The following is a 57671-nucleotide window of genomic DNA, read 5'->3' on the forward strand; positions in this document are numbered from 1 at the left end:
GTCCAAAACATCCAGCGCATTTCCGATTTGGATTTCGATTTGCTCCGCAAATTCAGATTCGGCAAAATATTTTTTGGGAAGATACATCAATTCTTCATTTCGGTCAATGGTGATGATTTTTCCTGTTTTTTGTAATCCTTCCGCCAAACAAAGTGTTGCATAACCTGTAAAAGTACCAATTTCCAAAATTCGGTTTGGGCGAATCATTTTCGAAATCAAACTCAACATTCGACCTTGATAAGCGCCGGAAAGCATTTGGGGTTGGGTAGTTTTTTGAAAAGTTTCTTTCTCTAAACGATTTAGTAAATCCGAAACCGGAGTCGTGTTTTGATTCAGATAATTTTCGAGTTCATTTGATAGAAATTCCATCCAAAATCCTTTTAATTCCTACAAAAATACATTTTTAGATTCAATATTTTGTATTTTTATCCGCAATCAAAACAAACGACAAATGATCAATAAAAAAGTAGCAAACGTTCAAGTTGCACTCGAAGGTGTTAAAGACGGTATGACCTTTATGCTCGGTGGATTCGGGCTTTGCGGAATTCCAGAAAATATCATCGCAGAGCTCGTTCGTTTGAACATAAAAGACATTACTTGTATTTCCAATAATGCCGGAGTGGATGATTTCGGTTTAGGGTTATTGTTGCAAAAAAAACAAATCAAAAAAATGGTTTCGTCTTATGTTGGCGAAAACGCAGAATTTGAACGCCAAATGCTCAGCGGCGAAATGGAAGTTGAATTGACGCCGCAAGGAACTTTGGCCGAGAAATGCCGCGCTGCACAACACGGATTTCCGGCAGTTTGGACACCGGCTGGATTTGGGACGGAAGTAGCGGAAGGAAAAGAAACCCGTGAGTTTGAGGGAAAAATGTATGTGTTGGAACACGCTTTTAATGCTGATTTTTCTTTTGTGAAAGCTTGGAAAGGCGATGAAGCCGGAAATTTGATTTTCAAAGGAACAGCACGAAATTTCAATGCGCCGATGGCAGGTGCCGGGAAAATTACGGTTGCAGAAGTAGAAGAATTGGTTCCGGCAGGCGAATTGGATCCCAATCAAATCCACATTCCCGGAATTTTTGTCCAAAGGATTTTCCAAGGAGAAAAATACGAGAAACGGATTGAGCAAAGGACAGTAAGACATAGAAGCTAATTAATTTTGATGGAAGATGGAAGCAGGAAGATGGATGATTTCAAAACATCCAGCCCCCATCATCCAACATCCAACAATAAAAAATATGTTAACAAAAGAGCAAATAGCACAACGCATCGCAAAAGAATTAAAAGATAAATATTTCGTGAACCTCGGGATCGGGATTCCGACTTTGGTGGCGAATTACATTCCCGATGGAATCGAAGTCGAATTCCAAAGTGAAAATGGCGTTCTCGGTATGGGACCGTTTCCGTTTGAAGGCGAAGAAGATGCCGACATCATCAATGCCGGAAAACAAACCATCACGACGATGGCAGGCGCTTCCTTTTTTGATTCGGCGATGAGTTTTGGGATGATACGTGGAAAACACGTGGATTTAACCGTTCTCGGTGCGATGGAAGTTGATCAAAACGGTGACATTGCCAACTGGAAAATTCCGGGAAAAATGGTGAAAGGAATGGGTGGCGCGATGGATTTGGTGGCTTCAGCAGAAAATATCATCGTGGCGATGATGCATACCAATAAAGTAGGCGAATCTAAAATTCTCAAAAAATGTACACTTCCCTTGACAGGCGTAAATTGTGTAACAAAAGTCGTGACCGATTTATGTGTGATGTCGGTTGAAGATGGAAAATTCAGATTATTGGAAAAAGCACCGGGCGTTTCGGTAGAGCAGATTCAAAATGCGACGGAAGCCGATTTGGTAGTGGAAGGAGAAATTCCGGAGATGGTTTTTTGATTAATTTGAAAATGAAAATTCCTTTAATATTAATCTTTTTATTGTTTGGTACTAATTCTTTAATAGCTCAGGAATGTATTTTTCTTCCTGACGGAAAATATAAGGTCTTACCAAATAAAGAATTTCCTCATTATAATGAATATTTAATGGAAATTAGAGGAGATGAATTTATTTCCCATCAAGACAGCTTACAAGTTTTTAAAATAGTTAAAAATTATTGCTTTTTTAAATTAGAAAATACAGATTTAGAGGAAGATGATTTTACAGAATTAGATAAAATGTTGAATGAACAATCTCTCGGTTATAAAATTCTTCGATCAGAAAAAGGAATATATGATTTTGTTTTATATTCTATTAGCTTAAAAGGTCAAGTATATTCAGGTAAATTCATCAGAATTGAAGATGAAAATTAGAATTCAACATTCAAAATTTAGAATTAATAATGTTTGAGCATTTTTTTACTTGTCCGCATTGTTGGGAAAGGATTTCGATGTTGGTCGATACTTCGGTTCCGTATCAGAAATATGTGGAAGATTGTGAAGTTTGTTGTAATCCGTTGGAAATTACAGTGAATTCTGAGGAAGGAGAAATTGTCGGATTTGAGGTGAATGAATTATAAATTAAAAGACCTCGGGTTACGAGGTCTTTTGATGTTAAAATGTTGTCAATTAGGGAGGCGGTAAATTTCCAAACTTACTTGGTTATCGGTTAAAAGGCTAAGGTTAACTCCTCCGGTTTCTACTGCAAATGTCAGTGTTTCGCCGGCGTTTAATTCAACGAGTGATGACATAGAGGTTGAGGTGACCGGAACTGCCAATAATGGTACAATTAACTCAACTCTTACGGCGTCAAATAATTTTTCTTCCCATATTTCCGTTCCATTTTTAATCAACCCTAATCTTTTGTTTCCTAAAACACTTAAATCAACTCCACCTTCTAGTTGAACTTCATAATTTACTACATAAATACCAGATTCTTGCGCGGTAAAAACTCCTTCTACAAACAAATCTTCATCTCCAATTCGGGTATCATCTGCTCCGGTCAAATTGATTTTATACCAATTGGAGCCTGTGATTCCGAGATTTAGAAGTGACCACCCACCATCTTTACTCGCAGAGTATGCAGATGAATTGCCAGTAAATAAAATGGCTGGATTGATGGCGAGAACTTCGTTGTCACCTGTTGCGGATTTGTCAATCAATAAAATCGATTGATCTGGAGTTAAAGAAGTTGCTTGAGAGGTTGCGCGAACTTTTAAATTTCCATTAATGTCCAAAGTAGCTTGTGGATCATCAGTCCCAATTCCAACCTGTGCGGTTGAGAATGTCATAATAGATAATCCTAGAGTAAGAGAGAATAGATTTTTCATATTATAAAAATTAGTAATTAGCATAATTATTATAATAGGCTCAAAGAAATGGGCAGAGAGTCCTAACAGATGATTGTTAAGATTATAGGATAGATAGGTAGGGTAAATATAAGGGTAATTTCCCCAAAAAAAAAATCAATAGAGGGGAAATAGGAAAAACCCTATTTTACATCAAAAGCATCGCGCAACACATTTCCAAAAACATTAAAAGCCAAAACCAAAAGCATAATTGCGATTCCGGGAAATAATGCCAAATGCGCTTCGCCGATGATAATGTGCGAATAATTTTCTTTAATGAGATTTCCCCAAGAAGGCGTTGGTGGCTGTGCTCCGATTCCCAAAAAACTCAATCCGCTTTCTACTAAAATCGCCGCTGCAAAATTCGCAGCAGAAATCACAATGACAGGTGCGAGAATATTCGGTAAAATTTCTTTGAAAATAATTCTTAAATCAGAAAAACCCAAAGCACGAGCGGCTTCTACAAATTCACGTTCGCGGTAGCTGATGAATTGTCCACGAACCACACGTGCGACTTCTACCCACATTGTTAAACCAACTGCAATAAAAATCTGCCAAAATCCTTTTCCGATGGCCAAAGTAATCGCGATGACCAAAAGCAAAGTGGGAATTGACCAAACGACATTGATGAGCCACATAATGAAATCGTCAACTTTCCCACGATAATATCCGCCGATGGCGCCAATGGGAATTCCGACAAAAAGAGAAATGAAAACCGCGATAAACCCAATCAAAAAAGAAATCCGTGTTCCTATGACCAACCGCGAATAAAAATCACGACCATAGGCATCGGTTCCGAAAATGAATTTCTTTTTATAGATAAAATCATTTTCGACCTCCGATTTGGGAATGCCTTTGTCGGTCCATTCTTTCAAAGAAATCTTAGTCAATTCTCCTGTTAAACCTTGTCCCAAATAAGGGATGTAGGAAACGGAATCGGCTTCAATTTTATAGGAGTCAATTGCAACTTGCTCGGTTTCTATATCTTTTCCAAAAAAGAAATCTGAAATAGAATTGGTCTTTGTGTAATTGTCCAATGGGATTTCCAGCAACAATTGTTTAAACCCCATGGGTTGATGCGCAATGATTACATTTTGTTGATTGGCATTTTTGACTTTGTCACCTGAAAAAAAATAGGCGAAAATGGTGATGAATGCTGCCAAACAAATTAAAAGAAACGAAGCCACACCCAATAGATTTTTTTTAATCTTTCGGATAGCGGCTTTGTTAAATGATTCGGCAGATTGGGTCATTAATTTTTATGAAATGTCTTTCAAAATATTGACAGATTCTTCTAAATAGAAATCATCTGATAGGTTTTTATGCCAATTTTTTCTTCGTTCTTGTAAGACTGTATCTTGTTTAAATTTAGGTAGTTCGAAGGCTGGTGAACTCACTTTAAGACGGGATTTGTAAACGTCTATGGAGTCAAATTTTTTGGCTTGTTTTTCACGATTCTCACGAACGGCTTTGTATTGCTCTAAATTCAATGAAATTCGGTCAATTTTTTCCAATTCTTGGTAATGTCGAGCTGCGTCATCAATTAATTTCAAATAGGAATTATTTTTAAGGCGTTCAGCGCTTTTTGATTTTACCATTTCCATATTAAAAGTTGAGGCCCAAGGAGTGAAATTGATCGCTTTGATTTGGTCCCAAGGAAGAGCATCGTGAGAATTAGATTCGCTGATATCCGAATACATCAAGAAATCACTCATTACTACATCAGGTGTTACACCTCTAAGTTGGGTTGAACCTCCGTTCACTCTATAAAATTTCTGAATGGTCAGCTTTAAAGAACCGTATTCGTCCGGATTATAGGTGCGTTGATCTAGTGGAATAAAGGTTTGAACCGTTCCTTTTCCAAAAGTTTTGTTACTTCCAACGATTACTGCGCGTTGGTAGTCCTGCATGGCAGCAGCGAGGATTTCAGAGGCAGAAGCGGAAAGTTCGTTGACCATGATCACAAGAGGACCGTCGTATAATACAGAAGGATCTTTGTCTTCATGTATGCTCATCTGACCATCGCTTCTACGGACTTGAACGATCGGGCCTTTCGGAATAAATAAACCTGCGATTTCGACTACTTCTTCTAGAGATCCACCACCATTGAATCTTAAATCGAAAACCAATCCTTTGATGTTTTCTTTTTTCAATTCAATGATTTCTTTTGTGATGTCTTCTGAAGGATCGCGTCCATTTCGGTCATTAAAATTGGTGTAAAATTCAGGTAAATAAATGATCCCATATTTTTCGCCACCATCTTCTATGATCGCACTTCTGGCAAAAACTTCATCTTGTTCGATTACATCACGGATCAATTTGATGTCTTTGATGGAACCATCTTTCTTTTTTACGGTCAAAGTAACTTCTGAACCTTTTTTACCGCGGATGTGTTTGATCGCCTCGTCCAACAGCATGCCTACGATGTTAACCGGATCTTCGCCTTTTTGTTTTACATGGGTAATTTGATCACCAACTTCTAATTGACCGTCTTTCCATGCAGGTCCACCAATCACCAATTCCATGATAGTGGCATGACCTTTTTTGTCTTGGAGACGAGCGCCGATTCCTTCTAATTGTCCCGAAATGGAAACGTCAAATTCATCTTTATCATCAGGTGAAAAATAACTGGTATGTGGGTCATATTTCTCCGTAAATGAATTGACATAATGGGTCAGATACCGTTCTTTTTTTAATTGCAATTGTCTTCTGAAGAAATCAGAAATATTGTCCGCAACAACTTCTCTTGCTTCTTTTTCTAGTTCTACAAATGATTTATCGACATTGGTAGAGTCTTCTTGAAGTCTGATTAATTCAGTCAGCGTATTGTATTTTAGAAATTTTCGCCACAACTCTTTGGATTCTTCTTTGTTTTTAGCGTATTGAATGACTTCGTCTCCAATTAAGAAATCTTCATCTTTTGAGAAATCAAAAGGTTTTTTTAAAATTTCTTCCGAATAAACCTTTGTTTCAGCAAATCTTTTGAAAAGCGTATCGATTGTGGCGTGGAAAAATTTTAAATCTTGGTTGTTAAAATAATCATCGAGATGATGATAGTCTTTTTTGAATTCATCATAATCGGACTGTAACAAATAGCGTTTGTTGCCATCGATTTTTTCAAAATACATATTGAAAACATCTTCTGAAAAATTGTCGTTTATAATCTGCGGACGATAATGCATATAGGTCAGCGTGTTACGGACATTTTTCAAAATGGTTTTTATCTTCGAATCATCTGTTGCAGAGCCTCCGGGAGTACAAAAGCAAAAAGCCAAAAAACACATAGAAAGAAATGACAACAGCACAAAAGTTTTTCTCATCAGCATATAGAATCCTTGTTAGGTAATGATTAAATTTAGAATCAAATATAAAGCCAAAAAATAGATTGCCTACATTTGACAAATAAACTTTCAAATATAAATGAAATCTGAGCAAAAACCATTAATTCTAGTCACAAATGATGATGGGATTACTGCGCCGGGAGTTCGGGCGTTGATCAAAATGATGAATGAAATTGGCGAAGTCTATGTAATAGCGCCCGATAGTCCGCAAAGTGGAATGGGACATGCCATTACCATCAATTCCACATTATTCTGCGAGAAAATGAAAATCGACGATGGCGAACAGTCCGAGAGGGAATGGGCTTGTTCCGGAACACCGGTCGATTGTGTGAAATTGGCGATTACCAAAATTTTACCTCGAAAACCGGATTTATGTGTTTCCGGAATCAACCATGGTTCCAATTCTTCGATCAATGTGATTTATTCGGGGACGATGTCTGCGGCGGTAGAAGCCGGAATAGAAGGCATTCCTGCGATCGGATTCTCTTTATGTGATTTTTCTTATAGTGCCGATTTTTTAGCAGCCAAAAAGTTCATTCAAAAAATCGTCAGAGAATCCATCAAAAACCAAATGCCAAAAGGAATGGTGCTGAACGTGAATATCCCAAAACTTCCGGAGGAAAAGCTGAAAGGAATCAAAGTTTGCCGACAAGCAAAAGCAGTCTGGGTGGAGGACTATGTGGAAAGAAAGGATCCAAGAGGTAGAACTTATTATTGGATGACCGGCGAGTTTAAAAATTTGGACAAAGGCAAAGACACAGACGAATCTGCATTAGAAGAAGGATATCTGTCAGTTGTTCCAATCCAATATGACATGACTGCCCACCATTTTATTTCTGATTTGAATCGGTGGGATTTTTAATTAGCTACCAATAAAAAAAGAGCCAAGTGGCTCTTTTTTAAGGTCAATTCGTTTTAAGGGATTGATCTAATTTCCGCAAAATAAATTCATTAAAATTAAACATGAATTTGATTTAGAAAAAAGTTGAATCAAAAAGTCTTCTATTCTTAAATCAACTTGTTAATTTCTTAAAATATCTTAACACATTGAATTGTAGATATATAAAAGTTTTGGTTTAGATCGAATCCACCTTAAATCTTAATGTTTTTTTTTATTCTTTCTCTCCGATTTTTTTGATTTCGTCGCCTGCTTTTTCGAATCCTTCTTTCACTTCGCTTGAGGCTTTTTTTACGCCTTCTTTGGTGTCTTGATAAGCTTCTTTTGTAGCGTCGCCGACATCATTTGCGACATTTTTAGCGCCTTCAAAGGCGTCATTTGCGCCTTTCTCGACAGCATCAGCAGTTTGATTGGACTTTTCTTTTATATTTTCCCAAGCTTTTTTTGCATCATCTCTTGTTTTTTGGGCTGCGGCTTCAGCTGCTTTGTCGCCGCTTTCTATGGCTCTTTTTAAATTTTCCTCCGCCTCTTTCCAATTGGCTTCAGCTGTGTTTAGTTCTTCTGACGAATAGCTTTCGATGACAACAGAGTCATTTGCGGTGCTGTCCGTGATGATGATTTCATTTTCAACTGTTTTTTCTTTAGGTTCACAAGAAAAAAATACGATAGATCCTGTCGAAAGTAATGCGATTAAAAGTGATTTTGAATTTTTCATAATTTAAGATTTTGGATATTATAGAAAACAATTTCAGTGCCAATTTATTTTCAGTATGAAATTAAACCGGAAAGAATTTTATTTTTTCTACCTTTAAAAACTAAACTTTAATCCGAATGATTCAGATTCAAATCATCAATGGTCCGAACTTAAATTTACTAGGAAAAAGAGAACCGGAAATTTATGGTTCTACTTCTTTTGAAGATTATTACAATCGTTTGCGCAAAGATTTCCCAAATGTTTCTCTCCATTATTTTCAATCCAATCATGAAGGAGATTTGATCGATAAATTACATGAAGTCGGGTTTGTTTATGATGGAATTGTACTCAATCCGGGTGCTTATACGCATTATTCTTATGCGATAGCTGATGCGATAAAAGCGATTTCTGTTCCGGTTGTTGAGGTGCATATTTCTGATATTAATGCACGGGAAGATTTCAGGAAAGTTTCTGTTACCGGTGACAATTGTAAAAGAATTATTTCCGGAAAAGGTTTAGAAGGTTATAAATTGGCGGTGGAAGATTTACTTCAATAAATCAGAATTTACCTTTTAATTCTTCGTTTAAGTGCGTGATGTAATTCAGTAGTTCCATGCGACCGATTCTTCCAGATGCAGAAGTCGTAAAAATTTGAGGCATAGATTCCCAGGTTTTTAGCATTTCTTTTCTGTAATTCAACAATGCTTTTTGCAATGCTGTACTGCTGATTTTATCGATTTTTGTAAATACCATGGAAAAAGGGATTTGGTTTTCACCTAACCATTCCATGAATTCTAAATCAATTTTTTGAGGTGGAATTCTACAATCGATGAGTACGAAGGTATTGATCAAATTGGGGCGTTGGGTCAGATAATTGGTAATCATTTTTTCAAATTGACCTCTTTTGACTTTCGAGACTTTTGCGTAACCATAGCCTGGAAGGTCAGTTAAATACCAACTTTCATCCATCGAAAAAATATTGAGAAGCTGGGTTTTTCCAGGTGTTCCTGATGTTTTTGCTAAATCTTTGCGTTGCGCCAACATATTGATCAACGAAGATTTGCCGACGTTTGAACGACCGATAAATGCGTATTCGGGTTTATTCGGCTCCGGGCAATCTGACCATTTGGGGGCGCTTTTTATAAATTCAGGATTTAAATTCATTTAACCGGAGCAAGTTGTTTCTCAATTAACCATTTTTCCAATAATTCATTGAATAATTCAGGATGTTCCATCATCGGAGCATGCCCACATTTGTCTATCCAATATAGACTAGCATTGGGTAGTCCTTCATTAAATTCTACCGCAACTTCTGGAGGTGTAACATTGTCTTGTTTCCCCCAAATTAAACAAACAGGAGTGAAAATGTCTTTGAGGTCATTTTTCATATTGTGTTTGATGGCGCTTCTTGCGATGTATAAAGTTTTAATGGCTTTTTTGCGATCGTTTACCGTTTCAAATACATCATCCACGATTTCTTTTGTTGCTACCGCAGGGTCGTAAAAAACTTCTTGTGTTTTTTTAAGGACGTAATCATAGTTTCCACGTTTTGGGAAAGTTTCACCAAATGATTTTTCATATAAACCGGAACTTCCCGTTAAACACAATCCTTTTACCAATTCAGGATGTTTGTGTGTGACAACCAATCCTAGATGACCTCCAAGTGAATTTCCTACTAAAATAGCCGGCTCTTGAACGATTTCCTTAATAAATCTGGCGACAAATTTCGCGATACTGGAAACGTTTGTGTTCAATAATGGGTAACTGTAAATAGGCAATTCCGGAGCAAAAATCTTATAACCTTGTTTGGAAAAAAATTGCATTAGTGACCCGAAATTACTCAATTCTCCCATCAATCCATGCAGCAAAACGATGGGCGTTCCCTCGCCCTCTTCTATATAGGAGAATTTTTTTGACTTCTTAAGTTTTAAAAGCATTCCACTTTTGTGTTTGAAACAAAAGTACATAATTCTAAATAAAATTCTAAAAAATTAATTTTTCACCTGACTAAACCTCCAAAACAAAAAGATTAACCAATTGATTTTCCACTCTATACTTCTGCATTTATTTTTTATGGCGGATTGGCTTTGAGGTGGTAAAAGTTTTCAACAAAGTGGTATTTAGTGGTAAATAATGGTAAAAAGTTTTATACTTTTGATAAAAATTTCAATTTGAAGCCATTGATAGGGACACATGAATGCAAAGTTGACGCAAAAGGTCGTCTTCCGCTTCCTTCCGGTTTGAAAAAACAACTGGCTGGGGTATTGGAAGATGGGTTTGTGTTGAAGCGTTCTGTGTTTCAAAAATGTTTGGAATTGCATCCGATGGGTGAGTGGAATAAAGTGATGGAGGATGTCAATAAATTGAATCGATTTGTAAAGAAGAACAATGATTTTGTCCGGCTTTTTACGGCAGGATTAAAAGTAGTGGAAGTAGATGGAAATGGAAGAATTCAAATCGCCAAAGATTTGATTTCTTATGCCGGAATAGATAAGGAAGTGGTCTTGTCTCCCAATGCGATGGTGTTGGAGATTTGGGATAAAGACAGTTATGAAAAGGTGGTGGATATTGAAGAATTGGACTTTGCGTCTTTGGCGGAAGAAGTGATGGGTAATGTGAAAAATGAGGAAGATGGAGTATCATAAGCCGGTTTTGTTGATGGAAAGTATAGATGCACTCGTGGAGAGCTCTTCCGGAGTTTATGTGGATTGTACCTTTGGAGGTGGTGGGCATTCAAAAGAGATTTTGAGTCGTTTGGATGAGCGTGGGAAATTGATTGCTTTTGATCAAGATGAGGATGCTTGGGATAATGCCATTCAAGATGATCGTTTTGAGTTGGTCAAACAAAATTTCCGATTTCTGAAAAACAACCTTCGTTATTTAGGAATAAAGAAAGTGTCCGGAGTTTTGGCGGATTTGGGTGTGTCTTCTCATCAATTCGATACTGCTGAGCGCGGGTTTTCCATCCGCTTTGATGGAGATTTGGATATGCGGATGAATCAAAATCAAAAATTGACTGCGGCTAAAATTCTCAATTCTTACGAAGAGGAAAAATTGGCTGATGTGTTTTTTTATTACGGAGAATTAAAATCAGCCAGAAGGATGGCGCGTGAAATAGTTTCTGAAAGAAAATTGAATCCAATTCGCACCATCGGACAATTGAAACAAATATTTCATTATATCCCCAAAAACAAAGAGAATAAAATACTTGCACAGCTTTTTCAGTCCCTCAGGATTGAGGTGAATGATGAAATGGCGGCTCTTCGAGAGCTTTTGATTCAGTGTGGAGAAATAATTGAGCCTGGAGGGAAATTGGTGATGATTTCTTACCATTCACTCGAGGATAGGCTAGTGAAACGCTATATGAAAACGGGACTTTTTGAAGGCGAACCGGAGCGTGATATTTATGGAAATTGGGAAGCACCTTTTAAAGTAGTGCAATCCAAAGTGATCATTCCTGATGGTAATGAAATCGAAGAAAATCCAAGAGCGCGTAGTGCTAAAATGCGTGTCGCAATAAAAAATTAACCGATGGCTAAAAACAAAAAAAGTAACATCAATTTTAAGGATATCTTAAAAGGGAAATTTTTGGTTGACGACGGTTCTTTGCAGAATTGGCGATTTGTGATGTACCTGGTTTTTTTGGCATTCATCAGTATTTCCAGTTCACATTGGGTTGATAAAAAAGTAGTGAAAATCAATAAGTTGGATGAAGATGTTTCCAATCTTAAAGCGCAGTTTACAGATGCGCATCGATTGCTTATGAAAATGCAGTTGGAGCCTGAGATAATGAAAAAATCGGAAGCCATCGGTATAAAGTTAACAGATGAACAGCCGTATGTGCTAATTAAAAAAGTGTATGATCAAGAACCGTAAAAATTTATTGGTTAGAGGTTATGTGGTTGGCTTCGGGCTTTTGCTGATTGCCATTGGGGTTTTGTATTCCATGGTGAAAATTCAAATTGCGGAAGGTCAAAAGCTAGATGATTTCGCACAGCAAAACTTTCGATTGTCTACAGAATCAGCTGAAAGAGGAAATCTCTATGCTTCAGATGGAGATTTGCTGGCAACAACTGTTACCATTCACAATATTTATTTAGATTTAACTGTAGTCAAAGACGAATTATTTGAAGCAGAAGTTGGGGTGTTATCAGATTCACTTTCTCGTATGTTTCAAAAGCCGGCAGCTTATTTCGAACAAAAATTAAGAGCAGAAAGAAAAAAGAAAAATAGATACATGACCTTGATAAAAGGGTTGGATTATCAAGATTATTTACGGATCAAATCATTTCCAATTTTTAGAGAAGGACAAAACAAAGGCGGATTTATCCATGAAACCAAACCCAAAAGGGAATTGGTGTTGGAAGATGTCGGGGCAAGGACGATAGGGTACGATGATAGTCGCGGAAAAACAGGTTTGGAAGGTGCTTATTCGCATGAATTAGCAGGAAGAGAAGGTAAGCGATGGGAACAGTTTATGGGGCGTGGACAATGGAAGCCATTTAAGTCTTGGGAACAAGAACCGGTAAATGGTTCAAATGTTTATACCACTATAGATGCTGGAATGCAGATTGCGGCTTATGCAGCATTGCAAGAGCAATTGATTGAATTTCAAGCGGAATATGGTTGCGTAGCTGTGATGGAAGTGGAAACCGGGAAGATTAGGGCAATCGTTAATTTGAAAAGAATTACAGATTCGGTTTATTCGGATGTTTACAACTATGTGGTGGGAGAAGGTTCAGAGCCTGGCTCAACTTTTAAAACGGTTTCGATATTGGCAGGGTTAGAAAATGAAAAATTCACACCTGAAACCACTGTAAATACCGGTAATGGATCCTATCGATTGTACAATAGAACCATCAGAGACACACATGGTTATGGGACTATTGATGTTGAAAAGATTTTAGTAAAATCTTCAAACATCGGAACGGCTAAATTGATCAATGCCGGATATGGAAGTGATCCGCAAGAATATTTTGATCAATTGGAAAAATGGAATTTAACGAAACCATTGGGGATCGATATTCAAGGTGAAGCCACGCCTCAATTCCACAAGCCAACTGACCCCAACTGGAGCAATATTACACTTCCTGTCATGTCCTATGGTTATGGATTTAAATTGACGCCTCTCCAAATTTTGACTTTTTACAATGGGATTGCCAATGGTGGAAAGTTGTTAAAGCCATTGTTCATAGATAAAATTGAGAAAAGCGATGGACAAGTAATCGAATACAAACCAAAAGTTTTGGTGAAACGCATGTCCTCTGAAGAAAATATAAAAGCTGTAACTGAAATGTTGAGAAAAGCGGTAGCTGAAGGAACTGCCAAAAATATATTTACTGAACATTACGAAATCGCAGGTAAAACCGGAACGGCTCGTGTCGAATACTGGATCAAAGACCAAAAAATGCGCTATCGGGCTTCATTTGCAGGATTTTTTCCGGCCGATAAACCCAAATATACTTGTGTCGTAATTGTTCATAAACCGACCAATAACAAAGGCTATTATGGCGGAACAGTAACTGCGCCTGTTTTTAAAAAAATTGCGGATTGGGTGTATTCACGTACGCCAAAAGAAACGCCGGAACTCCCAAAATTGGTCAATGTTGAGAAAATTTTAAATAGCACGCCTGCATTCAAAGCAAATTTTGAAAGTCAAAAAATACCAAATGTAATCGGGAAAAGTGGCGAATCTGTAATTCCGGCTTTGGAGAATTTAGGTTTGGAAGTAAGGTATACCGGAATAGGAAAGGTGGTCAATCAGTCTTTGCCAGCTGGTGTGAAATTTAGAAAAGGAGAAACAATTTATTTGGTTTTGGAAGGATGAAATTAAAGGATTTATTACATGGCGTTAAAATAATTGAAACCATAGGTTCCACTGATTTGGAGATTTCGGCTGTGCAATTTGATTCGAGAAAAATTGAATCCGATTCTCTTTTTGTTGCACAAAGCGGAACACAAGTGGATGGTCATGATTTTATCCAAAAAGCAATTGAATTAGGCGCTGTAGCAGTCGTTTGTGAAAGAATTCCGGCTGATTTGAATCCAAATATAGCGTATATTTTGGTTGAGAATTCCGCGATCGCACTTGGTTTCATCGCTTCGAATTTATATGGAAATCCAACGCAGAAATTAAAGCTCATCGGCATTACAGGTACTAATGGAAAGACCACAACGGCAACATTGACTTATAATTTGTTGGAGGCTTTAGGTTATCCGACGATTTTGGTTTCGACCATCCGAATTTTAATCCATGGAAAAGAAATTCCTTCTTCCCATACGACGCCTGATATTTTGACTTTGAACAAAATTTTCAGTGAAGCTGTAAGTGCAGGTTGCGAATTTGCAGTGATGGAAGTGAGCTCGCATGGCATTCATCAAAATAGAATTGCTGGTTTGCATTTCCAAATGGGTGTTTTTTCCAATATTTCGCATGATCATTTGGATTACCATAAAACCTTTGCCCAATACATCAAAGCAAAAAAGCAATTCTTCGATCATTTGCCAAAGTCAGCTGATGCATTGACCAATATCGACGATAAAAACGGAATCGTGATGTTGCAAAATTCGGCTGCAAAAAGATATTCGTACGCATTAAAAACCGACGCCGATTTCAAAGCCAAAATTCTCGAAAATCAATTTGAAGGAATGTTGCTTTTATTGGATGGGAAAGAATTCTGGACGCCTTTGATCGGACAATTTAATGCTTACAATTTATTGGCGGTTTATTCCATTGCAAGATTATTGGGATTTGAGCAAGAAGAAATTTTGACACAACTCAGCACTTTGAAAAATGTAGACGGACGGTTCCAATCTTTTATAACAGAAAGCGGAATTGTAATCATCGTGGATTATGCACATACACCAGACGCTTTGGAAAATGTATTGAACACCATTCAAAATATCCGTACCAGAAACGAAAAGTTAATAACGGTTGTCGGTTGCGGCGGTGATCGCGATAAAACCAAACGACCGGAAATGGCAAGAATTGCATCGGCAGAATCAGATTTGGCAATTTTCACCTCTGACAATCCAAGAACGGAAGATCCTGAAATCATTTTAACAGAAATGGAAGCAGGAGTTGAACCACAAAATTTCAAAAAAACACTCAAAATAACCGATCGCAAAGAAGCCATCAAAACGGCTTTGAAGTTGGCGGAGAAAAACGATATCCTTTTGATCGCCGGAAAAGGCCATGAAACCTATCAGGAAATCCAAGGAGTAAAACATCATTTTGATGATATGGAAATCACGAAAGAATTAAGCAATCAACTCAATAAATAACTATGTTGTACTATTTATTTGACTTTTTGGACAAACAATTTAACATACCGGGATCGGGGATGTTTCAGTATACTTCATTCCGAGCTGGAATGGCGGTTTTGACGGCTTTGTTGATCGCATTGTTTTTTGGGAAGAAAATCATCAATTATTTGCGTCGTGAACAATTGGGTGAAACGGTTCGCGATTTAGGATTGGAAGGTCAAAAAGAGAAATCAGGAACACCTACGATGGGTGGAATCATCATCATTTTGGCAACGATCATTCCTACTTTGTTGTTTGCAAAATTGGAAAATATTTACATCATCATTTTGTTGGTTTCAACACTTTGGTTGGGGGCCATCGGATTTCTAGATGATTACATCAAAGTATTTCGAAAAAACAAAAAAGGATTGGCCGGGAAGTTTAAAGTTTTAGGTCAATTGGGGTTGGGATTATTTGTAGGAACCATGATTTACTTCAGTCCGGATGTAACGGTTAAACACCAAGTTCCGGTAGAGCAGGCACAAGTTATGGGTCAAAATATCGTCAAATTTAGTGATGAAGAAAAAAGTCTGGACACGACGGTTCCATTTTTGAAAAACAATGAATTCAATTATGGTCAATTGCTTTTTTGGATGGACGAATCCGGAAAATTAAAATACGAATGGATCGTTTTTCTAATTGCTGTAATTTTCATCATCACTGCAGTTTCAAACGGAGCGAATTTAACCGATGGAATTGATGGCTTGGCGGCAGGATCTTCTGTTATCATTGTGGCGGCATTGGCGTTGTTTGCCTTTGTTTCGGGGAATATCATTTTTTCAGATTATCTCAATATCGTATTTATTCCACGAACAGAAGAAGTGGTGATTTTCTGTACGGCATTTATCGGAGGATTGATTGGATTTCTCTGGTACAATACTTATCCGGCTCAAGTTTTCATGGGCGATACGGGCAGTTTGACCATCGGTGGACTGATCGCTGTAATTGCCATCATCATCCGTAAAGAACTTATGTTACCGGTGCTTTGTGGGATTTTCTTTGCAGAGAGTTTGTCGGTGATGTTACAGGTTTCTTATTTCAAATATACCAAAAGGAAATTTGGAGAAGGACGCAGGATTTTCCTGATGTCGCCACTTCACCATCATTTTCAGAAAGAAGGTTTTCACGAGAGTAAAATCGTGAATAGAATGTTGATCGTCGGATTTATTTTGGCAGTAGTAACCATCATCACCTTAAAAATGAGATAAGATGCAAGAGAAGTTGGTCATATTAGGAGGAGGAGAAAGTGGTGTAGGAGCTGCATTATTAGGAAAAAAAGAAGGATTTCGGGTGTTTCTTTCGGACAGAGGAAAGTTGAAAGAAGAATACCGAACGAAATTGATGGATAACGGAATTGAATTCGAAGAAGAAAAACATACCGATTCTAAAATATTCAATGCTGATCTGGTGATAAAAAGTCCGGGGATTCCAAAAAAGTCAGAATTGATTCAGAAATTAAAAGAAAAACAAATTCCTGTTGTTTCTGAGATCGAATTCGCATCGCGGTATACTTTGGCAAAAATCATTGCCGTAACCGGAAGTAATGGAAAGACGACCACGACATCGCTGATTCATCATATTTTGACCGAAGCAGGACTGAATGTAGGAATGGGTGGAAATATCGGGAAGAGTTTTGCAGAACTAGTGGTGAATGATGAATACGATTTTTATGTATTGGAAATCAGTAGTTTTCAGTTGGACGATGTGGTTTCATTCAAACCTTATATCGCAATTTTATTGAACATCACACCAGACCATTTGGATCAATACGATTACAAATTAGAATTATATGCACAGTCAAAATTTAAAATAACGGAAAACCAATCACATGAAGATTATTTCGTATACAATTTTGATGACGACAACATAACAGAATTATTAAAAGAAATCAACACAGAAGCACAAAAAGTACCATATTCTATGAACAAAGAATTAAATGACGGAACCTTTCAGGAGGGAGAAAATGTAGTAGTAAATTTTCCGGATCGTTTGGAATTAAACGCCTCAGAATTTGCATTGAGAGGAAGACATAATGTTTCCAATACGATGGCAGCAGCGACAGCAGCCAATATTTTAAAAATCAGAAAAGAAACGATCAAAAGAAGTTTGTTTGACTTTAAGGCAGTAGAGCACCGTTTGGAATCAGTTTTAAAAATTGGTGGAATCGAATTCATCAATGATTCAAAAGCAACAAACGTCAATGCTACCTACTATGCGCTTGAGAGTATGAATGCGCCCACGGTCTGGATCGTAGGCGGAACCGATAAAGGAAATGATTATGCAGAATTAATTCCTTTGGTGAAAAAGAAAGTAAAAGCCATTGTTTGTTTGGGGTTGGATAACTCAAAGATTTTGGCAGCATTTGATGGCTTGGTGGACAATATGATCGAAACCAAATCCATGCAAGATGCAGTTCGATCTGCTTATATGTACGGTGGAAAAGGTGATGCAGTTTTGTTGTCTCCGGCTTGTGCCAGTTTTGATTTGTTCAAAAATTATGAAGATCGTGGAGATCAATTTAAAAAAGAAGTAAAAAATCTATAATCGATGAATTTGGGATTTCTGAAAAATTATATCAAAGGAGACAAATACCTATGGGCATTCATTGTCATATTGGCTATTTTTTCCTTTCTTCCGGTTTATTCGGCAAGTTCCAATTTGGTGTACACGGTTGGTTCAGGTTCGGTTTTTTCCCACATGGGAAAACACGCGGCCTTTTTGATCGTGGGACTTATCATTATCATCGGGTTGCAACGTGTTGATTATAAATATTTTGGCGGTTTGGCGTTATTGGGCTTACCGATTGTATTCATTTTGCTCGTCGTAACCCTTGTTCAGGGAACGACGATCGAAGGAGCCAATGCCGCACGATGGTTAAAACTCCCCGGAACCTCCATCACGATTCAAACATCCACGTTTGCTTCCATGGTTTTATTGGTATACATCGCTCGGTACCTGACCAAAATTCGGGACAAAGAAGTAACTTTTGTACAGTCCTTCTTTCCTTTGTTTTTTCCAATGTTCGTCGTCATCGGATTGATATTTCCGGCCAATGGATCAACCGCGGTTATCCTTTTTGCCATGTGTATGACGCTCTTATTTATAGGAGGATTTCCATGGAAAATATTGGCGGGAATCTTTGGGTTTGGGGTGATTGCCGGCGGAATATTTATTTTCGTTGCACTCAATTATGGAGATTTGATTCCCAACTCTCGTGTGCATACTTGGAAGTCGAGGATCGAAAATTTCTCTAAAGATGACGGAATCGAATCCTATCAAGTTCACCATGCCAAAGCAGCGATCAATCGAGGTGGTATCAGTGGAGTAGGACCAGGGAAAAGCGTTTTCAAACAAACATTGCCTCAGTCTTCATCTGACTTTATTTTCGCCATAATTGTGGAAGAATACGGTATTGCTGGAGCAACGGTATTGATTTTTGTCTTTGTACTAATTCTCCTGAGAATCATGGTAGTTGCGACGAAAATCCATACATTTTTTGGGACACTGCTCGTTTTTGCGGTTGGCGTTCCGGTTATATTCCAAGCCATGGTCAATATGGGCGTTGCCGTAAATCTTTTTCCGGTAACGGGACAGCCATTGCCCATGATCAGCTATGGTGGAACTTCCCTTTGGGTAACTTGTATAGCCTTGGGGATTATTTTGAGTGTGAGTCGAGCGATCAAATCGCCTGAAGAAATACAATTAGAAGAAAAAAGAAACACAGATGCAGTCATCCAAGACATCGCCTAAAATCATCATCAGCGGAGGAGGAACTGGTGGACATATTTATCCTGCAATTGCGATTGCGGATGAAATCAAATCCCGTTTGCCCAAAGCCGAAATTCTATTTGTAGGCGCATTGGGGAAAATGGAAATGGAAAAAGTACCAAAAGCGGGTTACCAAATCAAAGGTCTACCCATCGTAGGACTGGATCGTGGGAATTTATTGTCCAATTTTTCTTTTCCTTCGAAACTCTTGAAAAGTTTGAGTTTGGCGAAACAAATCATCAAAGAATTCAAACCGGATGTCGCTATTGGAACCGGCGGATACGCCAGTGGGCCGCTTTTATGGCAAGCCTCCAAAATGAAAATTCCGGTCGTCATTCAAGAGCAGAATTCTTTTCCTGGTATCACCAATAAATTATTGAAAAACAAAGCTGCAGCGATTTGCGTAGCTTATGAAGGAATCGAACAATTCCCTAAAAATAAAACCCATCATACCGGAAATCCAATTCGGGCAGCCATCTTTCAAAATTTGACGTCCAAAGATGTTGCTTTGAAATCCTATGGTTTGGATCCAAATAAAAAAACCATTTTGTCTATCGGTGGAAGTCAGGGGTCACGTACATTGAACAATGCTTGGAAAGCCGATTTGCAGAAAATTCAAGACGCCGGAGTTCAATTGATTTGGCAAACGGGGAAATTGGATTACGAAAAAATTAAAAATGAAGTTTCGGATGAATTCAATGGAATTCACATCACCGAATTTATTTACGATATGAAAACGGCATTTGCGGCGGCAGATGTAATCGTTTCACGCGCTGGGGCTATGGCGATTTCAGAATTATCATTGGTTGGAAAACCTGTGATTTTGGTGCCGTTTCCATTTGCGGCAGAAGACCATCAAACCAAAAATGCAGATGCACTGGTCAAAGAAAATGCTGCCATAAAGTATGCAGATACTGAGGTTCCGGCGCATTTGCTGGATGCAGCATTGGAGTTGGTTCAAAATGAAGAAAAGCAATTGTCTTTGTCCACCAATTTGAAAAAATTGGGAAAGCCAAATGCGACTAAAGAAATCGTGGATATTTTGTTAAGTCAAATTAAATGAGCGTTTTAGATAAAACATATTATTATTTCATAGGAGCCGGAGGAATCGGGATGAGTGCGCTTGCGCGTTATTTTAAATTTTTGGACAAAGTCGTTTTGGGCTATGATAAAACCCACACTGAATTGACCGCTGAATTGCAAAAGGAAGGAATCGATCTGCATTTTGACGATGATGTTGCCAAAATTCCCAATTTTCTTACGCCTGAAAATACTTTGGTCGTTTTCACTCCGGCAGTACCGAAGAATCATACCGAATATTTGTATTTTACTGAAAATGGATTTCAAGTGATGAAACGCTCGGAAGTTCTCGGTGAAATTACGCGTTCCACTTATGGAATTGCAGTCGCCGGAACACATGGAAAAACGACGACTTCTTCTATTTTAGGGCATATTTTACACGAAGCCAAATTGGAAAGCACTTCTTTTCTCGGCGGTGTTTTGGAGAATTATAATTCTAATTTTCTGATCAATGGAAACAAATATACCGTTTCGGAAGCGGATGAATTTGATCGTTCTTTTTTGCGACTTTCTCCCAAAATCGGGATCATCACATCGATGGACGCCGACCATTTGGATATTTATGGAAACAAAGAAGAATTTGAACAAACTTTTATCGAATTCAGTCAAAAGATCACAGAAAAATTATTTGTCCGAAAAGGATTGCCCATTGCAAATGCCACGACCTACGGTGTAGAGTCGGGAGCTGAAGTGGATGCTGTGAATATCAGAATTGAAGATGGAATTTATCATTTCGATTTGAAAATCAAAGGTGAATTGATTGAAAATTTCGAATTGAAATTACCAGGAAAACACAATGTTGAAAATGCAACAGCTGCCATTGCAGTTGCACTTTATTTAAAAGTTCCGGTTGAAGAAATTAAAAAAGCATTGTCCAAATTCATCGGAGTAAAAAGAAGATTCAACCGTTGGGACATCAATGGAAAAGTGTACATCGATGATTATGCGCACCATCCCACGGAATTAAATGCAGTGATCAGTTCTGTAAAAGAAATGTTCCCCGGAAAAAAGGTTTTGGGTGTTTTTCAGCCGCATCTTTTTTCTCGAACACGTGATTTTATGGATGGTTTTGCGGAGAGTTTAGGGTATTTTGACGAACTGGTTTTATTGGACATTTATCCCGCTCGTGAGCTGCCGATTGAAGGCATTACTTCAACAGTTTTGGCAGATAGGATTTCGAATAAACAAGTAGAGGTGACTGAACTTTCAGATGCATTGGAGAAAATCAAAACCAAGGATTTTGATGTTTTGGTTACGGTGGGCGCAGGGAACATTGATACATTGGTTAAACCTATAAAAAATTGGTTGAATGAGCACTAAATGGACATTGGTAAAAACCGTTTTGGGAATTGTGGTCCTGATTTTTCTAGTCAGTTTCTCCGCCAAAAGACATGGTTGTAAACCGGTGACAGATGTGAAAATAAAAGTGGACCATGAGTCCGGAAAATTTTTTGTGAACGATAGTTTGGTGAGAAAAGTACTGGAAGGAAAACAATTTAAAGTTTCAGAAGTAGCGCTTGGCAATATGGAAGTTGATCAAGTTGAAAGCCTTCTGGACCGAAATTCATTTATAAAAAAATCAGAAGTTTTTCAAGATGTCAATGGAGAATTGAATGTGAAAATATACCAAGAAACGCCTATAGCTCGTATTAACACTGGCGTGGATGAGTTTTATCTTTCTGAAGATTTGAACAAAATGCCGCTTTCAACCTTGCATTCGGCAGAAGTTTTAATCGTCGGAGGCAGAATAGAAGAGGAGGATTTTGAAGGGCTGAAAGACTTGACAGAATACATTTCGGCTGATAAGTTGTTGAAAAAACACATCATTGCTGTTAAAAAAGAAAAGCCAAATTCATTTATTTTGTTAGTGAACAAAGGTGATTATATCATTGAATTTGGTGAATTAAAAAATTTCGACTCAAAATTTGAGAAATTAAAGTTGTTTTATGATCAATTTCTCGGAAAAGTCGGACTCAATTATTACGAACGAATCAATCTAAGATATAATAACCAAATTGTTGCAACCAAAAGAATTAACGATGATAAACAGTAGAGGAATAGCCGTAGGCTTGGATATAGGAACCACCAAAATAGTCGCGATGGTGGGACGCAAAAACGAACACGGAAAAATAGAAATATTAGGTGTTGGAAAAGCAAAAAGTTTGGGTGTCCACAGAGGTGTGGTCAACAACATTACCCAAACGGTTAATTCCATCAAAGAAGCGGTTGCAGAAGCTGAAGCAGCTTCCGGATACAAAATCACGGATGTTACAGTTGGAATTGCGGGGCAACATATCCGTTCTCTTCAACACAGCGATTATATCACGCGACCAAATTATGAAGATGTCATCGATGAAAATGATTTGAAAAAACTGGTGAACCAAGTTTATAAATTGGTGATGTTACCGGGCGAAGAAATCATCCATGTTTTACCACAGGAATTCAAAGTAGACAGCGAAGGCGAAATCACGGAACCTGTAGGGATGTATGGAAGCCGTTTGGAAGCCAATTTCCATGTGGTTGTCGGACAAGTAACTTCGATTAAAAATATCGCACGCTGTGTGAAAAATGCCGGATTGAATTTGGCAGGAATCACATTGGAGCCGATTGCTTCATCAGACGCAGCGTTAAGCAAAGAAGAAAAAGAAGCAGGTGTTGCGCTTATCGACATAGGAGGTGGAACGACTGATATTGCGATTTTTAAGGACAATATGATCCGTCATACGTCTGTCATTCCATTTGGAGGAAATGTGATTACGGAAGATATCAAAGTAGGATGTTCCATCATCGAGCGACAAGCGGAATTGTTAAAAGAGAAATTCGGTTCAGCTTGGCCGGGTGAGAACAAAGAATCTGAAATCGTTTCGATTCCGGGACTTAGAGGTCGTGATCCTAAAGAGATTTCTTTGAAACGTCTTTCTCAAATCATCCATGCAAGAGTACAGGAGATTTTGGATCAAAGTTATTTGGAATTGAAACATTATGGTTGCGACGATCAAAAAAGAAGATTGATCGCCGGGATTGTGATGACCGGAGGTGGTTCTAAATTGAAACACATCAGACAATTGACCGAATATTTAACTGCGATGGATGTACGCATCGGGTTTTCAAACGAACACATCGTTGGTGATATGGTAGACGAACTTTCAGGTCCGGAATATGCCACTTCAGTCGGTTTGTTGATGAAAGGTTTGGAGAAATTGGAAGAAAACATGGATGAAATCTATGAAGAAGAAGTCATGCAAGTGATGAATGGTGGAGATGAAACCATCCAAGAATCGGCTCAAGAGAAAGTTGAAGTCGAATCTTTATTGGAAAATGACAAACCGGAAATACCAAAAAAACAAACGGTACAAAAAGTGAAAAAACCAAAAGGACCATCGGTTTTTTCAAAATGGACGGATAAATTTATCCAAATGATCAATGAAACTGAATAATTAAAACTGAACCAAAAAATTATAGATATGAGTAGCGGAGATTTTATGTTTGACTTACCCAAACAACGTTCATCATCCATCAAGGTGATCGGCGTAGGAGGTGGCGGAAGCAACGCGGTCAATCACATGTATCAGCAAGGAATAGAAGGAGTGGATTTTGTGGTTTGCAATACAGATGCGCAAGCTTTAAACAATAGTCCAGTTCCAAATCGCATCCAATTGGGGCAATCCACAACTGAAGGAATGGGCGCCGGAGCCAATCCTGAAGTAGGTGAACAAGCCGCTCTTGAAAGCATAGATGACATCAAAAAGTTTTTGGATGCCAACACCAAAATGGTTTTCATCACAGCCGGAATGGGCGGTGGAACCGGAACAGGTGCAGCTCCAATTATCGCGGGAATATCCAAAGAAATGGGCATTTTAACGGTGGGAATCGTGACAGCTCCTTTTTATTTTGAAGGAAATATGCGATTGGAACAGGCGGAAAGAGGAATTGAAAAATTGCAAAAAAATGTCGATTCCTTGATCGTCATTAACAATGATAAGCTTCGCGAATTATATGGAAACCTTGGTTACAAAGCGAGTTTTGCAAAAGCCGACGAGGTTTTGACAACAGCCGCAAAAGGAATTGCCGAAGTGATTTCCAAACACTATGCGACCAATATCGATTTACGTGATGCCAGAACTGTTTTGGCAGATTCGGGAACTGCCATCATGGGAACCGGAACTGCAAGTGGCGAAAGCAAAGCGAAAGAAGCGATCAATTCAGCATTAGATTCTCCATTGTTGAACAATAATAAAATTACCGGTGCTCAAAATGTTTTGTTGCTCATCGTTTCCGGTGAAAATGAAGTGACAATGGACGAAATCGGAATCATCAACGAACATATCCAATCTGAAGCCGGAAACCATGCCAACATCATCATGGGAGTAGGGGAAGATTTATCACTTGGTGATAAAATCAGCGTTACGGTTGTGGCAACGGGTTTTCCGATGGAAGATCAGGTTTTTACCGGTCGTGAAGAAGAAAAAGTATTTCATCGACTAGAAGAAGAACAACCTTTGGTTCAAAAACTTTCCAGCGAAACACCTTTTCCAGTTCGCGTAAAGAAAATGGTGGAGGAAGAAATTCCCGAAAAAAAAGTAAAAGTTGAAGAAAAACCCCAAGAAATCAAATTCTTTCTTGAAGATACAGAGGAGAAACCTCAAGTGAAAGAAGTGGAAGAAAGTTGGGAACCTCAATTGAAAAAAGATGTTCAACAGCCTTTGTTTACGGAGGAAATTGAAAAAAAGGAGGAGCGAATCCAATATCAATTTGAAGAAGAAAAAGTTGAATTTCAAGCTGAGGAAATCGAAGAAGAAGATGAAACTCCTCAAACCATGATGTTTACTTTGGATGATGATTTTGAGGAGGAAACAATTCAGTTTCAAAAACCGATGACATCCACCCAAACGGCTCAACCTGAGGTGAAAAAGGAAGTGGTAAAAGAAGTGGAAGAAAATGATCCTTTTGACGCACCTATTTCTCAATCTCTTTCTCAAGCGATCGAAGAACGCAGAGCGAGATTGAAACAATTCAACTATAAATTCAAAAATACGTTGCAAAATAAATCCCTGGACGAAGTGGAAAACATTCCGGCTTATAAAAGACAAGGATTGAATTTGAGTGAAAGGGAGGACAATGCACCTTCAGATTTCATCATTACAAAAGACAGCAACAACGAAACGAAAATAAGACCGAACAATTTCCTACATGATAATGTTGATTAATTTGATTGGTTGAAAGGTTGGTTAAATTTTGCCCTTGGAAACAAGGGCAATTTTTTATGTAATTTTTGGTTTATCTCTCCAAAATCCCCTTTAAATCCGCAGGCGAATAATCCACCGACTTCAACGTCTTATCATCACCTTTACGGAAAACCAAAAACAGTCCATCGACTTCTTTGAAATAACTTTTTGTTCCGTCTTTTTCCAGATAGTGTTTCATCGTGGCTTCTGCTTCTTCAACAGTATTGCAGGCTTTGCTCATGTTGGAACGCTGGACTTCGTCAAAGAGTTCGGAGAATTTATCTTTTAATCCAAATTCGAGAATCGCACCGGACAAAACGTATTGGATATCACAAAGCGCATCGGCAATTTCCACGATGTCTTTGTCTTTGATCGCTTGTTCCAATTCTTCTAATTCTTCTGCGATTAAAGACACACGCAATTTGCATCTTGCTTCGGATGGAATTTGAGGCGATTCTAAAATTGGATGTTGAAAGGTTTTGTGGAATTCGGCTACTGAAGTTAAACTTTTTGGGTCTTGCATTTTTATAAAATTGAAGTACAAAAATAATTGGATTTACCATTTTACAAACCACAAAGTTCACAAAGATTTACACAAAGAGCACAAAGTTATCCAACAAAAAAGAGGACTCAAACTGAATCCTCTTGCTTTATATTTTTTACATTGTACTTTATACAATTTTTACGCGACTACTTCTTTTACACGATCAGCTGCCTCTTGTAAAGTAATGGCTGAAAGTACTTTCAATCCTGAATCGTCGATCATTTGTTTGGCGATTTCAGCATTGGTTCCTTGAAGTCTTACGATGATCGGAACTTGGATCGCATCGCCCATGTTTTTATATGCATCCAGGATACCTTGTGCCACACGGTCACAACGAACGATTCCACCAAAAATATTCACCAAAATCGCTTTTACATTTTGGTCTTTTAAGATGATTCTAAATGCTTTTTCAACGCGTTCTGCGTCAGCCGTTCCTCCTACATCTAAGAAGTTTGCTGGGTTTCCACCTGACAATTTGATGATGTCCATCGTCGCCATCGCTAATCCGGCTCCGTTTACCATACATCCTACGTTTCCGTCCAATTTCACGAAATTCAAACCTGCATCTCCTGCTTCTACTTCCGTAGCATCTTCTTCTCTTGTATCTCTTAAAGCAGCCAAATCCGGATGACGGAAAAGCGCATTGTCGTCAAGCGTTACTTTGGCGTCAACCGCCATGATTTGGTTATCTGAAGTTTTCAAAACCGGATTGATTTCAAACAAAGAAGCATCGATTCCTACAAAAGCTTTGTAAAGTGCATCGATGAATTTCACACCATCTTTAAAAGCCGCACCGCTCAATCCCAGATTGAAAGCGATTTTACGGGCTTGGAATCCTTGTAATCCAACTGCTGGATCTACTTCTTCCAAAAATATTTTTTCCGGAGTTTCTTCTGCAACGGTCTCGATGTCCATTCCACCTTCAGTTGAATACATGATCATGTTCACACCTTTTGCACGGTTTAGCAAAACCGAAACATAGAATTCTTCCGTTTCTGTTTCTCCTGGATAATATACATCCTCTGCGATCAAAACCTGGTGTACTTTTTTACCTTCAGCAGAAGTCTGAGGTGTTACCAACTGCATCCCGATGATGTTCTGGGCATTTTCTTTCAGTTTGTCCAAGTTGGGAGAGAATTTTACTCCGCCTCCTTTTCCACGGCCTCCGGCATGAACTTGGGCTTTTACGACCCAACCTTCATTTCCGTTCAATTCCGTCATTTTTTTGGCAGCCTCAACTGCTTCGTCAGGCGTGGAAGCGACGATTCCTCTTTGGATTTTAACACCGTATTTACTTAAGATTTCTTTTCCTTGGTATTCGTGAAGATTCATTTGAAAAAATTTTGTTGTAGGCAAAAGTAAGCATTCTGCCGAATTTTATCGTCTTAATTTGAATTGATTTTGGTCAGGGAAAATTTATTCGAAATATTCAATCTCTCTTTCATAAATCATGTTTAATTTCCCGTTGGTCGAACTCTTTTGTGTAATCCAATTTCCATGTGCGTCATAGACATAGTTGTAAATGGTTTCATTTACATTACCGGTCTTCTCATTAATATATTTGGCTAAAATGACATTGTTATTTTCATCATATTGACTTTCTATTTTTTGGGATATCGTATCTCTACGAATCTTTATGACCTCCATTTGATTTTTTTTATTGTATTCAAAGTTTCTTATTTCATTTCCTTTGATTACGTATCTCTTCATTTTTGAAAGTTGATTTTTAGCATTATAATTGAATTGAATCCAAATCAGGGTATCGCCAGATATTGATTTTTTAAACTTTTCGATTTCATTTCCTCTAGCATCATATCGTATTGTTTCCGTTGCGGTCAATTCATCTTTATCATTAAAATATTGGTTTTCTATTTGTCTTCTTTTATGCTTAGAAACCCAATATTCATTCCGAACAGGATTGTCCCAAAAATCAAAACCTTTTATTGGTGAATTGTTTCCGTCAAATTGATATATAGACTTTTTGGATAATTTTCCTTCGGTGTCATAATGCTGTTTTTCAATCAAAGAACCAAATCGGTTGTAAATTTCAATGTTAAAAAGATAATTAGTTAGAATTTCTTCACGGTTTAATTCCTCACGGTTTCCTTGAACATAAAGGGCTGTTGTTATTTTTTTGATTTTGGGTGAATTAGCATTCAAATCCTTTTTTAAAGCGGAACAAGAATGAATTGAAATGAGCACTATAAATAAGTATAGAAAATTAATGTTTTTCATGAAATTATATATTATTTGAGAAAATTATCCTTACATCTTTTCAACTTTTTCATCTATTTTTTGAAACCATTTCATCATGAAGTCCAATCCAAACCCCATGAGGATCGCAAGTATTAGCCCTGTTATGATAAAATCAAATACCATATCCTTTTTTCTGATGGTCATCCAAATGATTTCAATTAGAATAAAAAATAGGAAATACACAATCGATGAATGGATTTGAAACTTTGGAAATTTAGCGTAAAACCAAATGTAAAAAATACAAAGAATAATGGAAGGAACTACAAATACTGATAAATACAAATAAACATAACCATAAAAAATGATAGAAATTCCTTCGCCGAAAATTATCATCAATTGAACAAGAAGGAATATAAATGAATAAATGATAACAGCAAAGTATTTAAGTATGCCCATTATTGAATTAATTCTAAGGATTTTAAGTTTTAGAATCAAAAGATATAAAATTCCTAACAATGCATTTTTTATTTAGACAAACCCACCAAAAACCGAAACCCTACGCCTCGTATACTTTCGATCTGTACCGCATCATCTTCCACCAAATATTTCCTGAGTCGGCTGATGAATACATCCAAACTCCGGCCGGAAAAGAAATCGGATTCTTCCCAAAGATGGTTCAGCACTTCTTCGCGTTTGATGATCCTGTCCCGGTGTTGATAAAGAAAACTAAGAAGTTGTGCTTCTTTTTCGGTGAGGTTTCGTTCCGACTTTTCGGTTTTAAGCAACAAATTTTCCGGTTCAAATCGGAATTTACCAAAAGAATAGGTAGTCAATTTGGGCGATTCAACTTTTGACTTGCGTTTCAATATATTTTGAATACGAAGGATCAATTCATCCGCATCAAAAGGTTTTGTGATATAATCATCTGCTCCTAGCTTCAATCCGGTTAAAACATCCTCTTTCATCTTTCTGGCAGTTACAAAAAGAAAAGGCAAATCGGGATGCGACTTTTGGAGTTTTTCTGCCAATGTAAATCCGTCTTCCTGTGGCATCATCACATCGAGAATTAACAAATCATATGTATTTTGTTTCAATTCTTCTCGGGCTTCGACGCCATTGAAAACCCGATGCGCTTGAAATTGATTCAAAACCAAATACTGTTGGAGCAAATTCCCCAAATCCAAATCGTCCTCGACTATCAGAATTTTTATCATTTTTTTATTCGTTTTGCGAAGTTCGAAGCTCGAAATTCGTAAATCTAACTTCGTAAATCGTCTTTCGTAAATCGTACATCAACTCACCGGAATTTTCAAAATAAAAGTACTTCCTTTTTTCAACGAACTTTGCACCAAAATATTTCCACCCAAACCCTTCATGATCTGCTTGCAGAGATACAATCCGAGACCCAAACCTTTTGCATCGTGTCGGTTTCCTTCTGAAACTCTATAAAATTTCTCAAAAATCTTTTCCTGTTCTGAAGCCGGAATGCCCATTCCCGAATCTTGGATTTCGATGATGTAATCTGAATGGTTTTGAAATCCATTGATGAGAATTTCAGATCCTTTTGGGCTGTATTTTTCAGCATTTTGCAAAAGATTTTGAAGTACACGACCCAGTTGATACGTATCGGTTTCTAGAAAAAGTTCTTTTGGTTCGATTGCTAAAATGATTTGATGGTTTTCCGAATGATAATCAGCCAAAAATTCGTTTAGAAATTGAACGATTTCCACTTTTTTTAGCTGAATTTTTTGTTCATCTACGGAACTTTCCAAAACCCTGTCCACGATGTTCTGGATCCGATTATTTTGTCGCTCCATGGATTGGATCATCTGGTCCAAAATTTCAGGATTCTCGATGACTTCTTTTTTTTGTAAGGATTGGATAATCAAGTTCAATGAAGCGAGTGGTGTTTTTAGTTCATGTGTAATATTATTGGCAAAATCGGTTTTGATTTCTGCAATTTTCTTTTGTTTGATGAAAGACCGAAAAATATGGTAAAAGAGATAGATCACTGCCAATATCAAACAAAATGCACCGATGAGCATCCATTTCATTTTATTCCAAATTTTCTGCTGGAAATTGGAAATATCCATGTTCACGGTTGATGAATGTTTGTAAAAAAAATCAGTTGAAAGGTTTTCATCTTCCAAATCCAAATCTTCAGATGTTTGGGTAATTCCGCTGCTGAGGTGGAAACCATTTCCATCAAACCTTTGTCCGATGTAAACCAGCGGAGGATCGACCAAACGAAGGATGGTATCCTGGGCGAATTCTGTGATGAAAACGATTTGTTTCAATTGAAATTTGAGTTGGACTTCCTTTAAAATAGGATAATCTTTCCATTGACTTTTCAAATATTTTTGGCTTAAATTACGGATAGAATCCGACAAACTTTGCGCTTGAAGGTGAAACTGGATTTCATTGATCGAATCTTGGGCTTTTAACCAAGCAATTTTTTTAATTTCTGATACAAATTGATCTTCCAATGAATCCAATTCTGGTGATTCGATGACGGGTGCAATTTCTTTTTTAACTTCATTGACATAGGTTTCTGAAATCAATTGGTAGGTGTTTTGAATCAAATAATATTGAATTGAAATCAAGCCTCCGAGGATCACCAAGCAGGAAATGATCAGGATTTTGATTTGGTTTTTTGGCTTCATGGCTTCACAAAAATACTCAAGTCAAATTATATTTAAACTTGAATTTCGTACATTAACCCTTCATTAACCTTGGATTAACCATTTTATCTTTTTGATTTTCTGAATTTTGTAGAAAGAATTTAAAACTATAGATCATGAAAAAAGTATTATTCGGTTTGGCGATGGTTTTATTAAGCATCCAAACCTTTTCTCAAAACAACTCTAGCGTTTCATCCAATTCAAACGTTTCCATTTCCGTGAGCAGTGATGACGATGATTATACTTATTTTGCCAAATTTGACACGGAAAAAACCGCTGCCGCAAAATCGCTCATCATTAAATCGCTTGGAAATCCAACTACTGAATCCGGGAAATCATCCATTTGGGAAGGAAAAGGTTATGAGATTTCCATCAAAGAAGGAAAGGTAGAAATGGAATTGGACAAAGAAGCAGTCACCAAATCTTTTCAATTGAAAATTGAAGATTTAGGCAAACAAATATCTGAGACCGTCGGAAGTAAAAAATCGCCTAGAACTCCTAAAACACCCAGAACTTCTCGAAAATAATTGACACATCAAATAAATTTATAAATTTTTGTAACAATTAGAAATCTCGCTCGTCTCTTAAAGAAACAACTACCTTATGTCTTTTATCATACGAATCATAGTTTTTATTATATCATTATTTATCGGTTTTTATGTACAAGGTCAGGAGAACGATACCATTTCGAGAAAGAAAATTCATCTGGTTAAGGTATCGGAATCTCCTAAAATAGATGGAGTTTTAGATGACGTTGTTTGGCAAAATGCACCGATTGCGACCGACTTTGTTGAGCGACAACCCAACAACGGTAAACCGATTCCTGATAGTTTAAGGACTGAAGTAAAAGTCGTTTATGATGACCGTGGAATTTATTTCGGTGCGTTTATGGCTGATCCTGAGCCAAATAAGATCTTGAAAGAATTGACCGAACGAGATGGAATTGGCAATGATGATTTCTTTTTTGTTTTGCTAAATGGTTACAATGACCGCCAACAGAGTTTACAATTCATCGTGACAGCAGCTGGTGTTCAATATGACGCCAAAATGACCAATGGAAATGAGGACAGCTCCTGGAACGGCGTTTGGTACAGCGATGTGCAAATCACTTCAGAGGGCTGGATCGCCGAAATATTTATTCCTTATTCGGAAATCCGTTTTCCGGATGGAGATCAGCAAATCTGGGGATTGCAGATGGAACGCGAATTCAGACGCGACCGGAAAAGATTTAGCTGGAATTTTGTGGACAATACAAAAGGTGCATTTTCCATTTACGATGGCGAAATTCATGGCATTGAAAACATCGATCCGCCGACTCGGCTTTCATTTCAACCTTATTTGTCGGGTTATTTGAACAATTATGATGGCGAATCAGAATTTGTGTTCAACGGCGGAATGGATCTGAAATATGGGATCAATGATGCTTTTACGCTTGACATGATTTTGATTCCCGATTTCGGTCAAACCAAATTTGATCCGACGGTTTTGAATCTCACTGCTTTTGAAGTGCAATATGCAGAACAACGTCCATTTTTTACAGAAGGAACAGAATTGTTCAACAAAGGAAATCTTTTTTATTCGCGTAGAGTCGGTGGTTTTCCAAGTTTGTATCCGGAATTGGCAGAGGATGAGGTGGTTTTAGAATTTCCCGCAAGAGTAGATTTGATCAATGCGATGAAAATTTCAGGTCGCACCAAAAAGAATTTGGGGATCGGATTTTTTAATGGATTGACAGAAAGAACGTATGCAAAAGTAAAAAATGAATCAACGTTGGAAGAGCGAAAAGAATTGGTAGAACCCTTGACCAATTACAATGTTCTCGTGCTGGACCAACGGTTTGGAGAAAATAATTCGGTTTCATTTGTCAACACCAACACTTTTCGGGAAGGAAATCACCGCGATGCCAACGTTTCGGGTTTGTATTATAATTTGACCAACAAAAAAAATACTTGGAATTATTGGGGAGACGTCGAGGCCAGTTGGGTGAATCTTGAGGATGATTTATGGGGTTTTGAAGCCACTTCCGGTCTTGCCAAAATCAGTGGAAAACACCGCTATCAAGCGAGTTTTTTCTTGAGAACAAAAGATTATAACATCGATGATTTGGGGTATACAGGTCAGACGAATTACATCAATTATTTTGGGTATTATGGTTATCGGTATTTGCAACCCAAAGGGAATTTCAACAATTTGAATTTGAATTTCAATCTGAATTTGAGCCGACGTTTGGATCCTGATTTGTACAATTATTTCATGTTCAATTTCAATTCGAGTTTCACGACCAAATCCTTTTTCACCTTTGGTGGCGGATTTGAAACCACGCCATTTGGGACTTATGATATTTATGAACCGAGAACGGAAAATCGGCATTTAAAAATTCCGGATTATTATGATACTTGGGCTTGGATTTCTACGGATTATCGAAAGAAACTGGCGCTGGATGCGACGTTGGATTGGTACAAATATGCAGAACGCGGCATGGGAAGATTGATCATCAATTTTTCACCTCGCTTCAGAGTTTCAGACAAATGGAAATTGTACCTAAATACCCAAACCACGCTTTCTGACAAAGAATATGGATTTGTCAACAAAGATGCAAACGAAATTTATTTCGGGAAACGCGATAGAAATACAGTAGAAACTTCGCTCGAATCCCAATACATTTTCAACGAAAAAATGGCGCTGAACCTCGCTTTCCGTCATTATTTTACCGACGTAACTTATGAAGAATTCTATACACTGGAAGAAAACGGAGATTTGACTGAAACAACTGCTTATTCCAATAATCATGATGCGACCTATAACAGTTGGAACATCGATTTGCGATTCAGTTGGTGGTTTGCGCCGGGAAGTCAGTTGAGCTTGCTGTATAGAAACGCAATTGAAGGTTATGATGAGGTTTCAGAAACCAGTTTCCGGGACAATTTTGATTATTTGTTTGACCAACCGCAATTGAATAGTTTTTCCATCCGAATTTCCTATTTCCTCGATTATAATCGAATGAAAAATTGGTTCAAAAAGAAACCGGAGATAGAGGAAACGGCTCGCCGAAACGCATATCACGAAAGAAAGAGTTATGCGTATAAACGGAATTCGACTAACTTTGGAATGATGTAATTCTCATTTTTATGCTAAAATCCATCTGCCCAAAACTTCCGATGCGCGATAAAGCCGCAACGAAAAATTATTATTTGAACCAATTGGGATTTGAACAATTTGGAAGCGATGAATATCTGGATTATTTAATGGTGAAAAAAGACGAAATCGAAATTCATTTTTTTCTTTTCAAAGATTTAAACCCAAAAGAAAATTATGGTCAAATCTATATCAGAGTAGAAAAAATAGAAGATTTGTACGAATCATTTTTAACCCAAAAAATCGAAATTCATCCCAACGGAAAACTGAAAGCTACACCTTGGGGCATGAAAGAATTTCATTTGCTCGATCCGGATAATAATTTATTGACCTTTGGTCAAGTCATTTAAAATTCAAAATTTATAATTTTAAATAATTTAAGATTGCGCATCTTTTAATAATTTCCTCGCCAAGTCTTTTCCCAGAAAGGAATCAACCAAATAGTGAATCACATACAAAATCGGCGTCAACAAAACCGCAACCGTAAACTTATAGATATATCCCACCAGACAAATTGCTAAAACCGTTTGCCAAGTCCAGTCATAAGCGGGATTTAGATAAAATGCGATAAAGGCCACGACAAAGGAATCGATGAGTTGAGAAACGACTGTTGATCCGGTTGCACGCAACCAAAGCGCTTTTTCGCCGGTCCATTTTTTGATGCGGTGGAAAATGGAAACATCCAAAATCTGCCCCAAAAGGAAAGCGGTCAATGATCCAAAAATGATCCACATTCCTTGTCCGAAAACCTTATTATAAGCCAAATCCATTTTGATGTTTTCGCCATTTACTTCTTGAATCAACCAAAAATCAGATGGCGTAACTTGAATCGAAATCCAGGTCATTCCAAAAAGAAATAACACCAAAATAGCGGTCAAAATTGACAAAAACCGAACTTGTTTCACACCGAAATATTCGTTGATGATGTCGGTCATGATGAACACCAAAGGCCAGGTTAAACTTCCAGCTGACATATCAAGAGAAAGATTTTCTACGCCAAATAATTTCCAATTGACCGGTTCGAAACCGAGGGTTTTCTCGACTGAAAAGATTTTCACACCGATGAACTCAGACAAAACCGTGTTGGCGACAAAAAATGCGGCCAAAACGATGAGCAGTCGGCTTTCTTTGGTTTTAAATGTCATTTTTCAAAATTAGAAAATTTGGATTTAATTTGTAGCAAATTCAAACTGTGCCGGACAAACGACTCATTTACGGAATCCTGATTTTATTTCTTGTCAATTTGGCACAAGCTTTTTTTACGCCGATTTCAGAAGATGAAGCTTATTATTGGTTATGGTCGCAAAATTTGGATTGGGGTTATTTTGATCATCCGCCGATGGTCGCTTGGTGGATTTCAGTCGGATATGAATTTTTTCAAAACGAATTGGGTGTCAGGTTGTTAACGGTTATTTTTAATAGCTTAAGTTTGTTTTTTCTTTGGAAAATACTGAATCCTAAAACCCAAAGTCAAATCAGATTATTTTACGGAATTATCGCTTCAGTTTTGGTTTTTCAAGTTTTCGGATTTCTTACAACGCCCGATGCACCTTTGTTGTTTTTTACAATTTTCTATTTGTTTTCGCTGAAAAAGTTTTTGGAAAAAAACTCGACACTTTCAACAATTTTATTGGCGATTTCCTTTGCAGGATTGATGTACAGCAAATACCACGGCGTTTTAGTAATCGTATTTACGTTGCTTCCGATTATTAAAATCTGGTGGCGAAATCCGAAGTTTTATCTCGCAGTTTTGGGAAGTTTGGTTTTGTATGCACCGCATATTTTCTGGTTGTTTGAGAATGATTGGATACCGATTCAGTATCACTTTTTGGAAAGAAGTTCGGATGAACATTTTGAGTTCCGAAAGTTTTTCAATTATCTGGGGATTTATTTTCTGGGTGCAGCTCCTCTATTGACTTATTTTATTTGGAAATCCATTTTTCAATTCAAATCGGAGAATTCGTTTCAAAAAAGCATTTGGTGGCTTGCGATTTTACCGGGGATTTTCTTTTTCTTTTCCATTTTTAAGGACAATGTCCAGCCGCAATGGTTGCTCATCAGTTTCATAGCGATGGCATTGGTTCTTTATTTTCATTATCAAAATCGGGTAAATTTAAAATGGATTTTGAATTTAAGTTACATCGGAATTTTATTGATGCTAATATTGCGCACGCTTTTAATTCTTCCGGAAATTTCCCCTTTTGAAAAAAACAAAAATTTTGCTGAAGCAGCTGCGAAATTCAATCCCGAATTCGCCATTTTTGAGAAATACCAGGAAGCATCCATTTACAAATTTTACAATCCACAAACCTCGGTAGCGGTGCATAGAACGCTTGGAAACCGTAAAAGTCAATTTACGCTTTGGGGTTGGGAAGATGATTTTTATGGCAAAACGATTACTTATATTTCGCCATGGGTGAAATCGGAAAATTCATTTAAAGGCTATAAAAACCGGAATTATTATTTAAAAGAAATTTCCAATTATCAACCGTTTGACGGAATTGAAATTGAAACAATTGATCAACTAAAAGTTCAACTTGGAGAAGAAATCGAATTGGAAGTTAAAATTATCAATCATCAGAAGCATCCAATTTCAATTGCTGGAAAGTCAGATTTTCAGTTGAATATCAATTATTACAAAGATTTACAATATGAAATCGAATATGCTGTTCAAATTCCATTGAGTGAATTTATTTTGAAACCCAATGAATCAAAAGAATTGAAAATCAAATTCAAAAACATTGAAAAAAAGGGTGAATTCAAAGCTTGTTTGGGGTTGAATTACCAACCAATTGGGACTTCTTATTTATCTAAACCGATTTTGATTTCGACTAAATGAACTATTTAATTCCTCTTTCTTCCAGCCATTTCCGGTATTTCGCAGCATTTCTCTCGTGTTCAGCAAAATCATTGGTAAAACTATGGTAGCCGGGACGATCGGGGTCGGCACAGAAATAGACAAACTCATGTCCATCCGGATTCAAAACCGCATCCACAGCCGTCATGTTGGGCAAACAAATCGGTGCCGGCGGCAAACCTTTTACCCGATACGTATTATAATCCGACGGAACCGCCAAATGCCCATAATAGACGCGTTGGATTTTCTGGTTAAAACCATTTTGGAGTTTGAAGGCATAGATGGAAGTGGGATCTGCTTCCAGACGCATATTTTTTGCCAAACGATTTAGATAAGCCTGTGCGACTTTGGGTTGCTCGTCGGTTTTTGAAGCTTCCATTTGGACGATAGAAGCTAAGGTGAAAACTTGCAACGGCGTAAATTTCATGGTTTCAGCTTTTTGAGCACGTTCTTCATTCCAAACTTTATCAAATTCACCGATCATTTTTTCGACGAATTTATCTCCTGACGTGGCCCAATAATAATTATACGTATTCGGTACGAAATACATTTTCACGGTTTCTGCTGTCAAATTCGGGTCTTTTTGTTTCGCCCAATTGACAATTGCATTCACAATCTGAGCAGAATCAGCTTCAATTTTTTTCGAAACCGAACCTGCGAGATGAAAAATCGTAGGTTCGTTTCGGATCATCAAACTCACTTCTTCTTGGTTTCCGATGATCAGTTTATTTACCAGAGATTTATTGGTCTCCCCCTCATTCAATTTGTATTTTCCGGGTTTTAAAAGAGAAGGCAAATCTTTTGATTCAGCATAATTTTTAAAACTTTCTTGATTTTCCAATTTGCTTGAGAGTGAATCCAAAACTTCGTTGAAATCAGCTCCCGTTCTTACATAGAGAAAACCATCTTCTTTGATATTTTTCTTTGAACCTTCAAAAAAAGTACAATTGATCAAAATCGAACTGCATATAAAACTGACGCATAAAATTTGAAATATCTTCTTCATTTTGATTCAAATAAATTTATATTTTCATTTCAATTTCCCCTCCAAAAACGTATTCTGCCGGACCGATTAACCAAATATTTTCATATCCACCGGAGAGATTTTTTTCAAATTTCACTTTCAATTCACCACCCATTGCTGAAACGTTTACTTCTGAGGTCGAAATTTTACCTGCTTCAAAAGCTGCGATGACAGCCGCTGTAATTCCCGTTCCGCAAGCGAGGGTTTCATCTTCAACGCCTCGTTCATAGGTTCTGATTTTGAGCGAATTTTCAGAAGTAATCTCGACGAAATTCACGTTGGAGCCATCTTCAAAATAAGGTGCGCCATAGCGGATTTGTTTTCCATGATTTTTCACGTCAACATCTTCAACTTTTTGTACAAATTCGATGTGGTGTGGCGATCCGGTGTTGAGAAACAAATGATTTTCAAAGTTCTGGACTTCTGGAACATTGGACATTTTCAATTCTACACCATTTTCATTTAAGATGGCTTCATGTTCACCATCGATGGCTTGAAAAACGGTCTTGTCCTGAATCAGATCTAAATCATGTGCAAAACGAACGATGCATCTACCACCGTTTCCGCACATGGTGCTCTGTCTTCCGTCAGAATTGAAATAAACCATTTTAAAATCGGAAATATCATCATTTTGCAATAAAATCAATCCATCAGCACCTACACCGAAATGTCGGTCACAGATCATTTCAATTTGTTTTTCGTCCTGAGGAAAGGTTTCGGTGCGATCATCCACCATCACAAAATCATTTCCGGCGCCTTGGTATTTAAAAAAGGGAATTTTCAAAAGAATTATTTTGCACAAATTTAGAAAAAAATCAAAGAGATCATTAAATTGGAATATGCTTTGAGGCAATAGGGATTAAAGGATTGATAATTTTTGTTAAAGCAGCGTTAAACCGCTTGTATAGCATATTTTAATCTCTCAAATTTGAATCGTTTTTGAAACTAACGTAAATTAATAATCAAGTTAAATACAGATGAAAAAATATTTAGGATATGTGATAGTTGGACTTTTAAGTGCAACTTTTGCTTTGGTTGGAATGAAATTTTTGAGTTCTGATGCAGATGGGGAAATTGTAACTTCTGCAAGAGGTGATCAAAACAATGGTGCTTTTGATTTTGTAGATTATAAAGGGAATTATGCTTTTTCTGCACCTGATTTTGTAGATGCTTCGCAAAAAACGGTCAATGCGGTGGTAAGCATCAATAATTTTTCAAACCAAACCCAAAACCAAAGGATGAGTGATCCTTTTGAGTTTTTCTTTGGATATCCACAACAACAGAGAGATCCTGATTTGCCAACCGGACAAGGTTCTGGTGTGATCATTTCGGAAGACGGCTATATCGTGACCAATAATCACGTGATCAAAGGTTCGCAAAAGATTGAAGTGATCTTAAATAATCAGAAATCTTATTCGGCTGAATTAATCGGAACTGATCCCAACACGGATATTGCTTTGATTAAAATCGAAGATAAGGGATTACCGTTTATCAAATTTGTAGATTCAGACGGAATCAATGTTGGAGATTGGGTTTTGGCGGTTGGAAATCCGTTTGGGTTGAATTCTACTGTAACAGCCGGAATCGTTTCTGCAAAAGGAAGAAGCATCGATATTTTACGTCGAAATGCAACGAATCCAATCGAATCATTTATCCAAACAGACGCAGCCATTAATCCGGGAAATAGCGGAGGAGCTTTGGTCAATCCAAACGGAGATTTGGTAGGAATCAATACCGCAATTTCTTCTCAAACCGGAAGTTATGTCGGATATGGATTTGCAGTTCCTTCCAATTTGGTGAAAAAAGTAGTAGAAGACATCAAAAAATATGGTTTGGTTCAACGCGGATATTTGGGAATCGAAGGAATGGATTTGAATGACGAATACAGAGTCAAACAGTACAACAAAGAAAGAGGGACAGACCTGAAATCTCAACAAGGAATTTTAGTGCAAACTGTTACCGATAATGGCGGAGCGCAGGATGCCGGGATCCGTAAAGGAGATATCATCACAGAAATTGATGGTCAAAAAGTGACGAGTTTCGGGAAATTGTCTTTTGCCATCGGAAGCAAATATCCGGGTGATAAAGTACAAGTAAAAGTAAAGCGCGATGGAAAAGAAAAAGAGTATACGGTTACCCTTCGCGACCAAAAAGGAAATACGAGCAAACGTTCGATTTCAGATTTGACAGTAACGGAAAAATTGGGAGCAGAATTTGAGCCATTGACTGATCGTCAGAAAGTAAGTTTCGGGATTGATTATGGTGTGATGGTGAAAAATTTGGAACCCAATAGCAAATTAAGCGGTGTAGGAATCGGTGAGAACTTTATCATTTTGAAAGTGAACGATAAAGAAGTAAGCGATCAAAATGATATAGAAAAAATCCTCAAATCCCATAAAGGGAAAGTTTCCATCAGTTATGTGGATCCTTATGGAAGAATCTATACGAGAGGATTTACACTGGACTAGACCGATTTAAGTTTTCATAGTTTTAGGTTCGGCACAACTCGAAAGGTTGTGCCGTTTTTTATATATTTGATTTGTGAAAAAATTATTAGGAATATTGATCATAGTTTGTGTTTTTGGAAACTCAAAAGCGCAAGAAAAGGGAGGTTTGATGAGCCATTTACTCGTCAATGTCGGTTATGCCAATTTAAATGGAAACTATTTCAAACTGGGACCGGAAGTGTATTTGACACAGACTAACGGAAATTTAATCGACCTTAGCGCAACCGCCAACATGGCCTACTTTGATAAACAATTTGTAGTCGTTCCCGAATTGGGCATCGGTTATCAATTCAACGCCAAAAAAGTCAAAAACCGAATCGATCCTTATCGCGAATATGTGAACAGTACGTTTTATTCGGCTCGTGTAAATGTTTCGCCATGGAATGTTACACCTGAAATCGGAATCGCAATGGCCGGAATCGTAGAAGCCAATGTCGGATATTCCTTTCAATTTGCCGACCATGACCATACATCTTTTGACGGAATCAAATTTGGTTTGACGATTCATATTCCGACGATTTATTTTGTGAGCGAAGCAGGACTTTATTAAACTAAAATGAATAAGAAATTATCCAAACGCGAATTTCTCAAACTTGCCGGAATGAGTAGTTTGGGTCTAATCTTCTGGCAATGTTATGATGCCAAAAAAGAAGAAACGAAAAATGAAGTTGCAGAAGATTTGGAGAACAATTCCAATCCTGCGCACATTGAAAAACTTGAATTCTCCGATCAAGATGTTCAATTTCTAACACGAAACGATGAGAAATTTGACGAATTAAGAAAAGGATTCAACAAACGATTTGATAATTTACCCAAAATAGTGGCGCTTTGTTTTACGACCAAAGGTGTTCAAGCCGCAGTTCAAAAAGCAAAAGAAGAGAAACTGAAAATCTCGGTAAAAAGTGGTGGGCATAGTTTTGAAGCTTTTTCCAGTTCGTCTGATAGTTTGCTGATTAATCTATCCCAAATGAACCAAATCAATTGGCTTGATGATGAAAAAGTCGTTTTGCAACCCGCTTGTTTGCTGCAAGAAATTTATGCCGATTTTCTACCGAAAAAGAGAATTATCCCTGCCGGATCCTGTGGGACAGTCGGCATTGCCGGTTTAGCTTTGGGCGGCGGATATGGATTTTTTAGTCGGAAATATGGTTTGACTTGTGATAATTTGACCCGAATTCAGCTGGTGGATGGAAATGGGGAAATTCAGAATTCCGATGAAAATCCGGAATTGCTTTGGGCGTGTAGAGGAGGAGGGAATGGGAATTTTGGTGTGGTCACCGAATTGGAATTTAAAACCCATCCAGCGCCTGATTCCTTTAGTTCTTATCGGTTGAAATACCGGAATTTGAATGTTGACAGATTTATGGAATTGATCCGCGCTTGGTTTTCTTATACTTCCGATTTGCGCAAAGAAGCCTTTTCGGCATTCGTTTTAAACGGAAAAACCTTAACGGTTTTGATTACGAATTATCAAAAAAATTCGAGGGAATTTGAATCGAGTTTTGCTGAATTGAGAAATTTGGCAGACGAATACAAACCTACTTACAATCAAAATTTGGCGGCAGCCTTAAAAAGATATTACGGTCGCAGAGAACCTCTCTATTTCAAAAATGCTTCGGCCGGTTTGTACAAAGGAATTCAAGATATAGAAGAAATTCTTCCTCAAGTTTTTGAAAAGGTAATCTCCAAATCAGGCATGATTTACCAAATTAACACACTCGGAGGTGAAATCAATAATCTAGAATTTGAAAAAAATTCTGCTTATCCACACAGAAGTTTTCCGTATCTGAGTGAATTGCAATCCTATTGGGACAACGCATCACAGGGAAAATCTTTCTTAGAGAAATTTGAAGAAATCCAGCAATTGTTTCACAACGCCGGAATTTCTGCCCAATACCGAAATTATCCCGATATCAATTTCCCAAATTGGGAAACGGCTTATTTTGGGAAGAATTACGGAAAATTACAGCAAATCAAATCACAACTGGATCCGGAAGATTTGTTTCATTTCGAACAAAGCGTTCGGAAGAGCTAAATGCTAGAATCTGGCGGACGATTTTCTCAGATTGGTCGACATAGTCGACTTCGATTTTCTGTTCTGCATCTATCCATTCCTGGATTTTTCTTAAGTCAAATGCGCGATTGGATTCTACACCCAATTTTTCAAGCGCAACGGCATTGCATTCTTGTTCGTACTGATTTTTAATAGGAATCACAAAGAGTTTCTTTTTGAGAAAAAGCGCTTCGGCAGGCGTTTCAAACCCGGCGTTGCAAAGGATTCCATCACAGTTTTCAAAAGATCGTAAATATTCGGTTTGGTCGATCGGGAAAACAAAAACATTTCCTTTTACATAGATTTCCGTCGCTGTTTTGGAAAAAATCCGCCAATCGACATGGGTTTCATTTAGTTTTTCAATTAAAAATTCGTCCGAAAAACTCGGCAAATATGTCATGTAATATCCTTTGTTTTGAGGATTTAGATTTCGGATCGCGGATCGGATGATGGGTTTGAAAATTTTGGGGTGATAATTTTCAAAATGAAAGCCAAAATGTTCTTGAGTTGGCGCATAATGTTTTAGAACCAATTCGCCTAAAAGATTTTTATTTTTTGGTTTAGGTGTTTGGTCAAAAAGCATGGAAGCTTGATGGCTCACGCCCACAATATTGGGATATTTGGATAATTTACAAGCCCAAGCAGAAATCGGTTCAAAATCATTCAACACCAAATCATATTCCTTTACCGGAACAGATTTGATGTCTTTCATTGCTTTGAAAAAATTATTTTTTAAAGCTGTTTTTGTATAAGAAAGTCCGCCTTTTGCATCATACAAAAGGGAAATGCCTTTGAACTGAAATTTGGGTTCTTGTGGAAGCACTATTTGGGATTGATGCCCACTTACGAGTAGATCAACTTCTGCATATTTGTTGAATAAGGGAAGTAATTCTTGGGCTCTGGCGATATGTCCGTTTCCGGTGCACTGAAGTGCATATAATACTTTCATTTTTAAATTTTTATAAAAATAGATGTTCAGCCAAATCCTTTATTTATTAAACGGATAAGTGCTAAATCAAATAGCATACCTAAAATTTAATTTGGACTGGTTACGGAAGAAATGAGTTGTTCCAAACTCAATTCAAAAATTTCTTCTTCTTCTTTTTGGTTCAATTTTTCTTTGTTTTCTTCATAAGAAAAAATACTCCATTTTCCTTTGTGGTATTCAAGTGCGCTCAAATTTTCGATCCAATCTCCTGAATTCAAATACATACAGTTCCCTTTTTTAGAAACGATTTTGCGGATTTGAGGTTGATGGATATGTCCGCAAATTACAAAGTCAAATCCTTTTTCTATGGCCAACTCTGAAGCTGTATTTTCAAAATCGGAAATATATTTGACCGCTTTTTTGACGCTGTTTTTTATCTTTTTTGAAAGTGAATATTTTTCACGTCCCATCTTCGCCAGTCCCCAATTGATCAAATTGTTCAATTGAATCAACAAATCATAACCCACTCCACCGAGGCGGGCTATCCATTTGGAATGCTGAACGGAGGCGTCAAAAACATCACCATGGAAAATCCAAGCTTTTTTACCATCCAGATCGATGATTTCCTTATTGGTCAATTTTATTTTTCCCAAATGCAAATCGGTAAACTTGCGCAGCATTTCATCATGATTTCCCGTGATATAGATCACTTCGGTTCCTTTTACCGCAAATCCGATGATTTTTTTCAATACGCTCAAATGTTTTTTGGGGAAATACCTTTTCTTGAATTGCCAAATGTCGATGATGTCGCCATTTAAAATCAGGGTTTTGGGTTGGATAGAATTTAAATAGTTTAACAATTCTTTCGCTCTACATCCATAAGTCCCGAGATGGATGTCTGAAATAACGACTAAATCAACCTTTCTTTTCATCTGTTTATTTTTTTGTATTAATCGTCAGATGGAACCTTTTATGTTTAAAATAGTTATTCCGCAGTGTGTTTAAAGACTATTTTAAACATATCGGTTTCATGAAGTGTTTCTGCAAATTAACAGCAGCCATTTAAATTGAATTTTAGGGAATTGTTAGAATTGGATTAAATATTCAACTATTTTCGACAGGTCTAATGTCAATTTTCTTAATTTAGCCTCATGATTTTGGCCAATAATATTCACAAGCGTTTTGGAGATTTAGAAGTATTAAAAGGCGTTTCACTGGATGTCAGTGAAGGCGAAATTGTTTCGATCGTAGGTGCTTCCGGTGCAGGGAAAACGACTTTGCTTCAGATTTTAAGCAGTTTGGAAAAAAGCACAGATCCGCAAACTTATTTTACCCAAATTCTGATCAAAAGAGAAGATATTACCCAAATGTCCGATGCTAAATTATCCAAATTTCGAAATGAAAACATCGGATTTATTTTTCAGTCCCATCAATTGCTGCCCGAATTTTCAGCGATCGAAAACGTTTGTATTCCGGGTTTTATAGGTAAAACCAAACCGAATTTGGTTCAGAATAAAGCCAAAGAACTTTTGGAATTCTTAGGGCTAGGAAATCGTTTGGAACATAAACCATCTCAACTTTCCGGTGGTGAACAGCAACGCGTGGCAGTTGCCCGCGCATTGATCAACCAACCGGCCGTTATTTTTGCGGACGAACCTTCCGGTAATTTGGATTCAAAAAACGCTGAAGAATTGCACCAACTCTTTTTCCGATTGAGAGAAGAATTTGGGCAAACCTTTGTGATCGTGACACATAACGAGGAGTTGGCAGATATGGCTGACCGGAAATTGGTGATGGCGGACGGGAAGTTTGAGATTTGAGTTCTTGCTTTTAAATAGAATGGATCTTGTAGATTCATTTCAAAAAATTATTCCCCAAAAACTGAATCATTATGGTTTTGAAATTTCTGAATTGGATGTACATTTTTTGGATATGCCTCGGGATGGGAATGCTGATTCAGCCCTTTGTTCAGAAAAACTCCAACCTATTTTTTGTTCTACTTTTTGGGCTTTTTGGAGAAATGATGTTGATTCATTTTTTTGCCATTTGGCTTCCCATAAACGAAATTTTTTACGGAGCTAATTTTTTGTTTGCTTCTTTTATAATTCTCATTCGTTTTCAAACCATTAAAACGCAACTGAAATCTTGTTTCGCAGAGTGGGAATCATGGAAAATCCCAATTCAAATTCTGGGAGTTTTGTTGACCACTTTGATTCTGATGCAATCCGCCACCAAGCCTTTTATCGTTGACAATGAAACGTATTATATACAGACCATCAAATGGTTAAATGAATTTGGTTTGGTAAAAGGATTGGCCAATCTTCATTTCTTTTTTGGTCAAATGTCAGGATGGCATTTGTTGCAAAGCGGATTTAATTTTGGTTTTATTTCTAATTCTCTCAATGATTTGAACGGATTTATGATGCTGATTTTCACCTTTTTTTCATTGCATCATCTCAATCGATTTTTTCAAAGCAGAATCACGATGGATCTTTTTTTGGGACTGATTCCGGTAGGTAATTTGTTTTTCTTCCAATTTTTGAGTGCTCCATCTCCAGATCTGCCTGTTTTTTTAATTTCTCAACTCATTTTTTATCTTTTTTATAAAAATTTCATCGACTATCAAGGAGAGTTCAAACTCCTTTTGCTGTTGGTGATTTTCTTGATTTTCATAAAAATAACTGTTTTGCCGCTCTTAATTTTACCATTGGTTTTATTGATCCGACATCAACTTTTTAAAATAGAATGGCGATTTATGATGCTGATAGCGCTGATGTCAATTTCTTTGTATTTCTTGAAGAATTATATTATTTCCGGATATTTGATTTATCCGATTTCCATATTCAGTTCATTGCTAAATCCGGACTGGAAATTGTCTCCTGAAATGGCGAAATTTATGATGCAAAACATGAAAGTCGACTCTTTGACCGGTTTGGATTTTGAAGAAATTCAGCGCCAAAGTTTTTTTGAATATTTTAAAAATTGGTTGTTAGAACCGGGTTTGCGAAGTGTTTTCAATAAATTGATCATCTTGCTTTTATTGATTTTCCCTATTTGGATCAGAAAAAACAAAACCTTGTTTTGGTTGTATATTTATGCTTTGGTTCAGTTTGGTGTTTTGTATTTTACTTCTCCCCAATACCGGTTTTTCATGCCATTGATTACCGGTATGAGCCTGTATATTTTGGCGAAATTATTATTAAACAACTCAAAATTTGTTTTACCGATTTTTGGGTTTTTCGGTTTAATTGCATTAATTCCTTTGCTGTTTTCCATTAACGTTTCTAACATCAAAAACAGTAATTTTATGCCTGATAAATTGGAACCTTATCGATTGAGAAATGTAATAGTTCCGGCAAATATTTCTCTTCATCAATTCGAATATGAAAAAGTAAGAGAAGGAAATTTTGAATACAATTCTCCAATTGGTGAAACTGAATTTTTCTGGATCACCGGCGATGGCGAATTGCCTTGTGTGAACCAATCGATGCTGGAATATTTTAAAAAATGGTACCATGTACGGCCGCAGTTGCGAACCGGAAATCTGGAAGACGGTTTCTATGCCGAAAAGATAAATAAATGAATCACAGCGAATTAAAATCATTTCTGGACGAAAAAGTCCAATTGTACAACCAATTACATTTCATCGATTCTGACCCTATTCAGATTCCACATCGGTTTTCAATGAAAGAAGACATCGAAATTTCAGGATTTCTTGCAGCGACTTTTGCTTGGGGGAATCGTAAAATGATCATCAATAAACTCGATGATTTGATGAATCGAATGGGGAATTCACCTTATGATTTTGTGATGAATTATTCGGATAATGAATTTGAAAAAATAGAAGATTTCAAACATAGGACGATCAATTCAATCGATTTGGATTTTTATTTCAAATCGCTACGGAATATTTATGAAAATCACGGCGGACTGGAAAATTCTTTTCAATTTGATAAATCTGATCAAGACAGTTTTCATGCAATAGAAAAATTTCGCAGTATTTTTCTTCAAATTCCACATCAAATTCGCTCCGAAAAACATCTTTCTAGTCCTTCTAAAAATTCCGCTGCCAAACGGTTGAATATGTTTTTGCGGTGGATGGTGCGAGATGACAATCAAGGCGTAGATTTTGGGATATGGAAGTCCATTTCTACCGCACAATTGGTTTGTCCGTTAGATGTGCATTCAGGAAATGTCGCAAGAAAATTGGGGATTTTAACTCGAAAACAAAACGATTGGAAAGCTGCTTCTGAATTGCAAATGAGGTTAAAAGAATTTGCCCCAAAAGATCCGGTCAAATACGATTTTGCACTTTTTGGTTTGGGTGTTTTTGAAGGTTTTTCAAAACTTTGATTACATTTGAAATCCGATGACGATTCTCCAACTATTTAAAAACCTTTGGCCCTATGTGAAACCTTACCGGTTTTTGGTTTTTGCGGCTTTATTTCTGACGTTAATCGGTTCGTTTACGGCGCAGGTAAATGCATTGACGCTTCAGTATACGGTTGATGAGGTCAATAAATTGGTCGAATCTGGAAAAGGTTTGAATTCAGGTTTAAACATTTTGGTGACGATTTCCTTGATTTTGTTGGGAAAAGAAATCCTAAATGTCATCATCACGTTTGGACAGAAATTTTACGCTGAAAAATTACGGATCTATGTTTCGCGTGATTTAGCACAGGCCGTTGTCGATAAAATTTTAACGTATCGGATGGCTTTTTATACAGCGACGGATAACGAATCGGGTAAGCTGCAAACAAGGATTGACAGAGGAATTGAGAGTTTAACGCGATTGGTTCAAAATTTTTTCATCAATATTTTACCGCTATTTGCGAATTCTTTTATCGCCTTGATTTTAATGTTCAATGCCAATTTTTGGGTAGGATTTGTAGGATTGATGATCGTTCCGGTGTATATTTTTATAACGATCAAACAAGCGAAAACACTAAGTGGCTGGCGCCGAAATATGCGAAATTTCCGTGAAAGCAAAAGCCAGGGAATCGTCAATATCATTCAGTCTATAACGGTTATCAAGTCTTTTAATCGCGAAGAAATCGAGTCGGACAAACAAAATCAAATCCAATACGATTTGACCGAAAATCAATTGAAAACGCAAAAAACAGGCTTTTTATTTAACGGTGCCAAAACGTTCATCGAACAAATCGGAGTCGTGATCATCATCATTTTGACAGCTTATTTGGTTTTGGATGGCCAAATGAGCATCGGGATGATCATGTTTCACATTTTGTTGTTTGGCAATGTAACGGCGCCAATCGGTCAATTGCATCGGATTTTTGATGAAATGAACGATGCGATGATTTATTCGGAAAGTTTCTTCGAAATCTTAAATGCGGACCATGAATCTGAACATTCAGGAACCTATAAGCCGGAAAAATTTGAAGGAAAATTTGAGTTAAAAAATGTAGATTTCGTTTATCCAAACGGAACGCAGGCGCTTTATGATGTGAACATGGAAATTCTGCCCAATAAAATCACTGCGCTCGTAGGGCTAAGTGGGGCAGGGAAGAGTACGATTGTAAATTTGCTCGATAAATTCTACGAACCGACATCTGGCGAAATTTTACTCGATGGAATACCGCTTCGGGATTATGATACCCAATTTTTACGCAACAACATCGGTTTAGTGCTTCAAAAAAACCATATTTTTAGTGGGACGATTGAAGAAAACATCCGTTATGGTAACCCAAATGCTTCAGTAGAATTGGTTCATGAAGCAGCCAAACAAGCTTACATTTATGACCAAGTCATGGATTTGCCAAATCAGTTTGAAAGCAACGCACTTTTGCTTTCCGGCGGGCAACAACAAAGAATTGCTATAGCGCGGATGTTTTTGAAAAATCCTCCGATTATCTTTCTGGATGAGCCCACGGCGAGTTTGGATGCCATCGCAACGGAGCAAATTAAGAACAGTTTGGATGCGATCAAAAAGAACCGAACGGTTGTGATCATTTCGCATAGCATTTCCCAAATCATCGATTCCGATCGGATTTTTGCGATGGAGCATGGAAAGGTGGTGGAGTCTGGTTCACATGAAGAGATTTATAATCAAAATGGCGTATATAAAGGGATATTTGATGCGATGGCGAGAAGTTTAAACATCGATAAAATCGCTAAAACCTTTGATGAAGAAGAAGAAAATTTTTAAAAAATGAAAGAACTAAAAGGAATCCAATATTTGGAAAGGAAACCAAGGATTCAACTGGAGAGAAATCCATTGATTGTATTGATCCATGGTTATGGGAGCAATGAAGCGGATTTGTTCAGTTTTGCAGAAGATTTGCCGGACGAATTTCATGTGGTCAGCGTTCAAGGGATTCATGCATTAGCACCAGATATGTATGCTTGGTACGAAATTGATTTTGTGAACATGGAGAAATTTAACAATGTTCCGCAGGGAATAGAATCGAGGAATCAATTGGTGGAATTTATCGATGGATTTACGACTGAAAATCAATTGGACAAAGAAAATGTTTGGTTGTGTGGATTCAGTCAAGGGGCGATTTTGAGTTATGCTATTGCGCTCAATTTCCCTGAAAAAGTAAAACACATCGCTTGTTTAAGTGGTTATCCAGAGCCAAATTTCATCGGTGAATTTAATTTGGAATTGGATTATTCGCAATTGGATTTTTTCATTTCGCATGGTGTTGACGATATGGTGATTCCGGTGGAATGGGGCAGAAAAGGCAATCCAATTTTGGACGAATTGGGTATCAAAAATGAATATCATGAATACAGAAGTGGACATGGAATTGTTCCGCAAAATTATTGGGATCTGATGTCATGGATGAAGAAAAGTTGAAAGAATTCTAAATTTTAAATTTTGAATTTTGAATGATTCCCAATTCGATTCTTAACTTTGTAAATTATTATTAGAATACATGAATCCACAAGAACAAAAACCCAAAGTAGCGATTTCAGTAGGCGATATCAATGGAATTGGTTACGAAGTAATCGTAAAGGCTTTGGCTGATAAAAATATATTGGATTTTTTCACGCCGGTTATCTTTGGTTCGACCAAACATTTGAATTTCTTTCGAAATCAATTGAAAGATGAAACCATACAGTTTTTTGGGATCAATTCTGCCGATAAGGCCGTCGAAAAGAAAATCAATGTGGTGAATTTATGGAAAGAACCAGCGCAAATGGAGTTTGGGAATGCGACGGAGACTTCCGGTCAAATGGCTTTTGAATCGCTAGAAGCAGCAGCAGCTTCCGTAAAAAATGGAGACTGTGATGTGCTGGTTACCGCGCCAATCAATAAAAAGAATATCCAGTCTAAAGCCTTTAATTTCCCCGGTCATACCGAATATTTAGGAGAAGTCTGGGGTGGAAAACCTTTGATGTTTTTGGTGACGGAGTCCTTAAAAGTCAGTCTGGTGACCCAACATATTCCACTCAAAGATGTGGCTCAAAAAATTTCCAAAGAAGCGATCGTAGAAAAGGTAAATGCTTTGAATGATTCGTTGAAAATGGATTTTGGAGTGCGGAAGCCTAAAATTGCCGTTTTGGGATTGAATCCTCATTCGGGAGACAATGGCTTACTAGGGCAAGAAGAGCAAGAAATCATCATTCCGGCGATCCAATCGCTTTATGAAAAAGGGATGTTGGTGTTTGGACCGTATGCAGCCGATAGTTTTTTCACCCCGTCTAACATAGGATCTTTTGATGCTGTACTTGGGATGTACCATGATCAAGCCTTGATTCCGTTTAAAACTTTGTGTTTTGAAGAAGGCGTGAATTATACCGCTTCTCTTCCTTATGTGCGAACTTCACCGGATCATGGCGTTGCTTATGATATTGCAGGTAAAGGCATAGCTGACGAAACTTCTTTCCGAGAAGCGATTTATATGGCGGTTAATGTTTTCCAAAAACGAGCCGAATACAAAGAATTGACTTCAAATGTTCTTAAAACCAGAGAATTAAAGCCGGAAAGAGAACGATGAATTTAAAAATTCGATTGAATTAAATTTTTAATGAAAAACCTCTTGTTTTTCAACAAGATGTAGTATATTTGCCACCCGTTTGCGTTATGGAGAAGTTGAGGTATTATAGTGTTTCCTTTGCAGGTTTGAGTTTGGGAGTGCATGACTTTGAATTTCAAATAGCGCAGCCGTTCTTTGATTTGTTTGAATTTGAGCAAGATTTTGAGCATCCTGAATTGAAACTTCAGTTGAAATTGGACAAAAAGAACAATTTTTTGGAATTGTTTTTTGATCTGTCCGGAACCATTGAAGTAAATTGCGATTTGACCAATGAGCCTTATCGTGAAGAAATTCAGGGAGCGTCTGAAGTTATCGTAAAGTTTGGAGAAGAATTTGACGATTCAGATGATGAAGTTTGGGTGATCCCGAGAGGAGAGCATCAAATCAATATCGCTCAAATGGTCTATGAAATGACGATTTTGGCTTTGCCCAATAAACGCATTCATCCAGATGTAGCATCAGGAAAAAGCCATTCTGAAATGTTAGAATTGCTTGAGCAATATGGTTTACAAGAGGATGGAGAGACAGCAATCGATTTAAACGAAGAAGAAAATGACCCGAGATGGGAAGCATTGAAAAAATTAAAAAACAATAATAACTGATAATAATTTAAGTTATGGCACATCCTAAGAGACGTCAGTCCACAACCAGAAGAGATAAACGTAGAACGCACTACAAAATTGAAGCTCCACAAATTGCTGTAGACAAAGCAACAGGTGAAGCACACCTTTACCACAGAGCTTACTGGCTAGACGGTAAAATGTACTACAGAGGGAAAGTGGTTATGGAAAAAAACCAAAGTGAAGAAGTAGAATAATTACTTCTTGAAGAAAATTGAAAAGCTGTTTCTGAAAATTTGGGGGCAGCTTTTTCAATTTTTTTATACATTTGATACTTACACCCAAATTTTTTGCAAAAAAAAAGAATTCATTATGGACATTAGAGAAATACAAAACCTAATCAAATTTGTTTCAAAATCAGACGTTGCAGAAGTCAATTTGAAACTGAAAGATATCGAAATCAAAATTAAAAACGTGGGTAGCCAAACGGTAACCTATGCTGCTCAACCTATGATGCAACCTCAAATGCCGGTTGCTGCTCCTGCTGCACAAGCTGCTGCTCCAGCTACTACTTCGGCTGATAAGCCAGTAGAAACCGCAGAGGACAATTCTAAATATGTAACGGTAAAATCACCTATGATCGGAACTTTCTATAGGTCATCTGGACCTGGAAAAGATCCGTTTGTTGCTGTTGGTGATACTGTTTCTTCAGGAAGTGTTTTATGTATAGTTGAAGCGATGAAGTTGTTCAATGAAATCGAATCTGAAGTTTCCGGTAAAATCGTGAAAATTTTGGTAGATGATGCAACACCGATTGAGTACGACCAACCATTGTTCTTAATCGATCCATCTTAATAAATTATGAATTTTGAATTCAATTCAATTCATAAAAATTATTCATTCATAATTTAGAAAACGATGTTTAAAAAAATACTAATTGCCAACCGGGGAGAGATTGCCATGCGCGTGATCAGAACTGCAAAAGAAATGGGAATCAAAACCGTTGCGGTTTATTCGACCGCTGATCGTGATTCTTTACATGTTCGATTTGCAGATGAAGCCGTTTGTATAGGACCTCCGGCCAGTTCAGAGTCCTATTTGAAGATTGCCAATATCATCGCAGCAGCTGAAATCACAGATGCAGATGCCATCCATCCCGGATATGGATTTCTTTCAGAGAACGCCAAATTTTCCAAAACTTGTAAAGACAACGGAATTAAATTCATAGGCGCTTCACCTGAACATATCGACAAAATGGGTGATAAAGCAACTGCCAAAGCTACCATGATCCAAGCAGGCGTTCCAGTTGTTCCGGGCTCAGAAGGGATTTTGAAAGATTATGCTGATGCAAAGAAAATCGCCAAAAAAATAGGCTATCCTGTGATGATCAAAGCCACAGCTGGTGGTGGAGGAAAAGGGATGCGTGCGGTTTGGTCTGAAAAAGAATTGGAAAAACACTTCGAATCTGCCGTTCAAGAAGCGACTGCAGCATTTGGAAACGGTGGGATGTACATGGAGAAATTGATCGAAGAACCCCGCCATATCGAAATCCAAATCGCCGGAGACTCAAGAGGAAAGGCTTGTCATTTGTCTGAAAGAGATTGTTCTGTACAGCGCCGTCATCAGAAATTGGTAGAAGAAACACCTTCACCGTTTATGACACCGGAATTGCGTGAGAAAATGGGTGATGCAGCTGTGAAAGCAGCAGAATTCATCGGATATGAAGGAGTCGGTACTGTGGAGTTTCTTGTAGATAAAAATGGAGATTTCTACTTCATGGAAATGAATACCCGTATCCAAGTTGAACATCCAATCACCGAACAAGTAATCGACTATGATTTGATCAAAGAACAAATTCTTTTGGCTGCAGGTCAACCGATTACAGGAAAAAATTATTTCCCGAAATTGCACTCGATCGAATGTCGAATCAATGCAGAAGATCCTTACAATGGATTCCGTCCTTCTCCGGGTATGATTACCAATATCAATATTCCGGGAGGTCATGGAGTGCGTGTAGATACGCATGTTTATGCAGGTTACCAAATTCCGCCTTATTATGATTCTATGATTGCGAAATTGATCGTGACTTCTCAATCGCGTGAAGAATCTTTGGCCAAAATGAAAAGAGCTTTGGATGAATTCTATATCGAAGGCATCAAAACAACAGTTCCATTTCATCGTCAATTGATGGATGACCCTGAATTTCAGAAAGGAAATTATACCACGAAATTTATGGAAACATTTGAATTGGATCCAAGCTATGCGGATTCCTTTTCAGAATTATAAATAGTAAAAAATTAGCAAAAGCCGGATGAGTAAATCGTCCGGCTTTTTTATTTTGATTTTAACTTATTCTAAATATAAATAATTGAAATACAATTATTTAAAATTAATCTTTCTAAGTTTTGCCTTACATTTGAATTACAAAAATGAAACGCCATGAAAGTAAAATTAGCCCAATGCTGCGGAAATTGTGAACATTTTATCAATGGACAACTTTGTGCCGTACAAGAGATCGTTGTAAGTGAAAATCAAGTGTGTGAAGCCTATACGTTCAAACCGGTGTTGCATCGCGAAGATGATTGTTTGAAATGCTCAAAATTCCAAACGACCAACTGTGCCCATCCTGCAAAAGCAAGTGAAGGTATCATGTGTACCGTTTGGCTTCCAAGAATGGGACAGGTTTAAACTCCTAATTGTTTTTATTTACATGGAAAGGGAAATCAAAAAGGTTTCCCTTTTTTGTTGTTCTAGACTTTCACTTTTTTCCATTTTCCTTTTCTAAATAAAATTATTCCGGCAATGGAAATAGCGGTTTCTGCAATCGGGATGGCTAAAAACACACCCATTTCATCTAGGTCAAAATACTGAGCCAAAACGTATGCGAGCGGAATTTGTAAAAACCAAAATCCAAATAGATTGATCCAAGTTGGTGTCCAAGTATCACCTGAACCGTTAAAAGCATTGACCATCACCATCCCGATTCCATAGAAAACGTATCCGCAACTCATGATGAAGATCGCTTGTTTGGCAACCTGTACCACTTCCAAATCATTGGTGAAATACGGCATGATATTTCCGGCAAATAAAAAGGTGAGTATCATGATGATGCTCATGTAAACAACATTAAATCTCGCCGTTAGGAAAACCGACTTTGTTGCTCTTTCTAATTGGTTTGCGCCCATGTTTTGTCCAACTAGAGTTGCAGCTGCATTACTCAGTCCCCAAGCCGGAAGCATGAAAAACATCATGATCCTTAAAGCGGTTTGGTAGCCTGCAGATGCTTCGTCTCCACCGGACTCTGCAACCAATTTGGCAAGTACGATCCAACTACAAGAAGCAATCACAAACTGCATCACAGCCGGTGCAGCTATTTTGATGATCGATCTAATTTGTTCCCAATCCGGTAAGAATTGATGGAGTTTGATTTGTAAAGATTTGGAATTAAAAAACAAATGATAGCACTGATAAATGACACCGATGCTTCTTCCAGTTGTGGTTGCAATAGCTGCTCCGGTCAAACCCCAACCTTCAAAATTCCCAATTCCCATCACAAAAATTGGTGCGAGGATGATGTTGCATAAATTGGCAATCCAAAGACTTTTCATAGCAATCGCAGCATTTCCTGTTCCTCGGAAAATTCCATTGATCAGAAAAAGCAATACGATGCTGATGCTTCCGCCCATCATGATTTGGACAAATGTTTTTCCATATTCGGCCGAAGCCTCTGAAGAACCCATCAATAATAGGATTTCCTTTGCGTAAATCACGCCCAAAATGCTTAATAACAAATTAATGCAAAACGAAATCAATAAGGTTTGGGCGCCGGCTTTGGCGGCGGCTTCCGGATTCTTTTCACCAATTCGTCTCGCCACAATAGCCGTTACAGCCATACTTAGTCCGATGCATAGCGAATAGATGATTGTCAATACGGATTCCGTAAGTCCGACCGTTTGAACAGCAAAACTGCTGTTTTCCAAATGTCCGACGAGATAAAGGTCGACCAATGCAAATACCGATTCCAATACCATTTCCAACATCATCGGGATAGCCAATAAAATCACGGCTTTGTTGAGATTTCCTTTGGTATAATCAAATTCTGCTTCTCCTTTTAAAGATTGGAGAATCAATTTGAAATAATGGGTGAATTTTTCTTTTTGATAAATGGATGACATAAAAAATAGCTTAAATTGAAAAATGAAATTGGTTTTCCTAGGTATAATTCTTACGCAAAGAATCCTATAGCTATTATTTCCATGATATTGATTTGAAAAAGCAAATTTAGAATAAAATGTAAAAAGTAGATTGACTTTTAAGAAAATAAAAAAGATCCTTATTTCTAAGAATCTTTTACGTTTTATAGTTTACATTATACAATTGTATCACTTTCCTTTATACGGACTTGCGTTATAATATTCCATCGCTTTTGGCATGATGGCTTGGATTTGAGCGATGCGGTTGCCCGGACTTGGGTGCGTACTCAAAAACTCCGGTGGTGTTTGTTGGCCAGATGAAGCTTGTTGCATTCTTTCCCAGAAAGCAGTTGCTTCCTGTGGGTTATATCCAGCCATCGCCATTAAATATAGTCCGGCTTCGTCAGCATCCAACTCCATGCTTCTTCCATATTTTAACATCCCCAATTGAGCACCCATTGGGTACAATTGATTGAAAATTCCATTCCATTGTTCGTTAGAAATTGCCATATTTCCACCAACCATGATTCCTTGAGCGACCATTGCGTTTGAAACTTGTTCTGCGCTATGTCCAGCCAAAGCATGCGAAACTTCGTGACCCATCACGACCGCTACACCGGTTTCATTTTTACAAACCGGTAAAATTCCGGTATAAAATGCTACTTTACCGCCCGGCATACACCAAGCGTTCAATTGTTCGTTTTTGATTAAATTAAATTCCCATTCGTAGCCTTGAAGAGCACTTCCATGACCATTTTCCGCATAAAATTTCTCAGCAGCATATTTGATTCTTTGCCCTACGTTTTTGATCATTTTGGCGTCAGCAGAGGTATTGTCAACTTGACTTTGGTCCAGTACTTCATCGTATTGCGCAAATGCTTGTGGAAATAATTCCGCGTTTGAAACCAAAGCAAGGGATTGTCTTCCGGTTAATGGATTGGTAGCACATGACCAAAACATAAGTACGACGATCGGTAATGCAATATATTTTTTCATTTTTTAGGATTTTAGAAATTCAATTTACAACTATTATTCCAAAACTATTTTCCCAATTTTCTTTTGATTTCATTTAATTTCATCAAAGCTTCAACGGGCGTTAAGGTGTTGATGTCCAAACCGATTAATTCTTCCCGGATGGATTCTAAAATAGGGTCATCCAATTGGAAGAAACTCAACTGCATATTTTCTTCTGTAATTTTTTTCGTTTTATCCGCTATCTTTTCATTTACTTGCGAATTTTCCAGCGTTTTCAACACTTCATTCGCTCTTTTCAAAACCCAATGTGGCATCCCGGCCATTTTTGCGACATGAATCCCGAAACTATGTTCACTACCTCCAGCAACCAATTTCCGCATAAACAATATTGTGTCGTTTGCTTCTTTGACGCTGACATTGAAGTT

Annotated in this window: 58 protein-coding genes (2 of these 58 cut by a window edge); 37 read left to right on the plus strand and 21 right to left on the minus strand. The window is 37.5% G+C overall.

Translation table 11 applies throughout. The features are described 5' to 3' along the window. Window positions 1-369 carry the 5' portion of an O-methyltransferase gene (locus HU137_RS06985; protein WP_182043063.1) on the minus strand. Its footprint begins 273 nt before the window's first position, so the window shows 369 of its 642 coding nt (coding positions 1-369); the start codon lies at window positions 367-369; its stop codon lies beyond the left edge, outside the window. An 82-nt stretch (window positions 370-451) separates the two neighbouring features. Here HU137_RS06985 and HU137_RS06990 point away from each other — a divergent pair, with 82 nt between their 5' ends. The 4 genes from HU137_RS06990 to HU137_RS07005 all read left to right on the plus strand — a co-directional run bounded on the left by HU137_RS06990 (window position 452) and on the right by HU137_RS07005 (window position 2511). Next, window positions 452-1153 carry a CoA transferase subunit A gene (locus tag HU137_RS06990; RefSeq protein WP_182043064.1) on the plus strand — a complete coding sequence of 234 codons (702 nt, stop codon included), beginning with the start codon at window positions 452-454 and terminating at the stop codon, window positions 1151-1153. Between the two features lie 85 nt (window positions 1154-1238). Next, window positions 1239-1892 (plus strand): CoA transferase subunit B, encoded by a 654-nt coding sequence (locus HU137_RS06995; RefSeq protein ID WP_182043065.1) that lies wholly within the window; start codon window positions 1239-1241, stop codon window positions 1890-1892. Between the two features lie 11 nt (window positions 1893-1903). Further along, on the plus strand, window positions 1904-2305 hold the full coding sequence (locus HU137_RS07000) for a hypothetical protein (protein WP_182043066.1): 402 nt from the start codon (window positions 1904-1906) through the stop codon (window positions 2303-2305). A 29-nt stretch (window positions 2306-2334) separates the two neighbouring features. Continuing rightward, complete coding sequence (locus tag HU137_RS07005) at window positions 2335-2511, plus strand: CPXCG motif-containing cysteine-rich protein (RefSeq protein ID WP_182043067.1); 177 nt, start codon at window positions 2335-2337, stop codon at window positions 2509-2511. A gap of 45 nt (window positions 2512-2556) precedes the next feature. Here the strand turns inward: HU137_RS07005 and HU137_RS07010 are convergent, their stop codons facing one another. The 3 genes from HU137_RS07010 to HU137_RS07020 all read right to left on the minus strand — a co-directional run bounded on the left by HU137_RS07010 (window position 2557) and on the right by HU137_RS07020 (window position 6599). Then, window positions 2557-3261, minus strand: a complete 705-nt coding sequence (locus tag HU137_RS07010; RefSeq protein WP_182043068.1) for a hypothetical protein — start codon at window positions 3259-3261, stop codon at window positions 2557-2559. 161 nt (window positions 3262-3422) lie between these two features. Next, a complete protein-coding gene (locus HU137_RS07015; protein WP_182043069.1) occupies window positions 3423-4532 on the minus strand; it encodes an ABC transporter permease in 1110 nt (369 codons plus the stop codon). Between the two features lie 6 nt (window positions 4533-4538). Next, on the minus strand, window positions 4539-6599 hold the full coding sequence (locus HU137_RS07020) for a carboxy terminal-processing peptidase (RefSeq protein WP_246361488.1): 2061 nt from the start codon (window positions 6597-6599) through the stop codon (window positions 4539-4541). Between the two features lie 100 nt (window positions 6600-6699). Here HU137_RS07020 and surE point away from each other — a divergent pair, with 100 nt between their 5' ends. Then, window positions 6700-7482, plus strand: a complete 783-nt coding sequence (surE, locus tag HU137_RS07025) for a 5'/3'-nucleotidase SurE (RefSeq protein WP_182043071.1) — start codon at window positions 6700-6702, stop codon at window positions 7480-7482. Window positions 7483-7732: 250 nt separating this feature from the next. Here surE and HU137_RS07030 read toward each other — a convergent pair whose 3' ends face one another. Then, window positions 7733-8233, minus strand: a complete 501-nt coding sequence (locus HU137_RS07030; protein ID WP_182043072.1) for a hypothetical protein — start codon at window positions 8231-8233, stop codon at window positions 7733-7735. Between the two features lie 116 nt (window positions 8234-8349). Between HU137_RS07030 and aroQ the strand changes: the two genes are divergently transcribed. Next, the gene (aroQ, locus tag HU137_RS07035) at window positions 8350-8769 is read left to right on the plus strand and encodes a type II 3-dehydroquinate dehydratase (protein WP_182043073.1); all 420 of its coding nucleotides are present in this window, start codon (window positions 8350-8352) and stop codon (window positions 8767-8769) included. Window position 8770: 1 nt separating this feature from the next. Here the strand turns inward: aroQ and yihA are convergent, their stop codons facing one another. Next, window positions 8771-9376, minus strand: a complete 606-nt coding sequence (yihA, locus tag HU137_RS07040) for a ribosome biogenesis GTP-binding protein YihA/YsxC (protein ID WP_182043074.1) — start codon at window positions 9374-9376, stop codon at window positions 8771-8773. Next, window positions 9373-10149, minus strand: a complete 777-nt coding sequence (locus HU137_RS07045; protein WP_182043075.1) for an alpha/beta fold hydrolase — start codon at window positions 10147-10149, stop codon at window positions 9373-9375. The genes yihA and HU137_RS07045 overlap by 4 nt, the downstream gene beginning before the upstream one ends. Before the next feature lie 234 nt (window positions 10150-10383). On the opposite strand from HU137_RS07045, the gene mraZ reads away from it, so the two are divergent. The 13 genes from mraZ to ftsZ are packed head-to-tail and all read left to right on the plus strand — an operon-like array spanning window position 10384 to window position 25572. Further along, window positions 10384-10857, plus strand: a complete 474-nt coding sequence (gene mraZ / locus HU137_RS07050) for a division/cell wall cluster transcriptional repressor MraZ (RefSeq protein WP_182043076.1) — start codon at window positions 10384-10386, stop codon at window positions 10855-10857. Further along, entirely contained in the window at window positions 10835-11740 is a 906-nt protein-coding gene (gene rsmH / locus HU137_RS07055) for a 16S rRNA (cytosine(1402)-N(4))-methyltransferase RsmH (protein ID WP_394367599.1), read from the plus strand. The genes mraZ and rsmH overlap by 23 nt, the downstream gene beginning before the upstream one ends. A gap of 3 nt (window positions 11741-11743) precedes the next feature. Further along, complete coding sequence (locus HU137_RS07060) at window positions 11744-12088, plus strand: FtsL-like putative cell division protein (RefSeq protein ID WP_182043078.1); 345 nt, start codon at window positions 11744-11746, stop codon at window positions 12086-12088. Next, entirely contained in the window at window positions 12072-14039 is a 1968-nt protein-coding gene (locus tag HU137_RS07065; protein WP_182043079.1) for a penicillin-binding protein, read from the plus strand. Before HU137_RS07060 ends, HU137_RS07065 begins: the two co-directional genes overlap by 17 nt. After that, window positions 14036-15496, plus strand: a complete 1461-nt coding sequence (locus tag HU137_RS07070; protein WP_182043080.1) for a UDP-N-acetylmuramoyl-L-alanyl-D-glutamate--2,6-diaminopimelate ligase — start codon at window positions 14036-14038, stop codon at window positions 15494-15496. Before HU137_RS07065 ends, HU137_RS07070 begins: the two co-directional genes overlap by 4 nt. 2 nt (window positions 15497-15498) lie before the next feature. Further along, window positions 15499-16725, plus strand: coding sequence for a phospho-N-acetylmuramoyl-pentapeptide-transferase (gene mraY / locus HU137_RS07075; protein ID WP_182043081.1), 1227 nt, complete (start codon window positions 15499-15501; stop codon window positions 16723-16725). A gap of 1 nt (window position 16726) precedes the next feature. Further along, entirely contained in the window at window positions 16727-18061 is a 1335-nt protein-coding gene (murD, locus tag HU137_RS07080; RefSeq protein ID WP_182043082.1) for a UDP-N-acetylmuramoyl-L-alanine--D-glutamate ligase, read from the plus strand. Window positions 18062-18064: 3 nt separating this feature from the next. Then, window positions 18065-19267: an FtsW/RodA/SpoVE family cell cycle protein gene (locus HU137_RS07085; protein WP_182043083.1), complete on the plus strand. Its 1203-nt coding sequence runs from the start codon at window positions 18065-18067 to the stop codon at window positions 19265-19267. Continuing rightward, window positions 19242-20348: an undecaprenyldiphospho-muramoylpentapeptide beta-N-acetylglucosaminyltransferase gene (gene murG, locus HU137_RS07090; RefSeq protein WP_182043084.1), complete on the plus strand. Its 1107-nt coding sequence runs from the start codon at window positions 19242-19244 to the stop codon at window positions 20346-20348. Before HU137_RS07085 ends, murG begins: the two co-directional genes overlap by 26 nt. Next, window positions 20345-21685, plus strand: a complete 1341-nt coding sequence (gene murC, locus HU137_RS07095) for a UDP-N-acetylmuramate--L-alanine ligase (RefSeq protein ID WP_182043085.1) — start codon at window positions 20345-20347, stop codon at window positions 21683-21685. Before murG ends, murC begins: the two co-directional genes overlap by 4 nt. Further along, window positions 21675-22418, plus strand: coding sequence for a cell division protein FtsQ/DivIB (locus HU137_RS07100; protein WP_182043086.1), 744 nt, complete (start codon window positions 21675-21677; stop codon window positions 22416-22418). The genes murC and HU137_RS07100 overlap by 11 nt, the downstream gene beginning before the upstream one ends. Further along, the gene (gene ftsA, locus HU137_RS07105) at window positions 22405-23802 is read left to right on the plus strand and encodes a cell division protein FtsA (protein ID WP_220457183.1); all 1398 of its coding nucleotides are present in this window, start codon (window positions 22405-22407) and stop codon (window positions 23800-23802) included. The genes HU137_RS07100 and ftsA overlap by 14 nt, the downstream gene beginning before the upstream one ends. A gap of 27 nt (window positions 23803-23829) precedes the next feature. After that, window positions 23830-25572: a cell division protein FtsZ gene (ftsZ, locus tag HU137_RS07110; RefSeq protein WP_182043087.1), complete on the plus strand. Its 1743-nt coding sequence runs from the start codon at window positions 23830-23832 to the stop codon at window positions 25570-25572. Window positions 25573-25642: 70 nt separating this feature from the next. On the opposite strand, the gene HU137_RS07115 is transcribed toward ftsZ, so the two are convergent. The 6 genes from HU137_RS07115 to HU137_RS07140 all read right to left on the minus strand — a co-directional run bounded on the left by HU137_RS07115 (window position 25643) and on the right by HU137_RS07140 (window position 30993). Next, window positions 25643-26113, minus strand: a complete 471-nt coding sequence (locus HU137_RS07115; protein WP_182043088.1) for a pyrophosphohydrolase domain-containing protein — start codon at window positions 26111-26113, stop codon at window positions 25643-25645. A gap of 159 nt (window positions 26114-26272) precedes the next feature. Further along, a complete protein-coding gene (gene sucC, locus HU137_RS07120) occupies window positions 26273-27466 on the minus strand; it encodes an ADP-forming succinate--CoA ligase subunit beta (protein ID WP_182043089.1) in 1194 nt (397 codons plus the stop codon). 84 nt (window positions 27467-27550) lie between these two features. Further along, a complete protein-coding gene (locus HU137_RS07125; RefSeq protein ID WP_182043090.1) occupies window positions 27551-28369 on the minus strand; it encodes a hypothetical protein in 819 nt (272 codons plus the stop codon). A 30-nt stretch (window positions 28370-28399) separates the two neighbouring features. After that, entirely contained in the window at window positions 28400-28723 is a 324-nt protein-coding gene (locus HU137_RS07130) for a hypothetical protein (protein WP_182043091.1), read from the minus strand. 131 nt (window positions 28724-28854) lie between these two features. Next, window positions 28855-29544 (minus strand): response regulator transcription factor, encoded by a 690-nt coding sequence (locus HU137_RS07135; protein ID WP_182043092.1) that lies wholly within the window; start codon window positions 29542-29544, stop codon window positions 28855-28857. 78 nt (window positions 29545-29622) lie between these two features. After that, window positions 29623-30993: a sensor histidine kinase gene (locus HU137_RS07140; RefSeq protein ID WP_182043093.1), complete on the minus strand. Its 1371-nt coding sequence runs from the start codon at window positions 30991-30993 to the stop codon at window positions 29623-29625. Window positions 30994-31127: 134 nt separating this feature from the next. On the opposite strand from HU137_RS07140, the gene HU137_RS07145 reads away from it, so the two are divergent. From HU137_RS07145 to HU137_RS07155, 3 genes are all read left to right on the plus strand, one after another. Continuing rightward, entirely contained in the window at window positions 31128-31538 is a 411-nt protein-coding gene (locus tag HU137_RS07145) for a hypothetical protein (RefSeq protein ID WP_182043094.1), read from the plus strand. Window positions 31539-31614: 76 nt separating this feature from the next. Further along, window positions 31615-34128, plus strand: a complete 2514-nt coding sequence (locus tag HU137_RS07150; protein WP_182043095.1) for a DUF5916 domain-containing protein — start codon at window positions 31615-31617, stop codon at window positions 34126-34128. Between the two features lie 11 nt (window positions 34129-34139). Then, a complete protein-coding gene (locus HU137_RS07155) occupies window positions 34140-34496 on the plus strand; it encodes a bleomycin resistance protein (protein WP_182043096.1) in 357 nt (118 codons plus the stop codon). 27 nt (window positions 34497-34523) lie between these two features. Here the strand turns inward: HU137_RS07155 and HU137_RS07160 are convergent, their stop codons facing one another. Beyond that, window positions 34524-35291 carry a queuosine precursor transporter gene (locus HU137_RS07160; RefSeq protein ID WP_182043097.1) on the minus strand — a complete coding sequence of 256 codons (768 nt, stop codon included), beginning with the start codon at window positions 35289-35291 and terminating at the stop codon, window positions 34524-34526. Between the two features lie 47 nt (window positions 35292-35338). On the opposite strand from HU137_RS07160, the gene HU137_RS07165 reads away from it, so the two are divergent. Continuing rightward, window positions 35339-36985: a glycosyltransferase family 39 protein gene (locus HU137_RS07165; RefSeq protein ID WP_182043098.1), complete on the plus strand. Its 1647-nt coding sequence runs from the start codon at window positions 35339-35341 to the stop codon at window positions 36983-36985. A 1-nt stretch (window position 36986) separates the two neighbouring features. Here HU137_RS07165 and mltG read toward each other — a convergent pair whose 3' ends face one another. After that, window positions 36987-38009 carry an endolytic transglycosylase MltG gene (mltG, locus tag HU137_RS07170; protein WP_182043099.1) on the minus strand — a complete coding sequence of 341 codons (1023 nt, stop codon included), beginning with the start codon at window positions 38007-38009 and terminating at the stop codon, window positions 36987-36989. A gap of 16 nt (window positions 38010-38025) precedes the next feature. Beyond that, window positions 38026-38811 (minus strand): diaminopimelate epimerase, encoded by a 786-nt coding sequence (gene dapF / locus HU137_RS07175; protein ID WP_182043100.1) that lies wholly within the window; start codon window positions 38809-38811, stop codon window positions 38026-38028. Between the two features lie 193 nt (window positions 38812-39004). On the opposite strand from dapF, the gene HU137_RS07180 reads away from it, so the two are divergent. The 3 genes from HU137_RS07180 to HU137_RS07190 all read left to right on the plus strand — a co-directional run bounded on the left by HU137_RS07180 (window position 39005) and on the right by HU137_RS07190 (window position 42569). Further along, on the plus strand, window positions 39005-40495 hold the full coding sequence (locus HU137_RS07180) for a Do family serine endopeptidase (RefSeq protein WP_182043101.1): 1491 nt from the start codon (window positions 39005-39007) through the stop codon (window positions 40493-40495). Window positions 40496-40568: 73 nt separating this feature from the next. After that, window positions 40569-41084: a hypothetical protein gene (locus HU137_RS07185; RefSeq protein WP_182043102.1), complete on the plus strand. Its 516-nt coding sequence runs from the start codon at window positions 40569-40571 to the stop codon at window positions 41082-41084. 6 nt (window positions 41085-41090) lie between these two features. Then, window positions 41091-42569: an FAD-binding oxidoreductase gene (locus HU137_RS07190; RefSeq protein ID WP_182043103.1), complete on the plus strand. Its 1479-nt coding sequence runs from the start codon at window positions 41091-41093 to the stop codon at window positions 42567-42569. Here HU137_RS07190 and HU137_RS07195 read toward each other — a convergent pair. Both HU137_RS07195 and HU137_RS07200 read right to left on the minus strand, forming a co-directional pair. Then, window positions 42508-43536 carry a glycosyltransferase family protein gene (locus HU137_RS07195; protein ID WP_182043104.1) on the minus strand — a complete coding sequence of 343 codons (1029 nt, stop codon included), beginning with the start codon at window positions 43534-43536 and terminating at the stop codon, window positions 42508-42510. The genes HU137_RS07190 and HU137_RS07195 overlap by 62 nt on opposite strands. Window positions 43537-43622: 86 nt before the next feature. After that, window positions 43623-44447, minus strand: coding sequence for a UDP-2,3-diacylglucosamine diphosphatase (locus tag HU137_RS07200; RefSeq protein WP_182043105.1), 825 nt, complete (start codon window positions 44445-44447; stop codon window positions 43623-43625). Between the two features lie 219 nt (window positions 44448-44666). Here HU137_RS07200 and HU137_RS07205 point away from each other — a divergent pair, with 219 nt between their 5' ends. The 11 genes from HU137_RS07205 to HU137_RS07255 all read left to right on the plus strand — a co-directional run bounded on the left by HU137_RS07205 (window position 44667) and on the right by HU137_RS07255 (window position 54766). After that, the gene (locus HU137_RS07205; RefSeq protein ID WP_182043106.1) at window positions 44667-45335 is read left to right on the plus strand and encodes an ABC transporter ATP-binding protein; all 669 of its coding nucleotides are present in this window, start codon (window positions 44667-44669) and stop codon (window positions 45333-45335) included. A 71-nt stretch (window positions 45336-45406) separates the two neighbouring features. Continuing rightward, window positions 45407-47098: an LIC_10190 family membrane protein gene (locus tag HU137_RS07210; RefSeq protein ID WP_182043107.1), complete on the plus strand. Its 1692-nt coding sequence runs from the start codon at window positions 45407-45409 to the stop codon at window positions 47096-47098. Continuing rightward, the gene (locus HU137_RS07215; protein ID WP_182043108.1) at window positions 47095-47868 is read left to right on the plus strand and encodes a TIGR02757 family protein; all 774 of its coding nucleotides are present in this window, start codon (window positions 47095-47097) and stop codon (window positions 47866-47868) included. Before HU137_RS07210 ends, HU137_RS07215 begins: the two co-directional genes overlap by 4 nt. Before the next feature lie 16 nt (window positions 47869-47884). Further along, entirely contained in the window at window positions 47885-49681 is a 1797-nt protein-coding gene (locus HU137_RS07220) for an ABC transporter ATP-binding protein (protein WP_182043109.1), read from the plus strand. A gap of 3 nt (window positions 49682-49684) precedes the next feature. Continuing rightward, entirely contained in the window at window positions 49685-50335 is a 651-nt protein-coding gene (locus HU137_RS07225; protein ID WP_182043110.1) for an alpha/beta hydrolase, read from the plus strand. 79 nt (window positions 50336-50414) lie between these two features. Next, entirely contained in the window at window positions 50415-51479 is a 1065-nt protein-coding gene (gene pdxA, locus HU137_RS07230) for a 4-hydroxythreonine-4-phosphate dehydrogenase PdxA (RefSeq protein WP_182043111.1), read from the plus strand. Between the two features lie 86 nt (window positions 51480-51565). Continuing rightward, window positions 51566-52120 (plus strand): YceD family protein, encoded by a 555-nt coding sequence (locus tag HU137_RS07235; protein WP_182043112.1) that lies wholly within the window; start codon window positions 51566-51568, stop codon window positions 52118-52120. A 14-nt stretch (window positions 52121-52134) separates the two neighbouring features. Continuing rightward, window positions 52135-52335 carry a 50S ribosomal protein L32 gene (gene rpmF, locus HU137_RS07240; protein ID WP_182043113.1) on the plus strand — a complete coding sequence of 67 codons (201 nt, stop codon included), beginning with the start codon at window positions 52135-52137 and terminating at the stop codon, window positions 52333-52335. Window positions 52336-52450: 115 nt separating this feature from the next. After that, entirely contained in the window at window positions 52451-52933 is a 483-nt protein-coding gene (gene accB, locus HU137_RS07245; RefSeq protein ID WP_182043114.1) for an acetyl-CoA carboxylase biotin carboxyl carrier protein, read from the plus strand. 63 nt (window positions 52934-52996) lie between these two features. Next, window positions 52997-54364 carry an acetyl-CoA carboxylase biotin carboxylase subunit gene (gene accC / locus HU137_RS07250; RefSeq protein ID WP_182043115.1) on the plus strand — a complete coding sequence of 456 codons (1368 nt, stop codon included), beginning with the start codon at window positions 52997-52999 and terminating at the stop codon, window positions 54362-54364. Between the two features lie 153 nt (window positions 54365-54517). Continuing rightward, window positions 54518-54766, plus strand: a complete 249-nt coding sequence (locus HU137_RS07255; protein ID WP_182043116.1) for a hypothetical protein — start codon at window positions 54518-54520, stop codon at window positions 54764-54766. Between the two features lie 62 nt (window positions 54767-54828). On the opposite strand, the gene HU137_RS07260 is transcribed toward HU137_RS07255, so the two are convergent. From HU137_RS07260 to mutS, 3 genes are all read right to left on the minus strand, one after another. Continuing rightward, a complete protein-coding gene (locus HU137_RS07260) occupies window positions 54829-56253 on the minus strand; it encodes an MATE family efflux transporter (RefSeq protein WP_182043117.1) in 1425 nt (474 codons plus the stop codon). A gap of 207 nt (window positions 56254-56460) precedes the next feature. After that, window positions 56461-57267, minus strand: a complete 807-nt coding sequence (locus HU137_RS07265; protein WP_182043118.1) for a M48 family metallopeptidase — start codon at window positions 57265-57267, stop codon at window positions 56461-56463. Window positions 57268-57311: 44 nt separating this feature from the next. Continuing rightward, on the minus strand, window positions 57312-57671 hold the end of the coding sequence (mutS, locus tag HU137_RS07270) for a DNA mismatch repair protein MutS (protein ID WP_182043337.1). 2193 nt of this gene lie beyond the right edge of the window; only the last 360 of its 2553 coding nucleotides appear in the window; the start codon falls outside the window, past its right edge; it ends in the stop codon at window positions 57312-57314.

This window comes from Moheibacter lacus, assembly GCF_014042165.1.
GTDB lineage: Bacteria > Bacteroidota > Bacteroidia > Flavobacteriales > Weeksellaceae > Moheibacter > Moheibacter lacus.

Excerpts from the sequence above, each read along its gene's own strand:
- HU137_RS07260 (WP_182043117.1), bottom strand. The coding sequence starts at position 56,253 with ATGTCATCCATTTATCAAAAAGAAAAATTCACCCATTATTTCAAATTG.
- murD (WP_182043082.1), top strand. The coding sequence starts at position 16,727 with ATGCAAGAGAAGTTGGTCATATTAGGAGGAGGAGAAAGTGGTGTAGGA.
- HU137_RS07015 (WP_182043069.1), bottom strand. The coding sequence starts at position 4,532 with ATGACCCAATCTGCCGAATCATTTAACAAAGCCGCTATCCGAAAGATT.
- sucC (WP_182043089.1), bottom strand. The coding sequence starts at position 27,466 with ATGAATCTTCACGAATACCAAGGAAAAGAAATCTTAAGTAAATACGGT.
- HU137_RS07100 (WP_182043086.1), top strand. The coding sequence starts at position 21,675 with ATGAGCACTAAATGGACATTGGTAAAAACCGTTTTGGGAATTGTGGTC.
- HU137_RS07010 (WP_182043068.1), bottom strand. The coding sequence starts at position 3,261 with ATGAAAAATCTATTCTCTCTTACTCTAGGATTATCTATTATGACATTC.
- HU137_RS07150 (WP_182043095.1), top strand. The coding sequence starts at position 31,615 with ATGTCTTTTATCATACGAATCATAGTTTTTATTATATCATTATTTATC.
- HU137_RS07125 (WP_182043090.1), bottom strand. The coding sequence starts at position 28,369 with ATGAAAAACATTAATTTTCTATACTTATTTATAGTGCTCATTTCAATT.
- yihA (WP_182043074.1), bottom strand. The coding sequence starts at position 9,376 with ATGAATTTAAATCCTGAATTTATAAAAAGCGCCCCCAAATGGTCAGAT.
- mraY (WP_182043081.1), top strand. The coding sequence starts at position 15,499 with ATGTTGTACTATTTATTTGACTTTTTGGACAAACAATTTAACATACCG.
- HU137_RS07130 (WP_182043091.1), bottom strand. The coding sequence starts at position 28,723 with ATGATAATTTTCGGCGAAGGAATTTCTATCATTTTTTATGGTTATGTT.
- HU137_RS07195 (WP_182043104.1), bottom strand. The coding sequence starts at position 43,536 with ATGAAAGTATTATATGCACTTCAGTGCACCGGAAACGGACATATCGCC.
- HU137_RS07140 (WP_182043093.1), bottom strand. The coding sequence starts at position 30,993 with ATGAAGCCAAAAAACCAAATCAAAATCCTGATCATTTCCTGCTTGGTG.
- HU137_RS07145 (WP_182043094.1), top strand. The coding sequence starts at position 31,128 with ATGAAAAAAGTATTATTCGGTTTGGCGATGGTTTTATTAAGCATCCAA.
- accB (WP_182043114.1), top strand. The coding sequence starts at position 52,451 with ATGGACATTAGAGAAATACAAAACCTAATCAAATTTGTTTCAAAATCA.
- HU137_RS07215 (WP_182043108.1), top strand. The coding sequence starts at position 47,095 with ATGAATCACAGCGAATTAAAATCATTTCTGGACGAAAAAGTCCAATTG.
- HU137_RS06995 (WP_182043065.1), top strand. The coding sequence starts at position 1,239 with ATGTTAACAAAAGAGCAAATAGCACAACGCATCGCAAAAGAATTAAAA.
- mltG (WP_182043099.1), bottom strand. The coding sequence starts at position 38,009 with ATGAAGAAGATATTTCAAATTTTATGCGTCAGTTTTATATGCAGTTCG.
- aroQ (WP_182043073.1), top strand. The coding sequence starts at position 8,350 with ATGATTCAGATTCAAATCATCAATGGTCCGAACTTAAATTTACTAGGA.
- surE (WP_182043071.1), top strand. The coding sequence starts at position 6,700 with ATGAAATCTGAGCAAAAACCATTAATTCTAGTCACAAATGATGATGGG.
- HU137_RS07115 (WP_182043088.1), bottom strand. The coding sequence starts at position 26,113 with ATGCAAGACCCAAAAAGTTTAACTTCAGTAGCCGAATTCCACAAAACC.
- HU137_RS07220 (WP_182043109.1), top strand. The coding sequence starts at position 47,885 with ATGACGATTCTCCAACTATTTAAAAACCTTTGGCCCTATGTGAAACCT.
- HU137_RS07045 (WP_182043075.1), bottom strand. The coding sequence starts at position 10,149 with ATGCTTTTAAAACTTAAGAAGTCAAAAAAATTCTCCTATATAGAAGAG.
- HU137_RS07065 (WP_182043079.1), top strand. The coding sequence starts at position 12,072 with ATGATCAAGAACCGTAAAAATTTATTGGTTAGAGGTTATGTGGTTGGC.
- HU137_RS07180 (WP_182043101.1), top strand. The coding sequence starts at position 39,005 with ATGAAAAAATATTTAGGATATGTGATAGTTGGACTTTTAAGTGCAACT.
- HU137_RS06990 (WP_182043064.1), top strand. The coding sequence starts at position 452 with ATGATCAATAAAAAAGTAGCAAACGTTCAAGTTGCACTCGAAGGTGTT.
- murC (WP_182043085.1), top strand. The coding sequence starts at position 20,345 with ATGAGCGTTTTAGATAAAACATATTATTATTTCATAGGAGCCGGAGGA.
- ftsZ (WP_182043087.1), top strand. The coding sequence starts at position 23,830 with ATGAGTAGCGGAGATTTTATGTTTGACTTACCCAAACAACGTTCATCA.
- HU137_RS07190 (WP_182043103.1), top strand. The coding sequence starts at position 41,091 with ATGAATAAGAAATTATCCAAACGCGAATTTCTCAAACTTGCCGGAATG.
- HU137_RS07235 (WP_182043112.1), top strand. The coding sequence starts at position 51,566 with ATGGAGAAGTTGAGGTATTATAGTGTTTCCTTTGCAGGTTTGAGTTTG.
- HU137_RS07225 (WP_182043110.1), top strand. The coding sequence starts at position 49,685 with ATGAAAGAACTAAAAGGAATCCAATATTTGGAAAGGAAACCAAGGATT.
- HU137_RS07085 (WP_182043083.1), top strand. The coding sequence starts at position 18,065 with ATGAATTTGGGATTTCTGAAAAATTATATCAAAGGAGACAAATACCTA.
- rsmH (WP_394367599.1), top strand. The coding sequence starts at position 10,835 with ATGAGGAAGATGGAGTATCATAAGCCGGTTTTGTTGATGGAAAGTATA.
- HU137_RS07030 (WP_182043072.1), bottom strand. The coding sequence starts at position 8,233 with ATGAAAAATTCAAAATCACTTTTAATCGCATTACTTTCGACAGGATCT.
- accC (WP_182043115.1), top strand. The coding sequence starts at position 52,997 with ATGTTTAAAAAAATACTAATTGCCAACCGGGGAGAGATTGCCATGCGC.
- pdxA (WP_182043111.1), top strand. The coding sequence starts at position 50,415 with ATGAATCCACAAGAACAAAAACCCAAAGTAGCGATTTCAGTAGGCGAT.
- HU137_RS07060 (WP_182043078.1), top strand. The coding sequence starts at position 11,744 with ATGGCTAAAAACAAAAAAAGTAACATCAATTTTAAGGATATCTTAAAA.
- HU137_RS07255 (WP_182043116.1), top strand. The coding sequence starts at position 54,518 with ATGAAAGTAAAATTAGCCCAATGCTGCGGAAATTGTGAACATTTTATC.
- HU137_RS07265 (WP_182043118.1), bottom strand. The coding sequence starts at position 57,267 with ATGAAAAAATATATTGCATTACCGATCGTCGTACTTATGTTTTGGTCA.
- HU137_RS07160 (WP_182043097.1), bottom strand. The coding sequence starts at position 35,291 with ATGACATTTAAAACCAAAGAAAGCCGACTGCTCATCGTTTTGGCCGCA.
- HU137_RS07000 (WP_182043066.1), top strand. The coding sequence starts at position 1,904 with ATGAAAATTCCTTTAATATTAATCTTTTTATTGTTTGGTACTAATTCT.
- HU137_RS07005 (WP_182043067.1), top strand. The coding sequence starts at position 2,335 with ATGTTTGAGCATTTTTTTACTTGTCCGCATTGTTGGGAAAGGATTTCG.
- HU137_RS07210 (WP_182043107.1), top strand. The coding sequence starts at position 45,407 with ATGGTTTTGAAATTTCTGAATTGGATGTACATTTTTTGGATATGCCTC.
- HU137_RS07205 (WP_182043106.1), top strand. The coding sequence starts at position 44,667 with ATGATTTTGGCCAATAATATTCACAAGCGTTTTGGAGATTTAGAAGTA.
- HU137_RS07155 (WP_182043096.1), top strand. The coding sequence starts at position 34,140 with ATGCTAAAATCCATCTGCCCAAAACTTCCGATGCGCGATAAAGCCGCA.
- HU137_RS07070 (WP_182043080.1), top strand. The coding sequence starts at position 14,036 with ATGAAATTAAAGGATTTATTACATGGCGTTAAAATAATTGAAACCATA.
- murG (WP_182043084.1), top strand. The coding sequence starts at position 19,242 with ATGCAGTCATCCAAGACATCGCCTAAAATCATCATCAGCGGAGGAGGA.
- HU137_RS07135 (WP_182043092.1), bottom strand. The coding sequence starts at position 29,544 with ATGATAAAAATTCTGATAGTCGAGGACGATTTGGATTTGGGGAATTTG.
- rpmF (WP_182043113.1), top strand. The coding sequence starts at position 52,135 with ATGGCACATCCTAAGAGACGTCAGTCCACAACCAGAAGAGATAAACGT.
- HU137_RS07200 (WP_182043105.1), bottom strand. The coding sequence starts at position 44,447 with ATGAAAAGAAAGGTTGATTTAGTCGTTATTTCAGACATCCATCTCGGG.
- HU137_RS07020 (WP_246361488.1), bottom strand. The coding sequence starts at position 6,599 with ATGAGAAAAACTTTTGTGCTGTTGTCATTTCTTTCTATGTGTTTTTTG.
- ftsA (WP_220457183.1), top strand. The coding sequence starts at position 22,405 with ATGATAAACAGTAGAGGAATAGCCGTAGGCTTGGATATAGGAACCACC.